General features: G+C 43.7%; 41 protein-coding genes and 2 pseudogenes. 15 read left to right on the top strand and 28 right to left on the bottom strand.

Going from position 1 to position 41,115, the window contains the following annotated elements:
- Positions 1 to 366 precede the first annotated feature (366 nt).
- The 16 genes and pseudogenes from AAA938_RS19705 to bshA form a co-directional block, all read right to left on the bottom strand.
- Positions 367 to 960 carry a precorrin-2 dehydrogenase/sirohydrochlorin ferrochelatase family protein gene (locus AAA938_RS19705; RefSeq protein ID WP_338230586.1) on the bottom strand — a complete coding sequence of 198 codons (594 nt, stop codon included), beginning with the start codon at positions 958 to 960 and terminating at the stop codon, positions 367 to 369.
- 227 nt (positions 961 to 1,187) lie between these two features.
- Entirely contained in the window at positions 1,188 to 1,958 is a 771-nt protein-coding gene (gene cobA / locus AAA938_RS19700; RefSeq protein WP_338230584.1) for a uroporphyrinogen-III C-methyltransferase, read from the bottom strand.
- Positions 1,955 to 4,054: a nitrite reductase gene (locus AAA938_RS19695; protein WP_338230583.1), complete on the bottom strand. Its 2,100-nt coding sequence runs from the start codon at positions 4,052 to 4,054 to the stop codon at positions 1,955 to 1,957. Before AAA938_RS19695 ends, cobA begins: the two co-directional genes overlap by 4 nt.
- Before the next feature lie 375 nt (positions 4,055 to 4,429).
- Complete coding sequence (locus AAA938_RS19690; protein WP_338230581.1) at positions 4,430 to 5,689, bottom strand: sulfate adenylyltransferase subunit 1; 1,260 nt, start codon at positions 5,687 to 5,689, stop codon at positions 4,430 to 4,432.
- Positions 5,690 to 5,978: 289 nt separating this feature from the next.
- Complete coding sequence (gene cysD / locus AAA938_RS19685) at positions 5,979 to 6,875, bottom strand: sulfate adenylyltransferase subunit CysD (protein WP_338230580.1); 897 nt, start codon at positions 6,873 to 6,875, stop codon at positions 5,979 to 5,981.
- Between the two features lie 198 nt (positions 6,876 to 7,073).
- Positions 7,074 to 7,778 (bottom strand): phosphoadenylyl-sulfate reductase, encoded by a 705-nt coding sequence (locus tag AAA938_RS19680; protein WP_338230578.1) that lies wholly within the window; start codon positions 7,776 to 7,778, stop codon positions 7,074 to 7,076.
- Positions 7,747 to 8,025 (bottom strand): DUF2061 domain-containing protein, encoded by a 279-nt coding sequence (locus AAA938_RS19675; RefSeq protein ID WP_338220747.1) that lies wholly within the window; start codon positions 8,023 to 8,025, stop codon positions 7,747 to 7,749. The genes AAA938_RS19680 and AAA938_RS19675 overlap by 32 nt, the downstream gene beginning before the upstream one ends.
- A 73-nt stretch (positions 8,026 to 8,098) precedes the next feature.
- Complete coding sequence (locus AAA938_RS19670) at positions 8,099 to 8,515, bottom strand: RrF2 family transcriptional regulator (RefSeq protein ID WP_338230576.1); 417 nt, start codon at positions 8,513 to 8,515, stop codon at positions 8,099 to 8,101.
- Positions 8,516 to 8,736: 221 nt separating this feature from the next.
- Entirely contained in the window at positions 8,737 to 9,870 is a 1,134-nt protein-coding gene (locus AAA938_RS19665) for a DUF4221 family protein (RefSeq protein WP_338230575.1), read from the bottom strand.
- 66 nt (positions 9,871 to 9,936) lie between these two features.
- Positions 9,937 to 10,206, bottom strand: coding sequence for a hypothetical protein (locus AAA938_RS19660; protein WP_338230574.1), 270 nt, complete (start codon positions 10,204 to 10,206; stop codon positions 9,937 to 9,939).
- A 382-nt stretch (positions 10,207 to 10,588) separates the two neighbouring features.
- Positions 10,589 to 10,770, bottom strand: a pseudogene (locus AAA938_RS20325) (hypothetical protein); the annotation flags it as partial.
- Between the two features lie 181 nt (positions 10,771 to 10,951).
- Complete coding sequence (locus AAA938_RS19655) at positions 10,952 to 12,004, bottom strand: BF3164 family lipoprotein (protein ID WP_338230571.1); 1,053 nt, start codon at positions 12,002 to 12,004, stop codon at positions 10,952 to 10,954.
- Positions 12,005 to 12,618: 614 nt separating this feature from the next.
- Complete coding sequence (gene htpG / locus AAA938_RS19650; RefSeq protein WP_338230569.1) at positions 12,619 to 14,505, bottom strand: molecular chaperone HtpG; 1,887 nt, start codon at positions 14,503 to 14,505, stop codon at positions 12,619 to 12,621.
- A gap of 980 nt (positions 14,506 to 15,485) precedes the next feature.
- Positions 15,486 to 16,319: a Rossmann-fold NAD(P)-binding domain-containing protein gene (locus AAA938_RS19645; protein WP_338230567.1), complete on the bottom strand. Its 834-nt coding sequence runs from the start codon at positions 16,317 to 16,319 to the stop codon at positions 15,486 to 15,488.
- 230 nt (positions 16,320 to 16,549) lie between these two features.
- Positions 16,550 to 17,176: a sterol desaturase family protein gene (locus tag AAA938_RS19640; protein WP_338230565.1), complete on the bottom strand. Its 627-nt coding sequence runs from the start codon at positions 17,174 to 17,176 to the stop codon at positions 16,550 to 16,552.
- Positions 17,177 to 17,279: 103 nt separating this feature from the next.
- Entirely contained in the window at positions 17,280 to 18,416 is a 1,137-nt protein-coding gene (gene bshA, locus AAA938_RS19635; protein WP_338230563.1) for an N-acetyl-alpha-D-glucosaminyl L-malate synthase BshA, read from the bottom strand.
- A 317-nt stretch (positions 18,417 to 18,733) separates the two neighbouring features.
- On the opposite strand from bshA, the gene AAA938_RS19630 reads away from it, so the two are divergent.
- From AAA938_RS19630 to lolA1, 3 genes are read left to right on the top strand one after another with little or no spacing between them, the layout of a single operon-like run.
- Positions 18,734 to 19,774 (top strand): quinone-dependent dihydroorotate dehydrogenase, encoded by a 1,041-nt coding sequence (locus AAA938_RS19630; protein WP_338230561.1) that lies wholly within the window; start codon positions 18,734 to 18,736, stop codon positions 19,772 to 19,774.
- A gap of 51 nt (positions 19,775 to 19,825) precedes the next feature.
- Complete coding sequence (locus tag AAA938_RS19625) at positions 19,826 to 22,321, top strand: DNA translocase FtsK (RefSeq protein WP_338230559.1); 2,496 nt, start codon at positions 19,826 to 19,828, stop codon at positions 22,319 to 22,321.
- Positions 22,322 to 22,353: 32 nt separating this feature from the next.
- Positions 22,354 to 23,007, top strand: a complete 654-nt coding sequence (lolA1, locus tag AAA938_RS19620) for an outer membrane lipoprotein periplasmic chaperone LolA1 (protein ID WP_338230557.1) — start codon at positions 22,354 to 22,356, stop codon at positions 23,005 to 23,007.
- A 52-nt stretch (positions 23,008 to 23,059) separates the two neighbouring features.
- Here lolA1 and AAA938_RS19615 read toward each other — a convergent pair whose 3' ends face one another.
- Positions 23,060 to 23,605: a CvpA family protein gene (locus tag AAA938_RS19615; protein ID WP_338230555.1), complete on the bottom strand. Its 546-nt coding sequence runs from the start codon at positions 23,603 to 23,605 to the stop codon at positions 23,060 to 23,062.
- A 2-nt stretch (positions 23,606 to 23,607) separates the two neighbouring features.
- Positions 23,608 to 24,060, bottom strand: a complete 453-nt coding sequence (locus AAA938_RS19610; RefSeq protein ID WP_338230552.1) for a GatB/YqeY domain-containing protein — start codon at positions 24,058 to 24,060, stop codon at positions 23,608 to 23,610.
- A 60-nt stretch (positions 24,061 to 24,120) separates the two neighbouring features.
- Here AAA938_RS19610 and AAA938_RS19605 point away from each other — a divergent pair, with 60 nt between their 5' ends.
- Positions 24,121 to 24,840: a pyridoxine 5'-phosphate synthase gene (locus tag AAA938_RS19605; RefSeq protein ID WP_338230550.1), complete on the top strand. Its 720-nt coding sequence runs from the start codon at positions 24,121 to 24,123 to the stop codon at positions 24,838 to 24,840.
- Positions 24,841 to 24,974: 134 nt separating this feature from the next.
- Here the strand turns inward: AAA938_RS19605 and AAA938_RS19600 are convergent, their stop codons facing one another.
- The 8 genes and pseudogenes from AAA938_RS19600 to pdhA form a co-directional block, all read right to left on the bottom strand.
- Positions 24,975 to 25,301 (bottom strand): DUF6787 family protein, encoded by a 327-nt coding sequence (locus AAA938_RS19600; protein ID WP_338230548.1) that lies wholly within the window; start codon positions 25,299 to 25,301, stop codon positions 24,975 to 24,977.
- Positions 25,302 to 25,316: 15 nt separating this feature from the next.
- Positions 25,317 to 25,637, bottom strand: coding sequence for a PIN domain-containing protein (locus AAA938_RS19595; protein WP_338230546.1), 321 nt, complete (start codon positions 25,635 to 25,637; stop codon positions 25,317 to 25,319).
- Positions 25,638 to 25,702: 65 nt separating this feature from the next.
- Positions 25,703 to 25,777 (bottom strand): annotated as a pseudogene (locus AAA938_RS20335) (DUF3368 domain-containing protein); the annotation flags it as partial.
- Complete coding sequence (locus AAA938_RS19590) at positions 25,755 to 25,997, bottom strand: UPF0175 family protein (protein WP_338230544.1); 243 nt, start codon at positions 25,995 to 25,997, stop codon at positions 25,755 to 25,757. The pseudogene AAA938_RS20335 and the gene AAA938_RS19590, both read right to left, overlap by 23 nt.
- A gap of 87 nt (positions 25,998 to 26,084) precedes the next feature.
- Positions 26,085 to 27,404 (bottom strand): aspartate kinase, encoded by a 1,320-nt coding sequence (locus tag AAA938_RS19585; protein WP_338230542.1) that lies wholly within the window; start codon positions 27,402 to 27,404, stop codon positions 26,085 to 26,087.
- Between the two features lie 33 nt (positions 27,405 to 27,437).
- Positions 27,438 to 27,914 (bottom strand): 6,7-dimethyl-8-ribityllumazine synthase, encoded by a 477-nt coding sequence (ribH, locus tag AAA938_RS19580; protein WP_338230540.1) that lies wholly within the window; start codon positions 27,912 to 27,914, stop codon positions 27,438 to 27,440.
- A gap of 90 nt (positions 27,915 to 28,004) precedes the next feature.
- On the bottom strand, positions 28,005 to 28,709 hold the full coding sequence (locus tag AAA938_RS19575) for a tetratricopeptide repeat protein (protein ID WP_338230538.1): 705 nt from the start codon (positions 28,707 to 28,709) through the stop codon (positions 28,005 to 28,007).
- 111 nt (positions 28,710 to 28,820) lie between these two features.
- Positions 28,821 to 29,840, bottom strand: coding sequence for a pyruvate dehydrogenase (acetyl-transferring) E1 component subunit alpha (gene pdhA, locus AAA938_RS19570; protein WP_338230537.1), 1,020 nt, complete (start codon positions 29,838 to 29,840; stop codon positions 28,821 to 28,823).
- 90 nt (positions 29,841 to 29,930) lie between these two features.
- On the opposite strand from pdhA, the gene recF reads away from it, so the two are divergent.
- The 6 genes from recF to AAA938_RS19540 all read left to right on the top strand — a co-directional run bounded on the left by recF (position 29,931) and on the right by AAA938_RS19540 (position 33,700).
- Positions 29,931 to 31,040: a DNA replication/repair protein RecF gene (gene recF / locus AAA938_RS19565; protein WP_338230535.1), complete on the top strand. Its 1,110-nt coding sequence runs from the start codon at positions 29,931 to 29,933 to the stop codon at positions 31,038 to 31,040.
- Positions 31,041 to 31,112: 72 nt separating this feature from the next.
- Positions 31,113 to 31,328 carry a hypothetical protein gene (locus AAA938_RS19560; protein WP_338230533.1) on the top strand — a complete coding sequence of 72 codons (216 nt, stop codon included), beginning with the start codon at positions 31,113 to 31,115 and terminating at the stop codon, positions 31,326 to 31,328.
- 61 nt (positions 31,329 to 31,389) lie between these two features.
- The gene (locus AAA938_RS19555; protein ID WP_338230531.1) at positions 31,390 to 32,529 is read left to right on the top strand and encodes a DUF4221 family protein; all 1,140 of its coding nucleotides are present in this window, start codon (positions 31,390 to 31,392) and stop codon (positions 32,527 to 32,529) included.
- Positions 32,492 to 32,839, top strand: a complete 348-nt coding sequence (locus tag AAA938_RS19550; protein ID WP_338230529.1) for a hypothetical protein — start codon at positions 32,492 to 32,494, stop codon at positions 32,837 to 32,839. Before AAA938_RS19555 ends, AAA938_RS19550 begins: the two co-directional genes overlap by 38 nt.
- Before the next feature lie 338 nt (positions 32,840 to 33,177).
- Complete coding sequence (locus AAA938_RS19545) at positions 33,178 to 33,345, top strand: hypothetical protein (protein ID WP_338230528.1); 168 nt, start codon at positions 33,178 to 33,180, stop codon at positions 33,343 to 33,345.
- The gene (locus tag AAA938_RS19540; RefSeq protein ID WP_338230526.1) at positions 33,335 to 33,700 is read left to right on the top strand and encodes a type II toxin-antitoxin system VapC family toxin; all 366 of its coding nucleotides are present in this window, start codon (positions 33,335 to 33,337) and stop codon (positions 33,698 to 33,700) included. Before AAA938_RS19545 ends, AAA938_RS19540 begins: the two co-directional genes overlap by 11 nt.
- A 149-nt stretch (positions 33,701 to 33,849) precedes the next feature.
- Here AAA938_RS19540 and AAA938_RS19535 read toward each other — a convergent pair whose 3' ends face one another.
- A complete protein-coding gene (locus AAA938_RS19535; RefSeq protein ID WP_338230525.1) occupies positions 33,850 to 34,752 on the bottom strand; it encodes a nucleotidyltransferase family protein in 903 nt (300 codons plus the stop codon).
- 268 nt (positions 34,753 to 35,020) lie between these two features.
- On the opposite strand from AAA938_RS19535, the gene AAA938_RS19530 reads away from it, so the two are divergent.
- Complete coding sequence (locus tag AAA938_RS19530) at positions 35,021 to 35,359, top strand: P-II family nitrogen regulator (protein ID WP_338220792.1); 339 nt, start codon at positions 35,021 to 35,023, stop codon at positions 35,357 to 35,359.
- Positions 35,360 to 35,386: 27 nt separating this feature from the next.
- Entirely contained in the window at positions 35,387 to 36,628 is a 1,242-nt protein-coding gene (locus tag AAA938_RS19525; RefSeq protein WP_338230523.1) for an ammonium transporter, read from the top strand.
- A gap of 76 nt (positions 36,629 to 36,704) precedes the next feature.
- Here the strand turns inward: AAA938_RS19525 and AAA938_RS19520 are convergent, their stop codons facing one another.
- A complete protein-coding gene (locus tag AAA938_RS19520; RefSeq protein ID WP_338230522.1) occupies positions 36,705 to 36,893 on the bottom strand; it encodes a hypothetical protein in 189 nt (62 codons plus the stop codon).
- 114 nt (positions 36,894 to 37,007) lie between these two features.
- On the opposite strand from AAA938_RS19520, the gene AAA938_RS19515 reads away from it, so the two are divergent.
- Genes AAA938_RS19515 through AAA938_RS19505 form a run of 3 tightly spaced genes read left to right on the top strand, consistent with a single transcriptional unit; the run spans position 37,008 to position 40,900 of the window.
- Entirely contained in the window at positions 37,008 to 38,453 is a 1,446-nt protein-coding gene (locus AAA938_RS19515; RefSeq protein WP_338230519.1) for a BatD family protein, read from the top strand.
- Positions 38,453 to 39,538, top strand: coding sequence for a chorismate synthase (aroC, locus tag AAA938_RS19510; protein WP_338230517.1), 1,086 nt, complete (start codon positions 38,453 to 38,455; stop codon positions 39,536 to 39,538). Before AAA938_RS19515 ends, aroC begins: the two co-directional genes overlap by 1 nt.
- Before the next feature lie 9 nt (positions 39,539 to 39,547).
- Positions 39,548 to 40,900, top strand: coding sequence for a dicarboxylate/amino acid:cation symporter (locus AAA938_RS19505; RefSeq protein ID WP_338230515.1), 1,353 nt, complete (start codon positions 39,548 to 39,550; stop codon positions 40,898 to 40,900).
- Positions 40,901 to 41,115: the final 215 nt, after the last annotated feature.

Raw genomic sequence — 41,115 nt, 5'->3', positions numbered from 1 at the left:
CTGTTTTCCCCACTTGATTGAGTCAAGAAACCCACAGGCCCAGCACCGCTTTTTTTGAAGTTTTCATGAAACAAAAAAACCTTATTGAAACTGGTTTCAATAAGGCCCTTGTAAATAATTTATTATCAGATGATTAGATGGTGTTTCACCAACTATTTTTGACCATTAGATCGTATTTCAAATAGGCAAAAGTCTGAAATCACATTTTATCTTCCGAAAACGTGAAAAAAATCACATAATCGGAACTTAAGATGTGATTTTCTACCTAATCGACCAGAAGTGAACATGTGACAAGACCTCTAACCCACCTATGACATACCACTTCTAAAATCTTGATACCAGCTACTAGATACCGAAATCTTGTGTCTAATGTCTTGTGTCTAACATCTCTTTCTTCACCAACCCCTCCGTCACCTCATTCATCGCCTTGACTTTGTACTCAAAATCTCCTTTGAGCGTGGCCCGATAAGCATTGAGATTTTCGAGTAAATCATCAATCTCATCAGGAAGTACTTCCTCAAGCAATTGCCGGAGTCGCTTGGCTGTGGTGGGCGATTTTCCATTGGTGGAGATGGCAATTTTGAGATTTCCCTTGGTCACGATGCCACCCAGATAAAAGTCGCAAAGCTCCGGTGTATCGGCTACATTAACCAAAAGAAAGCGTTCCTTGGCTTCACCCCGGATTTGTCGATTCACTGATTTGTCATCCGTGGCCGCAATGACGATATGTTTGCCTCCTAGGTACTTTTCATGGTAGGAATCTTCAATCAGGGTAACCGTTTCTTTCCCCTCCGCGAATTCCAAAAACTCAGGGCGGAAAAACTTGGAAACCACAGTCACTTGAGCCTCTGGGCTTGACTTAAGCAGAAATTCCAGCTTTTCAGTTGCCACAAATCCTCCACCGATCAGGAGTACGTTGAGCTCGTGGACTTTGAGGAATATGGGATAGAGATGGTTCATTTTTTAGAGATTTTAGAATAGAAATACAGTTGAAATACTTAGAAATAAGCTCGACTTCGTCGAGCGAAATAAATTGACCCTTGCATTTCTGAAAATATCTTTATTGTCAGCCTGAGCGGAGTCGAAGGCCTTTTCTTCTGAGATGCAATATTTCGCGACCATAGGGAGCCTATTTCACCGAGCAAAGCGAGGTATATTTCCATGGTATTTCACAAAGTGTGTTTCTATCATATTTCCATTTTCACAAATTCCCTGTAAATCTCTGCCAATCGCATACTTTCCCGCACGACTTCACCTACAATGATTACTGCCGGAGCTTCAACTTGATTTTCCAATGCTTTTTGCTCGATATCATGAATGAAACCTGCGGTAATTTTCTCTTCCCGAGTAGTTCCACTTTGGATGATGGCTACTGGTAGGTGGGACTTTCCAGCTTTTCGATAGGTATTTGCAATTTCTGCCAATTTTTTGGTGCCCATCAGAATGACTACTGTGGCAGTGGACTGAGAAGCAAGAGCTAAATCATGGGAAAGCTCCCCCATCGTCGTGGTTCCTGTCACTACCCAGAAGCTCTCTGAGATTCCTCTTTTGGTCACTGGAATTCCCGCATTCGCCGGAACGGCAATGGCTGAAGTAATCCCAGGAACCACAGCAGTTGGAATACCAAATGCCTCGATATACTCGATTTCTTCTCCGCCTCTGCCGAAGACGAAAGGATCTCCACCTTTCAGGCGGACTACATGCCCGTGTTTTCTGGCCAATTCCACACAGAGTTGATTCGTGTCCTCCTGTGGAGTGCTGTGCTTTCCGACTCTCTTTCCTACGAAAATCTTCAAAGCCGTAGCCGGTGCATGCTTCAGCAAAACCGGGTCAATCAAGGCATCATACAAAACTACATCAGCCGTATTCAAGGCCAAAATCCCCTTCAAAGTCATCAGTTCCGGATCTCCGGGACCAGCACCAACGAGCGTTACTTTTGGATGTATATTAGTTCTCATGCTTCTACCTCCTCTTCCCGATAGGTTTTCAGCAATCCGTAGATTTCCATCGCTTGCTTGGCGTAAGCCTTGGCGAATTCTTCGCTTGGTTCCTGCTGATTGATCTGATAGACTTTTTCGGCAAAGGTGCCTTCCAGTTGGATTTTGCTGGTTTCGACAAACTTCTCGTCAAACAAGCTGATGATATTCGCATAGCTGTTGGTGCTTATGTCTTCGCTGAGCAAAAGTGCCTTGGCGGCATTGATTAGCCCGGCATAGTGGTGGTAAATGCTGTCTGACCATCGACCCTGTTCGAGTGCTTCCTGGCCTAAATCGAGCTTTTCCAAAGCTTCCAAAAGTAAGGTTGCCACCAAGTCAATCACCACACCCGCGCATTCACCTACTCCAACGGCCACCTCGTAAGCTTCCTGATGTCCCCAATCTACTGAATCGGATTCAGTCACGGTGGAGGCATCGCTGAGCTCCTTGAGCAAGTCGTAGAAATACATTTGCCCTTGCTGATCGTAATAGCCCAGGAAGTCTTTTCCTCCGGCATTTTTCTCAAAATCTTCCAGCAAAACCCGCAAAGCCTGAGGGCCTCGACGGCTCGGGATTTTGGTTACTTTATCCGCAAATCGCCCGTTTCCATCGCCTAAATTTCCTCCTCCCAAAAGCACTTGAAGTGCAGGAATTACGGTTTTCCCGGCCTTCATGGACATTCCCTGAAAGCCAATGTGAGCCATGTTGTGCTGTCCGCAGGCATTCATGCAGCCGGAGATTTTGATGACCAATTCCTGATTTTTCAAATACTGAGGATACTCCTGCTCGATTACTTTTTCCAGCTCTTTGGCAATTCCTGTTGAGCTGGCAATGCCCAAATTGCAGGTGTCTGTGCCCGGGCAGGCAGTGATGTCTCCAAGAGAATTGTATCCACGCTGAGCGAGGTTGATTTTCTTTAGTTCTTGATAGAATAATGGAACTAAATCCTCCCGGACATCCCGAATCAGGATATTTTGTCGAAGGGTAAATCGAACTTCTCCCGCAGCATACTTTTCCACCAAATCTGCCAAAGGCCTAGCCTGATTTAAATAAAAATCCCCTAAAGGCACCCTAACCCCAATCGAAACGTAGCCTTCCTGCTTTTGCGGGAGCACATTGGTCAGTTTCCAAAGCTCAAAGTCCAAACCCAAGTCGGAGGAATTGACTTCAACTCTTGGAGGATTGGGAAGGGCAGGAGCTTCCTGATCTTCGAAATGGAGTGGAAAAGATTGGAATGGAAGTGCTTTTTTCTCTTTTTCTACCAAGTCCAAAAAGGCTTCAATTCCAATTTCCTTAACCAAGAACTTCATCCGTGCTTTATTTCTTCTGGCTCTTTCCCCATGCCGGTCAAAAATCCGCAATACCGCCTCGATAAAGGGAATCAGGTGATCGGTCTCCAAAAACTCCGTGATCAGATCTCCATGGCGAGGCTGCGAACCCAAGCCTCCGCCCAGCAGGACTTTGAAGCCACGAACCTGCTTTCCATCCACTTCCTTTTCTTTTGGGATAAAACCCAAATCGTGCATGTAAGCCAAGCCAGTGTCTTCATCGGAGGAGGAAAAAGCCATTTTGAATTTCCGGCCCATTTCCTGGCAAATCGGATTTCTCAGGAAATACCTGAAGGTGGCATCGGCGTATGGAGTCACATCAAAGGGTTCTTTCGGGTCGATACCGGCAGTTTCTGAGGCAGTGACATTACGAACCGTATTGCCGCAAGCTTCCCGAAGTGTGACGTCATCCTTCTCCAACTCCGCCCAAAGTTGCGGAGTACGATCCAAGCTCACGTAGTGAATCTGAATATCTTGTCTTGTGGTGATGTGTAGCCTACCCGTGGAATACTCTTCCGAAACCTTGCAAATTCTACGCAACTGAGCGGAGGTAGCTCTTCCATAAGGAAGTTTGATGCGAACCATCTGCACCCCTTGCTGACGCTGCCCATAGACACCCCGTGCTAGACGAAGGCTTCGGAATTTTTCCTCATCGATCTTTCCCTCCCGGAAAAGAGCAATTTTTCGCTCTAATTCGATGATGTCCCGTTCTACTAGCGGGTTTTCAAGTTCGGTTCGAAAGCTTTGCATAACTGATTAATTTTTAAATCCTATCGGGTTTATAGGTTATAGGTTTTTAGAAAAAGCCAAGACATGGTCATGGCTGGGGTTAGTTCGAATTTCTTTGCCTTAGTTCAAGTCTTCAGACTTGGACTGCTTTGACTCCCGTCATGCTATTGATTTTGGTTGGTCTAAGTCAGGAGACTTGAACCATTCCAAGGTTAAATGATCGCGGTTCAAAGTTTTGAAATATCGAATGTTGAACGCAGAATGATGAATGTCGAAGTCAAGTGTCTTGAAACTTGATACTGAAATCTAGCTATTCTTAGGTTGGTCCAAGTCAGGAGACTTGAACCAGCCTAGTCTATTTATGGAGTCTTTTGTCTAATGTCTAGCTTCTTGCCTCTACTCAATAAATCCCACCGAAACCGTATCAAAACTTCCTTCATCGATCAGAATAAAGGCCCCGTTGGATTTATTGCCTTGGTAGGAATCGAAGTGAACAGGCTTACTCAGTCTCAGTTGAACTTTCCCGATATCATTCAATTTCAGTTGTTCTGATTCTTCTGTACCGGAAAAGTCAGCATGAATTTTTGCTTCAATCTGTTCCACCTTGGCCAAAACCCGATTCACACCATGTTGGAGAATATACTTTTGGCCCACCCGGAGATTTTTGGAATTGACTTGGCAGAGGGTTGCTGAGATAGTTTTTTCACTGCTTGGTTCTTCTCCGACTTTGACAATCATATCTCCACGACTGCAGTCTACTTCATCCGCTAGTGTTACCACAATCGATGAACCAGCAGCAGCACTTTCCAATTCCTGATCAAAGAAGTGAATGCTCTTGATAGTAGATTCATTTCCGGAAGGTAGGACAGTCACCCGGTCGCCAACGCTTAGAGAATTGCCATAGAGTTTTCCAGAAAAGCCTCTGAAGTCATGAAAAGCTTCCGTTTTCGGGCGAATCACCAATTGAACAGGAAATCTGGCAGTCGTGCTTTCCTGCAAATCTTCAGGTTCTAATACCTCCAAATGATCCAAAAGTGTGTTTCCGAGGTACCAAGGCATTTCCTCTGACTTGCGGGTTACATTTTCTCCCTTTAAAGCCGAAAGAGGAATAAAGGTGATTTGCTCCTCTGAGAAGTCGCTTTTCTCAACCAAAGCATCAAAATCAGACTTGATTTTCAAAAAGACATCCTCGCTGTAATCCACCAAATCCATTTTATTGATAGCTACCACCACATGACTCATGCGGAGGAGATTGGCGATGAAAAAATGCCGATAGGTCTGCTCGATGACACCTTTGCGGGCATCAATCAGGATGATGGCGACTTGGGAAGTGGAGGCACCGGTCACCATGTTTCGGGTATATTCCACATGCCCCGGAGTATCCGCTACAATGAAGTTGGTCTTATCAGTATTGAAATAAATATGTGCCACGTCGATGGTGATGCCCTGTTCCCGCTCGGCTACTAGTCCGTCGGTGGCTAGGGAAAAGTCCAAATAGTCGTAACCTCGCTGACGGCTGTTTCGCTCAATCGCTTCGATCTTATCCGTGGTCAGGGAATGCGTATCGTACAGCAAACGCCCGATCAGGGTGCTTTTGCCATCATCTACCGAGCCAGCGGTAGCGATTTTGATTAGTTTTCTGCCTTGTATGTCCATTTTTTATTTTTTTGAAATATTGTGGAAATGGAATGAAATACAGTAGAAATAGATGGAAATAGGCCTCACTGCGTTCGGCGAAATACTTCGCCGCTGTCCTGCTTTTCCCCTGATAATCATCGGGGCAGGACCTTTATTGATTCTAAGAAAGCTGCTTCTGGAGAAGCAGCATAACCAACAGGCCTTTATTTCGTCCCGCTTGCGGGACCTATTTCTAGGGTATTTCTACTGTTTTTCTACTGTATTTCTTTTTTCTACTTCTTGTTACTTGATACCAGCTACTTGATACTCAAAAGTACCCAACTTTCTTCCTCGTCTCCATCGCTGCCTCGGATCGCTTGTCGTCGATTCTCGCTCCCCGCTCGGAGATGGTGGATTCTCGGATTTCAGCGACCACATCATCCAATGTTTTTGCCTCAGAAAGTACAGCCGCCGTACAAGTCATGTCCCCAACGGTTCGAAAACGAACCCATTTTTCGGTGACCTCCTCATGGGCTTCGCGGTACACGTGCTCGTTTGCCGTCCAAATCATTCCGTCCCTGAAAAACACCTCCCGCTTGTGGGCAAAATAGATGCTTGGGATTGCAATATCCTCGGTGCGGATATATTCCCAGACATCGAGTTCTGTCCAGTTGGAAATCGGGAATACCCGAACGTTTTGACCTACGTGGATTTTGCCATTTAGCATGTCGAATAGCTCCGGGCGCTGGTTCTTTTCATCCCATTGGCCAAAATCGTCACGGACAGAAAACATCCGCTCTTTGGCACGAGCTTTTTCTTCATCTCTTCTTGCTCCACCGATACAAGCGTCAAACTTGAATTCCTCGATGGCATCCAAAAGGGTCGTAGTCTGTAGGGTATTCCGGCTGGCGTAACGGCCTTTTTCTTCACGAACTTTCCCCTGATCAATGGAATCCTGTACGTTTCGTACAATCAATTCCAATCCCAATTCCTTGACCAACTGATCCCGAAACTCGATGGTCTCGGGGAAATTGTGCCCGGTGTCCACATGAAGGAGTGGAAAAGGGATTTTGGCGGGGAAAAAGGCCTTTTGGGCCAGTCTCACCAAGGTGATGGAGTCTTTTCCCCCGGAAAAAAGCAAAACCGGACGCTCAAACTGCGCCGCCACTTCCCTCAGGATGTGGATCGATTCTGCTTCTTTGGGGTTAGGTATAAATAGGTTCATAGGATTTACAAATTAAGAAGTACGATGCTTCGACTACGCTCAGCACAGGTTTACGAGCTTGTGTGAGGCATCTAAACCTTGTTTCAAATAGTTACTGTATTTTATGATTCTGGTAATATTCCAATTTTTCAATAAAGAATGTTGAACATCGAATATTGAATGCCGAAGGTTCATCGGACATCCGACATCCAGCATCGGTCATCGACTATGAAGCCCACACTCCTTCTTCGAGTCTTCCCACCACCATCTTCCGGCTCTTGCGTCTTCGCCTGGAAGGATCGCCCGGGTACAGGGCGCACAGCCAATGCTGACAAATCCCTGATCATGAAGCGGATTATAAGGAATTCTATGCTCTGCGATGTAGGCGATCATTTCGTCAAATGTCCAATCCAACAAGGGATTGTATTTGATGATCTGATTGGATTCATCCCACTCGATCCGCTTCATCTCGCTTCGGTTGGCACTTTGCTCGGCACGAAGTCCGGTCACCCAGACGGCATTCCCAGCCAAAGCGCGCTTTAAGGGCTCAACTTTTCGGACAAAGCAGCAGGATTTGCGGTTTTCGACTGATTCGTAGAAGCCATTGATTCCATGCTTGGCTACCCAGTTTTCGACCGAGTCGCGTTCGGGATAATAGACTTTGATTCGGGTTTTGTATTTGCTTTCGGTTCGGGATAGGAGCTCCAAGGTCTCCGGAAATAATCTGCCTGTATCCAGAGAAAATATCTGAATGGGTAAGTTTTGAGAGGCAATCATCTGAGTAATTACCTGATCCTCCTGACCCAAGGAGGTCGAGAAAACTACTTTACCAGGAAACAGATCTGCCAATAAGGCCAATCCTTCACCTGGGCTGAGATCTTTTACCTGTGACTCAAGATCGGACAAGTTCTGCTTCAGGCTCATCTTTTTTGGTTTTTGTGACATTCTCCCATACCCGCTCATGGACATAATAGAGCAGAATTTTTGTGACTACCTCTACCGAACCGATGGACACCGCCATGACCAGCTGCCCGGTAATGATGTAGGAAATGACCATGGTGTCCAAGGTGCCTACTATTCTCCAGGAGATGGACTTGGCTATGCTTTTCAGATTGGAATCCGTTCCTTTTTTGGAAGCGAACCATTTTTTGAGAGGTTGGTCTAGAATCATGCAGATACAACGGTATAGGAAAGCAAAAGTATATAAACCCTATAAAAATTATAGACTTTATATGGAAAAAATTTTATTCTCCCTGAAGAATATCCTCTAAAGTCTTGTTTTCCAATATTTTAAGGGTTTCATCTCTGACTTGGGCCATGACCTTATTGATCCCACATTGGGTCTCATCCTTGCATTCGGCGCAGGGTTCGTAGTAGTTGAGACTGACACAGGGTAGCAGAGCAATGGGTCCGTCGAGTAGTCGAATCACCCGGGAAAGCGGGATGTCTTTCGGTTCTTTGATGAGGTAGTAGCCCCCGCCTTTTCCCTTTTTGCTGCCGAGGTAGCCGGCTTTTCGGAGCTCAAGCAGGATGTTTTCCAAAAATTTATGAGAAATGCCGTGTTCCTCAGCAATATCATGAATCAGGACGGTTCCTTCGTCTTTGTGTTTGCCCAGGTAAGTGAGTGCGTGGAGGGCGTACTTGGTCTTTTTGGAAAGCATAAACAAAAATAACCCAATTCTCGGAATAGCCTAGCACGGAAGTGGGGATTGGAGTTACCCTTTGAGGTTTTAAAAACCTCGAAGATTTGATTCCTAGGAAAACAAAAAAGGCTCTCGAGTCCTGATAGCTACCAGAATGAAAAGCCTCAAAGGTCGATACTTCCATAAAATAAAGCCCCCAAGGGATTTGAAACCCTTGGAGGCTTAGCCGAGTAATCAAGTCAATTCACCACCTTATCCAATTGGATCAAATCGCCTTTTATCCAGTTTTCATCATCTTGATTTGCTCCATTGTAGCTGATCCAAAGTCCTTCTGAGGTCACAAAGGAGAATCCGACGTTGTACACATTTTCCTTAGGGAGAAAAAGATGATCCAACACCTGAAGGTCCTTGTCCAATACCGTCAGGCAAATCCTATTGTAATTGACATAATGAAAGTTCTCTTCGGTGGAATTGGGCCTTGGGGGGCTACTCAGTCGGTAATACAGATTCCGATATGGGTCAAAGTAAATTTTATAATAAAATGGGTTCTCCCGCATAAAGGCCTGTTTTTGGGATACGCTCATGGAGCCAAAAGGAATGTCATCTGCTTTTGCTTTCTCCCAAGAAGGATTGATCTCAAATGAAGTTACTTTCTGAGTTTGAAAATCGTATCGGAAAATAAACGGACTACCGGAAAAGAGGTAAGTAAAGCCAGATTTATCCAATGTGCCTGAAGTCAAAAATAGCTTACTCAGATCCAATTTTTTATCCCAATATTGCTCGGGCAGGTGAATCGGTAAGGATTTGGATTTTCCGGTTTCCAGAGAATAGGAAGCAAAGATCCGTTTCTTTTCCGGTTGATTAAAGGGCATGAAATAGAGTAGGATTTCCTTATTGACTGGATGATACAATAGTTGCGAAGCAAACTCCAGGGAAGGACTGTTTGAATAGACCTCACTTTTTTCATTGGAGGGGAAACCTGCCAGGAAGTCGGTGTATCTGTTTTTCAATTCGCCCTTGGAGTTGACAAGAGCAACAGAAAAGTTTTCCTCCGCCAGAAAAATAGAATCCCGATTATGGAAATAAAAAGTCCGGATATCATTGACCGCATTTGGGCCATCGAACTCAAGCTTTATCCGGCTTGCTACCGAGTCTGATTTTAAATCGACAATGTCCAAAGAGTGATTGAATGAATTGAACAGAAACAATGAATCGTTCCTGACTTGGTTAAAAAAGTAAAACTGGGCTAGTGAATTGCCCGTGGAGATGATTTTGGGCTGAACAGTATAATTCAGTTTCCTTTCCTTGGAAATGGGCTGGGAACAAGAAAAAATAAAAGGGATTATGGAAATAAGGGAAAGAATTCGATTCATTGAAATGTATATTTGGTTACAAATGAAGGTACTCAACCCAGTTGAACTGAGTTGAGTGTTTTAGATTTAGCAATTGCCAATAGGTTTCTTCTTTGATCTTGCGCAAAATTCTGAACTCTGAACCGAACTGCAGTATTTTCCAGTGTCATATGGACAATCAAAATAATACCAATCAGTTTTTCCTGACCCTGATTCTTCTAACTCTTCATCTTGAGCATAAACTGGGGTAAAAAAAGAATTAAAATTGGATCCTTTTTCTGATACTAAATTTAGAAGCAAACTAAAACCAAACGACATAATACAGAAGGAGGCGAAATAGAGAGTTTTCTTTTTCATGATTTAAATTTTTTTAGGATTGACAAATTGATTAAAAAGCCCGCCGCGCGATGAACTTGAACTAAACATACTGCCCCCCCCCCCCTTTCTATTGTCAAGAAGAAACGAATAATTTTTTTTCAAAAAATCATAACTAGTTGATAATCAATCCAATTATTTTTAGTTCACGGAATAGTTCAATTATTAACTCGTTGAAATACAATTTGTTAATAGGTAATCATTTTTTAGGTATCAAGTCCGATTTATTGTAAATCAACCGTAATAAAAGAAAATCCCCGACCAAAGCCGGGGATTTGTAAAACCTTTGGGGTTTCGAAAACCTCACTGGTTTGAAGTTTATTAAGACCTTCAGGGTTCTTGAAAACCCCAAAGTTCTCTTGGATCAAATCATCTCCACACTTCGCTTCACGAAGGCAGTCAGATCTTTTCCAGTCAACAAACCTTGGGAAAGTTTCGCCAAGTCGAAGGCTTGCTTGGCCAACCGCCCTTTTTCTTCTTCAGATCGGCCTTTAGAACTTTGTCTAACAAATGGTGGTTTCCGTTGATGGCGACTTTGTAGCTGTCAAACTCCATCCACTTCCAATTACTCTATTACCGATGCTTACCGAATTAGCTGAGTGCGTGGAGGGCGTACTTGGTCTTCTTGGAAAGCATAAACAGAAATGACCCAATTCTCGGAATAGCCTAGTACGTGGGTGGGGAAAGAAAAATTCTGTTTAATCCTTTCAAAACAGAATTCCACTTTTTATTTCAAATCAAACTTATACAAATTAGCTTTTCCATCATCTACATATCCGATTAGGTAAGAGTCATCTTCGTGAGCAGCAATAAGCATGACATCTTTTTCCAAATTAAGGATTTTGATCGCATTTCCTTCCCAGTCGTATACCAAAACTCGATTGCTTTTCTGTGGATATTCAAATTCCCAAGGCTTGTCCTGGTATAATACATAAATATGCTCTTTTGAAACAGATGTACTCAGATTTCCGAACCGATTCTCTTTTTTAATGGCTGCACTGGAAGAGCCTCCTGAGGATTCATCTTCAAATTCAGTAGGCCAAAAGTGAAGGGATTTATAAACTTCAGCTTTTCCATTTTTATTCATTCTGATCAAATCCATGTTGAATGAAAATACAGAAGTAGCTAATAAAAGCGGTTTATTAGGGTTTTTGTAAAATCTCGGTTGGTAAGCCATAACCAAAGTATGAGGAGAAGTGGCCTCAAACTGCTCTTGGAAAGGAAACCTTCCGAAGTTAGTTACCAATCCGTTTTTGGATTGCTGAGAATAAAGTTGGTCGAAAAGTCCAAATCCAATAAATTGATCCACATCAATTTTTGCAATTCCCAAATTGGAAGAATTGAATCCGGAAACTACGGAATGCGGCTTGGGGTCTTCAGAAGAAAATAGAATACTGTCAAGATGATATTCTTTGAAATTGTTTTTTCTGCTTTCGTTGATCCCAATCCAATTTCCTCCACCTGTACTGTAATTTAGATAAGTTAAAGTATTGAATTCGTCAGGACCCTCACCTCGCTTTCCAAACCTCTTAACCAGCTTGTCATTTGAAATATCAATTACTTTGTAGAGATGATTCAAATCTAAATCAAGGACTATCAATATATTTTGAAAAAGGAACATGTCTTCTACTCTAAAAAGAGAATCTGAGATTTCTAGTGGGCTCAAAGACACCGATTCCTCGAGGGAGAAATCATCGAGTGGGTCTTTGATCAGGTTTGGGCTGCTACATGCCCAAAAAAAGAAGACAGCTGATCCTATAGCAAGAAGGTATTTTCTCATGTGATATCAAGACTGAGATTCTATAAATAACTATTCCGGAAAAACTTCCCCGGAATAGTTCAGAAACACTTTGTTATGGGATTCTAGGACAAGCTACCTTGAGTCCATCAAATGGATACGAGATACCTTCTCCTCCCCCGGGTCCTGGATATATTACTACCGCACAGCGCTGCATGCTATTACTGAGGCAACAAACATATGCCGTATCGGCGTTGGATTTTGGAGTAAAGAAAGCAAGGCTAAGCAAGCCAAAGGCTAAAAGGGAAAATATTTTTTTCATGATTTTAAGAATTTAAGTTTAACAAATTGATTAAAAAGCTCGCCGCGCGTTGAACCTGAACTAAAGATAGTCCCCCCCCTTTCTTTTATCAAGAAGAAACGAATAATTTTTTTTTCAAAAAAAATCATAACTAGTTGATAATCAATTCAATTATTTTTAGTTCACGGAAAAGTTGAATTATTAACTCGTTGAAATACAATTTGTTAATAGGTAATCATTTTTTAGGCATCAATTCCGATTTATTGTAAATCAACCGTAATAAAAGAAAATCCCCGACGAGTGGCCGGGGATTTGTAAAACCTTTGGGGTTTTTGAATACTCCAAAGGTCTCTCACTAAATCATTTCCACACTTCGCTTGACAAAGGCAGTCAGGTCTTTACCAGTCAGCAAGCCCTGAGAAAGCATCGCCAAATCAAATGCCTGTTTGGCTAGCTTCAGTTGGGCTTCTTCGCCATCGGCTTTGAGGATTTTGTCCACCACGGGATGGTTGCCGTTGATGGCGACTTTGTAGCTATCAGGAAAGCTGCCGTAGAAGCTCATCGGTCCGCCTCCGGTTTGCGCCATGTCTTTCATACGGCGCATCCACTCTTCCATGGTGATGGTCACGGGCATTTCCTCAGGACTAAGGCCTTCGATCTCCACGCTGTAGTTTTTGTTGTTAATCGCCTTTTCGAAGAGTTCCTTCACGGATTTGCTCTGATCTTCGGTCAGGAGATTGGCATAGGTGGAGTCTTTTTGGATCAGTTTTTCCACCACATCGGCATCCACTCGCTTCAGCTGAGTCTTTTCGATTTTGGTCTCGATATGCTGGATAAAGTGGCTGTCGATCGGAGAATCGAGCACCAAGACGTCATAGTCTTTTTTATTCGCAGAATCGATAAATCCGTCCTGCTTATTGAGATCAGTAGCATAGAGGTAGACTAACTGATCGTTTTTATCGGTCTGCACCGCTTTCACTTTTTCACGGTATTCATCGAGCGTGAAGTACTCGTTTTTGGTGTTTTTGAGCAGGGTAAACTCTTTGCCTTTTTCGTAGAATTTCTCCTCGGAAATCATCCCATACTTCACAAACAGTCCGATGTCATTCCATTTCTCTTCATAGGCCTTTCGGTCTTTTTTGAAAAGTTCGGAAAGTTTGTCGGCCACTTTCTTGGTGATGTAGTTGTTTATTTTCTTCACGTTGCCATCAGCCTGCAAGAAGCTTCGGGACACGTTGAGCGGGATATCCGGAGAGTCGATCACCCCGTGAAGCAACATTAAGAACTCCGGCACGATGTCTTTCACCTCGTCAGTAATAAATACCTGACGACTGAAAAGTTTGATCTTATTTCGCTGAAGTTCGAATTCGTTTTTGACCTTCGGGAAATAAAGAACCCCGGTCAAATTAAACGGATAGTCTACATTGAGGTGAATCCAGAAAAGCGGATCCTCGCTCATCGGATAGAGACTCTTGTAGAATGCGAGGTAGTCTTCGTCCTTTAGATCGCTTGGAGATTTGGTCCAGATAGGGGAGGTGGTGTTGATGATATTGTCCACTTCCACGGACTTCCATTTCTTTTCTCCTTTGTCATCTACTCCGTCTTCTACTGATTCGCTTTTGGTGCCAAACTTGATCGGAACTGGAAGGAACTTGCAGTATTTGTCCAGGATGCCCTGAAGCTTCCACTTGTCGAGGAATTCTTCTGAATCTTCGTTGATGTGAAGAATCACGTCGGTTCCTCGGGTCTTTTTCTTTCCTTTTTTGATTTCAAATTCGGTACTGCCGTCGCAAGTCCAGATGGCTGGTTCGGCGCCGTCCTGATATGAAAGCGTGTGGATTTCCACGTTTTTGGCCACCATAAAGGCGGAATAGAAACCCAAACCAAACTTACCGATGATCTCGTTGGCGTCCTTGGCATCTTTGAATTTCTCCACAAACTCCGTCGCACCGGAGAAAGCAATCTGATTGATGTACTTTTTGATCTCCTCGGCAGTCATCCCGAGACCTTTGTCAGAGATGGTGATGGTTTTCTTTTTCTCGTCAAAAGAAACTTCTACCGTAATGTCTCCCAATTCGCCTTTGTACTGACCCAAAGTAGCCAATCGCTTGATTTTTTGGGTAGCATCGACGGCGTTGGACACGAGTTCTCGAAGGAAAATCTCGTGATCGGAGTACAAGAATTTTTTGATGATGGGGAAAATGTTCTCGGTATGAATCGAGATCGTACCTTTTTCCTGCATGGTATAAATCGGTTTAGTAGTTACAAAATATTGACGGAGTGTGCATATCAATGCCCGTTCCAAGCGTGAAAAAGTGACAAGATGGCATTTTTAAGTTGGCATTGGGCTGTCGCAGTTGGCAGGGTTGAAAGTCAGAAGCATGAAATCAGAAAGCTGAAAAATGGTTGATTGCTCACAGATGTCACAGATTTTCACAGATGGTATTGATCTGTGTTCATCTGAGACATCTGTGAGAAATATTTCAATGCAACTTCTTAGTGCCTTACTGCCTTTGTGGCAAATAAGAAAAATCCAAAGTGAAAGTCAGCTGCAAGAATCGGAGACCTGAAAAGTTATTGATTGCTCCCAGATGACACAGATTTTCACAGAGGGTATTGATCTGTGTTCATCTGAGAAATCTGTGAGAAATATTGCAATGCAACTTCTTGGTGCTTTACTGCCTTTGTGGCAAATAGGGAAAATCCATAGGATCCGGGAAACTAAACTGAAAATCAGCTGCAAGAATTAGAAACTTGAAAAGTTATTGATTGCTCCCAGATGACACAGATTTTCACAGATGGTATTGATCTGTGTTCATCTGAGAAATCTGTGAGAAATATTGCAATGCAACTTCTTAGTGCCTTACTGCCTTTGTGGCAAATAAGAAAAATCCAAAGTGAAAGTCAGCTGCAAGAATCGGAGACCTGAAAAGTTATTGATTGCTCCCAGATGACACAGATTTTCACAGAGGGTATTGATCTGTGTTCATCTGAGAAATCTGTGAGAAAAATTTATATGCAACTTCTTAATACCTTACTGCCTTTGTGGCAAATAGGGAAAATCCATAGGATCCGGGAAACTAAACTGAAAATCGGCTGCAAGAATTAGAAACCTGAAAAGTTATTGATTGCTCCCAGATAACACAGATTTTCACAGAGGGTATTGATCTGTGTTGATCTGAGAAATCTGTGAGAAATATTGCAATACAATTTATTAATGCCTTACTGCCTTTGTAGCAAATAGGGAAAATCCATAGGATCCGGGAATTCAAAGTCAAAACCCGTACTCAGGATTTTGGCTGAATCAATCAAACGATCATTTCCTTCGGGTTCATTTTGATAGCTTGCCGGTGGTGCAAAGCCCAATTCGGCCGCGTTTTTTTCATAGATATCCCTTCGCAGCGGATGGATGGGAGCTACTCCGTTGAAGGTCTCATTCCATAGTTCCTTTTCGATGATCCAGGTGAGTAATCGAACGGCATCCTGCCGATAAATATAATTCACTCGGGTCTGTCCGGCCACGTTTTCCTTTCCGGAAAAGTATTTCCCAGGAATTCGGTCATCCCCCAGCAATCCTCCAAACCGGATAAGGGTGAGGTCATATTTTTGGTCTTTGGACATCATCTGCTCGGCCTTGAAAATCGTCTCGTTGCCGGTATTTTCCAGAGAAAGGGGAAAGTCCTCCCCGTACTTTTCGGGAGAATTTGCCTCGGGATAAACTCCCGTGCTGGAAACAAAAATCACCTTTTGAATGGGGGAATTATCGATCAGACTTTTCAGATACTTGATCTGCTCAAGGTGGAAAAGTCCATCACCGGATCGGGTTCGGGGAGGGATATTGACTACCAAAATCTCTGACTGAAACAAGGCGTTAAAACCTACTCCCTCCGGATGGGGATTGAGTGAAAAGCGGATGGCTTGAAGGTCTTTTTGGGAAAGTTTTGCCTTTTTTTCTTCAGAGGTAGTGGAGCCTAGGATTTTATATCCTTTTTCCCTCAGGTGAAAGCCCAAAGGCTCTCCGATCCATCCCAGGCCGATAATTGATATAGTTGTCATTATTTTTTTGTCACTAAGGCTCAAAGGCGCAAGGCTAGTTATTGGTTATTGAGTTATCGGGTTTTATTCGTTTAGGGTTCGGTGTTCATAGTTTTACTATCGAGTGTCGCTGTAATGAACATCGAAGTAAAAGGTCCAGTGAATACGAAGTTTTCTTTCTGGAATCCTTAGTGTCTTTCCGTCTTTGTGGCAAGCCATCAAACAAAAAACCTCCCAAAGGGAGGCTTGTATTAATCTTTTTTAGGCATGGTTCCCAGGATATAGTCCCAAAGAGGAGAACTTACTCCAAAGGAAGTATCCGGATCTTTGTAGTGGTGAATCGCGTGATTGACCCACAAAGCTTTAAAGAAGTTTTTTGGAGGATTGTAAGCATGTACGATATAGTGCACACCCAGGTAAGCTGTATACCCCAAAAGAAATCCGGGAAGGAAGTACAAGGCATAATCTCCCATAATCAGATTGAATACGAGATAGAAAATCGCCGCATAAGCTGCACTTACAAATGGAGGCATAGCCAATCGGTCCTTGTCCTTAGGATAATCATGATGTACCCCATGCACAGTATATTGGAGTTTATCTTTCATCGGGGTATTGGGCTCCATGTGGAAGAAATGCTTGTGCATCATGTATTCCACAAAAGTGAAAGCCAGCAAACCTGCCAGCAAGACAATCATCCCAACCCACAAACCAATCTCCGTAGAAGTCACTGCATAGTAAAAGGAAACCGAAGAAATCGCTACGAAAAGCGTAATCGGCACCATAATGTGGGTTCTGGAGATTTTCTCCAGAAGGGGATTAGAAAACATTTTGGCTGAACCGAAATTATCCGGCTTGTCCAATCTTCCAATCTTTTTCATAGTATTCAGTTCAATGATCTGTTTTTCGTATGAGTAACAACGCCACAAAGGTAAGGTTTTTCAACTTTTAAAAATTAAGCGCTGATTGATTTAAATCATATTATTAAACCGTACTCAGGGTTTTTGCAATGGTTTCCTCATAATAGGCCACATATCGGGGAAGAATCTGATGGATATCAAATTCTTTGGCACGATTCAAAGCCCGCTCTTTGAAACCGGGAAGATTTTCATCTGCAAGAATGATTTTTGCCTTGGCAGTCATGTCTTCCACGTCACCCACCGCACAGGCAAATCCGGTCTTTCCGTCCAGATTGAGTTCTGGGATACCTCCCGCATTGGATGAAAGGACAGGCACCTCACAGGCCATGGCTTCAAGGGCTGCCAGTCCGAAACTTTCCTTTTCCGAAGGCATCAAAAACAAATCCGACACAGACAAAACTTCTTCTACCGCTTCCAATTTTCCCAAAAAGCGGATGTCATCGCAAGTGCCCAAGGTGCGGCAAAGACGCTCCATCCGGTCTCGTTCCGGGCCATCACCTACCAGAAGCAGTTTGGCTGGGATTTCTTTTCGGATATTGTAAAAAACATGGATCACATCCTCTACCCGCTTTACCTTCCGGAAGTTGGAGGTGTGGACCAATAGTTTTTCCCCATTTGGGCAAATGGCCAGCTTGAAATGTTCCTTTCTTTGCTTTTTGAATCGCTCTAAGTCAATGAAGTTGGGGATGACTGCAATATCCCGCTTGATGTCAAAATACTCATAGGTTTCCTTTTTCAAATCCTCGGATACCGCAGTGACTCCGTCAGATTGATTGATGGAAAAGGTGACCACCGGTTCATAGCTTGGATCTTTTCCTACGAGTGTGATATCTGTCCCGTGAAGTGTGGTGACTACAGGGATTTGTATGCCTTCTGTCCTCAAAATCTGCTTGGCCATATAGGCTGCAGAAGCATGTGGAATGGCATAATGCACATGAAGAAGGTCGAGATTTTCGTATTTGACCACGCTCACCATCTTACTGGCGAGTGCAAGTTCGTAGGGAGCAAACTCAAACAGCGGGTAGCTTTTGATATCCACTTCGTGATAGAAGAGATTTTCGCTGAAAAAATCCAGCCTCATGGGCTGCTTGTAGGTGATGAAGTGGACTTCGTGGCCGATTTTGGCCAATCCCTTGCCCAATTCCGTGGCTACTACACCACTTCCCCCAAACGTGGGATAGCAAACAATTCCTATTTTCATAATGGCGCCGATGAGGCTTTTTTTACCAGCTTTTAAACACGCTAAAGCGTAATTTTTGTTCAAAATAAAAGAATTTTATACAACCTCCCTTGAATGCCAGTTTGTTGCAGCAAATCAAGGACGGCATTTGGGGCTGGTTTTTACCTCCGGTTTTGCCCTACTTCTCACCAAAATTTGATTTTGATTGCCAATTAGTGATTTGAGCCTAATTGAGCGATAGGAGAGGGAGTGGGAAAAGGGCTTCCTCTTTTTTTATTCTGATTTTAGGGCAAGAGGGGATATACTTTATCTTTGAGCTTTGATCCAAATTCTCAGCCGTGTACAAGTCCATTCTGAAGCCTTTGCTTTTTTTGAAAAAACCAGAGGATGCCCACCATTTCACTTTCGATCTCACCAAACTTACCTTCAATCTGCCTATTCTGAGCTCTTTGCTGGAATCCGGATTTGAGTTGGATGATCCTAGACTGGAGCGGGAGGTGTTTGGATTGAAATTCAAAAATCCTGTTGGGCTGGCTGCTGGCTTTGACAAAGACGCCAAGCTGATCGATGAAATGGCCATGCTGGGTTTTGGATTTATCGAGATCGGAACCCTCACTCCAAAGCCTCAGGAAGGCAATCCTCAGCCCCGGCTATTCCGTCTTCCCCAAGACAAAGCTTTGATCAATCGCATGGGATTCAATAACGGAGGAGTCCTCGAAGCGGTAGAACGGTTGAAGAAGAGAAAGTCTAAGGTCATTGTGGGAGGGAATATTGGTAAAAACAAGGTCACTCCAAATGAGAAGGCTGTAGACGATTACCTTTTCTGTCTGGAAGCTTTACATCCTTACGTCGACTATTTTGTGGTCAATGTGAGTTCTCCCAATACGCCCAACTTGAGGGATTTGCAGGAAAAAGAGCCACTAAAAGCACTGCTCACCGCCGTGAAATCAGCCAATGATTTGAAAAAGCAGCCCAAACCCATTTTATTGAAAATCGCTCCGGATCTGACCGAAGGGCAATTGGATGATATCATTGAAATTGTGCAAGAGACCAAAATTGACGGAGTGATTGCGACCAATACCACAATTGACCGTTCGGTTTTGAGCACTGATCCGGCTGAGGTAGAAGCAATCGGTGCGGGTGGAGTAAGCGGAAAAGTCCTAGGAAAGCGAAGCACAGAAGTGATCCGCTACCTCCATACTCACTCCAAAGGGGCTTTTCCGATCGTTGGGGTAGGTGGAATCTTTTCCCCTGAAGATGCAATAGAGAAGCTGGAAGCCGGGGCAAGTTTGGTTCAGATCTACTCGGGCATGATTTATGAGGGACCGGGAATAGTAAAAAAGATCAAAAAAGGACTTCTGGCATATTTTTCACGGTAAGTTGTCTTTGTGTAGCCTTTTGGCTTAAATTAAACTCGTACTTTCACCTCAATGGCGTCCCCAAGCTCCCGCACTAACACCTTTCGCAAAAAATCAGAGAATGTAAAGAAAAGCCCTAAAAAGCCTTCTGGACCTGGATTTTCCTTGGGTAAATTCCAATTCAAGCAGTTGGCCTTGGTGTCGGGACTGAGCTTGATTTCCATCAGTATTTTTTTGGTGATCGCGTTTATTTCTTATTTGCTTAATGGACCCGAGGATCAAAGTTTGGTTTTCAACAATCCTGATCAGGCCGTCCGAGAAGCTGCCCGTGCCTCCCAAAATTGGCTGGGTTACTTTGGGGCCCAAGTTTCGCATTGGTTGATTTATCGCTGGTTTGGTATCGCAGCATTTCTTATTCCTCCGTTTATTTTCTTTTTGGGCTTCAGATGGACCTTTAAGTTTTCCTTGGTTTCACTGACGCGCTACACGGTCTTTTCCCTCTTCTTTATTGTATGGCTAGGATTGTTGATTGGTTATCTGGTAATCTTGGTAGAGGGGTATTCCTATTGGAGTTTCATTTCCGGAGGATTGGGCTATGAGTTGGCCAAGCTTTCTGCGGATTTTCTGGGAATGGGAACCTTTATCCTGATTGTTGTCTCCCTCCTGATCTTCGTGGTTCTTTTCTTTGGGATAGATCAATTGAATATGTTTTCTCCAAAATCCGAATCCGAGATCGATAATTTAGAAGAAAATATTTCTGAATCCACCGCTAAAAATCCATTCTCTTCAGAGGAAGATCTGGAAGAGGAGGAAGATATTTTGGATGATGGAAGTGCATGGGAGGTGAAAAATCTGGAGATCGAAAAGGCCTTGGATTTGGAAGATGAACTGGAGGATCCAGAAGAAGAGGAGCCAGAATTGGAGGAGGACATTTTCGATGTACCTCAGGTAAATCTTCTGGATGAAACTGTAGGAAAAGCCCCTCAGGAGCCAATTGCAGGAAATTTCACCGTGCATAAGGCTGTTCAGGAGGAAAAGACGGCTGAGGAAGTCGAAAATCTTGATCCCTACGACCCTACCCTCGATTTGCCTCGGTATCAGTATCCCACGCTTGACCTGTTGAATGAGTACGACGTCAAAAAGGTCACCGTGACCCGTCAAGAGCTGGAGGAGAACAAGGATAAAATTGTGACTACGCTGGAGAATTTCCAGATCGGGATTCAGGGTATTCAGGCGACCATTGGTCCTACGGTCACTTTGTATGAGATTGTTCCCAATCCGGGAGTCAAAATTTCCAAAATCAAAAACCTGGAGGATGACATTGCCTTGAGCTTAGCGGCTTTGGGAATTCGTATCATCGCTCCCATCCCGGGAAAGGGGACGATCGGTATAGAAGTCCCAAACAAAAACCGAGAGCTCGTACCAGCGCGTGCAGTGATTGGGACGGAGAAATTTATGAAGTCGGACAAGGACCTTCCTGTGGCTTTGGGAAAGACCATTGCCAATGAGGTTTTTGTGGTGGATTTAGCCAAAATGCCTCACTTGCTGATGGCTGGGGCAACCGGACAAGGGAAGTCCGTAGGATTGAATATGATTTTGGCTTCTTTGATTTATAAGAAGCATCCTTCCCAGTTGAAATTCGTCTTGGTGGATCCCAAAAAGGTAGAACTGACCCTTTTCAACAAAATCGAAAGACACTTCCTAGCCAAGCTTCCCGGTTCGGAAGAAGCCATCATCACGGATACCAAAAAGGTCATCTACACGCTGAACTCCCTTTGTATCGAGATGGATAACCGATACAATCTGCTCAAGGATGCCGGATGTAGAAACCTCAAAGAATACAATGCGAAGTTTATCGCCAGAAAGCTCAATCCCGAGAAAGGACATTACTTCATGCCGTACATCGTCTTGGTCATTGACGAGTTGGCGGACTTGATGATGACAGCCGGAAAGGAGATCGAGGGTCCGATTGCGCGTCTGGCACAATTGGCTCGAGCGATCGGGATTCATTTGGTGGTAGCTACCCAAAGACCTTCTGTCAATGTGATCACGGGGATCATCAAGGCCAACTTCCCGGCTCGTCTTTCCTTCCGGGTTACTTCCAAAATTGACTCACGAACTATTCTTGATGCAGGTGGTGCAGATCAACTGATCGGGATGGGGGATATGCTGCTTTCTCAGGGCTCGGAGATGATCCGTCTTCAGTGTGCATTCCTGGATACCCCGGAAGTGGATGCCATCTGTGATTGGATTGGAAACCAAAAAGGATATTCCGATGCTTACCTCCTTCCTGAGTTTGAGGGAGAAGAGGGAGATGGCTCCGCTGCGGATGTAGATCTTTCAGATCGGGATCCATTGTTTGATGATGCGGCGAGGCTGATTGTCCTTCATCAGCAGGGAAGTACTTCTTTGATTCAGCGAAAGCTGAAGCTCGGCTACAACCGGGCAGGTAGGATAGTGGATCAGCTGGAAGCAGCGGGTATTGTGGGGCCATTTGAGGGTTCTAAAGCGAGGGAGGTGCTGATTCAGGATGAGGCTAGTTTGGAACGGTTATTGAATAGCTTGTAAAAGCCTAACAATCCGTTTCTACCACTCAATTCATGAAACAAGTTTCTACTTCTTTTCTCCTGATTTTTCTGGTCTTTTTGTCTTCTTTGGCCTTCGGCCAAAAGGATCCTAAAGCAAAAGCTGTCCTGGATGGGATGAGCAAAAAATACCAAAGCCTCAACGGTTTCACTGCCAATTTTGACTTTACCTTTTCCGATGCGGGTGTGGTTCAGGATCGACAGCAAGGAGAGCTTGCCGTTAAAGGGGAGAAGTACCGGCTTAAGCTTCCGGATCAGGAGATTTTTAATGACGGGAAAACTGTTTGGACATTTATCCAAAGTGATGGATACAAGGAGGTCACCATCAATGACGTGAGTCAGATGGAAGGAGAACTGACCCCATCCAATATTTACAAAATGTATGAGACGGGCTACAATTATCGGCTTTTGGCAGACAATACCTACAAGGGCAAGCCGGTTCAGGTAGTGCTTTTGGTGGCCCAAAAAGCAGATTCCCCTTTCAAAGAGGTTAAGCTGATGGTAGATAAAAACACCCAGGATCTACTCGCTTGGGAGATGTCAGACGGGCAGGGCGGCACGCTTTCTTATTCTTTCCGGGAAATGAAACAAGCGCCTTCTCTTTCAGCTGATTACTTTGTTTTTGATCCCAAAAAATACCCTGGGATTGAAATTATTGATTTGAGGTAATTAGAGAAAAGTATCGCTGAGCCTAAATAAGCTAACTTTTTATATGTTCAAATCAGAAGTTTGCCTTCTTAGCGTATTCCTCAGCTATTTCCTTCATCGTTTCCACCATTTCCTTCACTTTGGGAAAAATCGGCTCCAGAACACTGATTATTCCCGGGGCCAAAGGCTCGATGTAGACTAAAGCTTCGCTGTCTTTTTTCCACTCTTTGGGCATCTGCAATCCAAACTGAAGGGAAAACCAGAGAAAAAGGCTGATAAAAAATCCTGTCTGTACAATTCCCAAAATTCCTCCGGCCAAACTATCAAAGCCTCCCAAAAGAATAAGGTCCATCATTTTTTTTAAGACCCAACCCGCCAGATTTACCAAAACCAAAGTGATCCCGAAAACAATCAAAAAAGCCAAAATGGGAAAGGCGAAGGTCATTTCATCCAGTCTGTTTGCGAGCCATTTGCTGACGGGATCCATGAAATACACCCCCAAAATAATAGCCAATACAAATCCGATCAGGCCCACGATACTCATCAAGAGGCCTTTTTTGTAGCCTTGATAAGCTCCTAGCCCGATCAGAATCAGTATAACTATATCGAGAGGTGCCAAGCTTATCCGTTCAAAAGCATTTTCACTTTTTCCGCAATGGCCTTTCCGTCGGCTTTTCCGGCAAGCTGCTTGCTAGCCACTCCCATCACTTTGCCCATGTCTTTTGGGCCAACGGCACCGGTCACATTGATGATTTCCTGTACGGCCAGACCTAATTCTTCGTCAGTCAATGCCTTAGGCAAAAACTCCTGAATCACCTCCAGTTCAGCCAATTCCGTTTCCAAAAGGTCATTTCGGCCTTGTTTTTCATAGATTTCGGCAGAGTCTTTTCTTTGCTTTGCGGCTTTGGTTAAAAGTTTCAGCTCGTCATCCTCGCTAAGGCTGCCGGAATAGCCCTCCTTCGTTTCTTCTAGCAAAATCAAGGATTTGATTGCACGAAGGGCTGTCAATCGGACCTTGTTTTTTGCGATCATGGCCGATTTTATTTCAGTTTCTACTTTCTGCTTTAAACTCATTCGTCCTAAGTTTGTGTTACATCTAGATTACCGGGTAAAAATACCCTTTTATCAACCTATATGACAAAACTGAGTGTAAATATCAACAAGATCGCCACGCTGAGAAATGCGAGAGGTGCCAATAATCCCAATGTGGTGCAAGTGGCCTTGGACTGTGAGAGATTTGGAGCAGAGGGAATTACCGTGCATCCCAGGCCTGACGAAAGGCATATTCGCTATCAGGATTGTTTGGATCTAGCCAAGGTAGTGACCACCGAATTTAATATAGAAGGCTATCCTGATCAGCGATTTATGCAATTGATTCGAGAAGTGAAGCCTGCACAGGCGACTTTGGTGCCCGACCCACCCAATGCCATCACTTCCAATACAGGTTGGGACACGATCACCCATCAGAGCATGCTGAAGGATATCGTCGCGGAGCTGAAAGAAATCGGAACCCGGGTTTCCATATTTATCAATCCTGAGGCGAAATACTTCGAACCAGCCAAGTTGACGGGGACAGATCGGGTAGAACTCTACACCGAACCTTATGCTTCACACTACCACCAAGATCGGGACTTGGCGGTCAAAGCCTATGTGGAGGTTTCCAAAATTGCAAGAGATTTGGGCTTGGGGCTGAATGCAGGCCATGATTTGGACTTGCATAATCTTGCTTTCCTGAAAAAGAATATTCCCTGGCTTGAAGAAGTATCGATCGGTCATGCGCTCATCTGCGATGCCCTGTACTATGGATTGGAAAATACGATCCAGATGTACAGAAGGCAGTTGGAGGAGCTGTGATTTGGGAATTGAAAAATTTTTGGAGTGAAAAAGAGCTATCCTCCTCCCAAAGTGAGGCGATGTACTATTTGGGGGAATAGTATCTGAAGTCAAAAAGGTGCAGTGGTAATTGGTCTCTATTAGCCAAATACTTCTTATTTATTCGAGAAAAGCTTTCCTATTCTTCGGAAAATCTGCTTTTCCTTTCCCCAGAAAAATTTAAACTGACCAAAAATAAAACCATAGATCAGGAGAATAATCTGGTATAATGGAAGTACTAAAAGTAGGTAAAGAACCGTATTCAGAAATCCTTGACCTCCTCCTCTTTCTACGCCAAAAAAATCCAAAATCGGGTTTTTGATGAAAAGAATGGTAAATCCCGTACAGGCAAATACCACCAAAACCATCACGACTTGGAAAATACTTTCCAGTTTCCATTTGGTTTGAAGGCGTTGGAGGAAATTAGGTTGATCGGATGGCATGAATTGAAATCGCGTTTATGTTTCGTTACACAAAGAGAGGATTTTATTCTCTAAGGATTTACTGAACCTGAAATCAGTCTTTTTTACTTTTTCCAGAATAGGTTTAATGGATGGAATTAGACCTTTTCCTTTGGCTAAAATAAAAATGCCCAATGTACCAGTTACTTTAATCCCTAGATTTTGCGCAAACTTTCTTCCTTTTAGGTCATCGATAATCAGAAGAGGGTTGTTTTTTTCGAGACATAAAGCAATTGCACTGGATTCGCCTTTATCCAAGGAAATGGAAAGAATGGTCTGATAGGATTTATTCTCCGGAGTCTCAATCTCTTTATCCATTCAGGCAATCCTTGATTGTATTCTTCAGCTATTTGAGGAGTGATAATTATTTGTCCAAACAACTTATTCAAAAGCTCCAATTCCCCTACTTTTTCCAGCAAAATCAAACAGCTGGTATCAGAGAGTATAATTTTTTCCATTTTCTACATCTCGTTCAAGATCAGAGACAGAATAATTAAAAAATGATACTCCATAATCACCTAATGCATCGATAAATGAAGCCTTTGACATTCCGACTACATCGGCAGCCTGACCAAGAGAAAGCTTCCCCTTCTCGTACAACCTAGCGGCTATTGCCATAAGTGCTTCCTTATCATCGAAATCCACCGTATCTGGAATATTGATCTTTAGTGTCTTCATTGGGATAAGTTACTTTTAATTCCTTTCAAAACCCAATCTTAAACCACAGATCAAGATTTGGATCTCTTGACCTGTGGTTTCTAATCTCTACCAGCTAAACACCCCTTCATTCAGGTTTTTCAGCGCCTGAACTTTGTATTGGGCATCTACCAGGATGGATACATTGTGACGGCTACCTCCGTAGGAAACCATTCTCACCGGAATGTCCACCAAGGAATCCATCACCGATTTGATTGCTCCTTTGGTCTCAGAAACCATATTCCCTACGATGCATATGATGGTCTGATTTCTGTCCACCTCTACCGAACCCAAAGCCTGAAGTTCCTCTAAAATCTGCTCCAAATGGCTCAGGTCATCGATGGTTACAGAGACTGCCACCTCGGAGGTGGTAATCATATCGATGGGAGTCTTGTACTTCTCGAAGATCTCGAAGATTCTCCTTAAGAAACCGTAGGCTAAGAGCATCCGGCTGGATTTGACTTTTATGGCGGTGATGCCGTCCTTGGCAGCAATGGCCTTCACCCCGGTAGTTTCTACCGAAGCTTTGATGAGTGTACCTCCTGCATCCGGCTGCATAGTATTGAGCAATTTGACCGGAATATTATGCAATTGTGCCGGCCAAATGGAAGCCGGGTGGAGGATTTTGGCTCCGAAATAGGCCAACTCAGCCGCCTCATCGAAGGACAATTCCGCGATAGGACGAGTACGATCCACTATTCTCGGGTCATTGTTGTGCATACCATCGATGTCTGTCCAGATTTCGCAGACCGAAGCATGAATCGCCGCAGCTACAAGTGACGCCGTGTAGTCACTCCCGCCCCGCTTCAGATTATCGACCTCATTTCGGTGATTTTTACAAATATAGCCTTGGGTGATAAAGAGTCTTTCCTGAGGATGTTCCGCCAGAATAGCCTTTAGTTTTTCTGAAATCTTCGGCAGCTCAGGCTCAGAATTCTCATCGATAGACATAAAATCCAAAGCTGGAAGAAACACCGCAGGTATCTCCAACTCTCCGAGCAAAGTGTAGAAAAGCTTGGTGGAAAGCATTTCTCCCTGAGCCAAGATATCCCGGTTGATCGCCTCATTGAAGGAAATCTTAAGCAGAATATTCAAAAATTCGAAATGCTCCCGGATAATCTCTTCTGCCTGGGCTCTTGCCCCGGGCGTCTTAAGTAGTTCAGGATAAAAAGCCAGATAATGAGCATGCAAGGTGTCAATTCGATCCTTTGCCAGCGTTTTATCCCCTGCTGCCAAAGCTTCTCCGATTCCCACCAAGGCATTGGTTGTACCGGATAGTGCGGATAGCACCACAATAGTGGGTTCGTCCCCACGGGTAATCAAGTCTTTGACTTGATGCATGCGCTCAGGGCGGCCCACAGAAGTGCCGCCAAACTTCATGATTTTCATGGATTCTGGATTAAATAGGAAATAGGTTTGTAATTAAAATCCGAGCATTTTGATGGCAGTGATGGCAGCTTCATCGCCCTTGTTGCCATGTTTTCCTCCCGCACGGTCCAAGGCCTGCTGCTGATTGTCCGGTGTGAGAACACCAAAAATCACCGGCTTGTTGTACTTCAGGCCTACTTCTGTGATGCCATGGGCTACCGCATCGCAGATGAAGTCAAAGTGACGAGTTTCACCCTGAATCACGCATCCCAAACAGATAACTGCATCGATGCTTTCGTCCTGTGCACACCACTGGGCGCCAAGGCTCAACTCAAATGAACCGGGCACATTTTTTCGGATGACATTTTCCTTCCTTGCACCATGCTGAAGGAGTGTTTGATATGCTCCAGAATATAGGGCTTCTGTGACATCTTCATTCCACTCGGATACGACAATGGCAAACTTCCTCTCGGAGATATCTTGAATATTTTTGGAGCTGTAATCGCTCAGACTTTTATTGGCTGTTGCCATAGGTTGATTTGATTTAAAAGACTGGAAATAAAAACAAAAAGGAGTAAGACCCCGGGCCCTACTCCTCTAGTATGCTTGTATACAGAAGCATTACTTAGCGGCAAGGCCCTCTAAGCGTGCTTTATGTTTTCGCGCAGCAGAATACTCGTACGATTCGAAATACTTCTCTTCGATTTCGGTGTAAGTAGCTATAGCATCAGCAATCTTACCTGCTTCTTCCTGAGCTACGGCCAATTTAGCCAAGTATTTGGGCGTCATAAACTTGTTCTCGTTGGTTCGTGCAGCCTTGGTATAGTTAGAAATAGCCGCATCGGTATTGTCCAATTCCAAATTGGCATCTCCGATAAGAGAATAGGCTTTGGACTGAACCAAATAATCATCAGAAGAAAAATCCTCTAAGTAGTCCAATGCCTCCTGGAATTTTCTCTCAGAAAGATAGATGGAACCGATGTAGAAATTGGCCAGATTAGCAGCGTCAGTTCTTGGATAATCCTCTACGATGGAAAGGAAACCTTTATTGATTCCGTCACCGTTGAGTGCAAACTCGATGCTGTCTTGCTCGAAAAAGTACACCGCTTGGAACATCTCAGCCTGTGCTTTTTCATTCTGGTTTTGATTGTTGATCTGGAAAAAGAGAATCCCTCCGATCAATACAATTGCAGCGATCAATACACCGCCCAATATTTTGCTATTCTTTTTCAAAAAAGCTTCACCTCTGCCAATTCGCTCAGCGATGACTTCTGGATTTTCCAAAAGTTCATTTTCAGTTGCTTTTTTAGATTGCTTCGTTGCCATGTTACTCAAATTTCGGTCGCAAATATACGGTTTTTATCAAATCTACAAGCCCAAACAAAAAAGCCATGAAGCAGGAAAGACTTCATGGCTTTCTTCAGTCGGGACAGGACTTTATTCCATTACAAAAGGATAATCCTCCTGAACATACACATCCTTGAAGGCATCCTGTCCATCAGGCCATGGAGACTCTTCCGCAAACTTCACGGCTTCGTCCACCTGCTTTTTCACCTTCTTGATCACGGCCTCAATTTCCTCTTCGGTCATGATTTTATTTTCACGGATGGTGTGAAGTACTTGCTCGATAGGATCTTTTTGCTTGTATTCTTCTACTTCCTCCTTGGTTCGGTATTTCTGAGGATCGGACATGGAGTGTCCTTTGTATCTATAGGTTCTGAACTCCAAAAGGGTAGGTCCATCCCCTCTTCGGGCTCTTTCGGCAGCTTCAGCTACAGCTTCGTGAATTGCCTCCACATTCATCCCGTCTACCGGGAATGAAGGCATATCGTAAGCTTCACCGATTTTGTACAATTCAGTCACATTGGACGTACGGGCCACTGAGGTACCCATGGCATATCCGTTGTTTTCGATCACGAAAATGACCGGGGACTTGTAAAGCATGGCCAAGTTGAAAGCCTCATGAACAGCTCCCTGACGAACTGCTCCGTCACCCATCTTGCAAATGCAAAGATTCTTGGTCCCGGCATATTTTTCGGCGAAACCGATGCCCAAGCCCATAGGAACCTGAGCGCCTACGATTCCGTGACCGCCCATGTAGTTTCTTTCCTTGTCGAAAATGTGCATGGAGCCACCTTTTCCCTTAGTGGTACCTGTAGCTTTGCCAAAAAGCTCTGCCATCACCGCTCCCGGGTCTGTACCCAAGCCTAGTGGATGTGCATGACAACGATAAGCTGTAATCCACTTGTCATCCTTGGTCAATGCCGTAATCGCTCCTGATGCACAAGCTTCCTGCCCGATGTACAGGTGGCAGAAGCCTCTGATTTTTTGCTGACCATAAAGTTGTCCGGCTTTTTCCTCAAACCTTCTCATCAAGAGCATGCTTTCATACCAGTAAGCATAGGTTTCTTTGGAATATTTTACCTTGGACTTGGTTGCTGTCGCTTTCTTTGCCATATCGCTTGAATCAAAATATGCTATTTTAGGCCCCAAATATAGCAATCCCGACCTAAAAATCAGGATGCCATTCAAATAATTCCCGCTTCCATGATCTTGGAGTCACTCAATCTGATCCAGTTTAAAAACCACCTGAAAACCAGCCTTAAGTTTTGCCCGGAGATCAACTGCCTGGTAGGACTCAATGGAAGCGGAAAGACCAATGTCCTCGATGCAATCCACTACCTTTCCCTGACAAAAAGTGCGGTACAAAGCAGTGACACGCTCAATATCCAACATGGAACTGATTTTTTTTCCATCATTGGCAAATACCGAATTGATCAAAAGCAGGTCGAGGTCCGTTGCTCCTTTGAGTCGGGAAAGAAAAAGCAGATTTGGGTCAATGGAAGTGCCCATGCCAAAACTGCCGACCATGTGGGGATGATTCCGCTTGTGCTGATCGCTCCGGACGACACAGAACTGCTCAAAGGGGGTAGTGAAGGAAGGCGGAGGTTTTTCGATGGCTTGATTTCCCAATTGGATCATTCCTACCTCGATCAGCTGATTCGCTATCATCACTTTCTCAAGCAGCGCAATGCCCTGCTCAAACAGTTTGCAGAGACGGGCCGGCGTGACCTGACCTTATTGGGAGGCTATGACAGGGAGCTTATCCAGTTTAGCCGGATTTTGGGAGAAAAGAGAAAGTCCCTGCTCGAAGAGATGATTCCTGTGCTGCAGCAGTTTTACGAGCAGATCTCCTCAGGCAAGGAAACCATCGGGGTCAACTATGAGACAGAGGTTCTGAGAGAAGATTTTGAAAGCTATTTTACAAGTCTTCGACCCAAGGATTTTGCCACCAAAAACAGTAACGCAGGGATTCATAAGGATGATTTTGACTTTCAGATCGAGGGCCACCCCATCCGGAAAATCGGCAGTCAGGGTCAGCAAAAGTCCTTTACCATTGCTCTGAAATTGGCCCAGTTCCGGCTATTTGAAAAAGCAAAAGGAGAAAAACCCCTCCTGCTGATGGATGATATTTTTGACAAACTAGACGATGAGCGAATCGCCAAGTTGATGGAACTGGTGTCCAAAGGAACTTTTGGGCAGATTTTTCTGACCGATGCCCGGCCCGAGCGATCCAGAGGTATATTAGGAAGTTTGGATGCGGAGGTCAGTTTTTTTGGGGTGGAAATGGGGAAAATATCTGCTTTGGAAAATTGAAAAATTTTTTAAAAAAAATTTGGTTTCTTAATTTTTTTTTAACTTCATAACAAGTTCAAATTTTATAAGATAATGAAAAAACTAAAAAATTTCGGGATTTTCCTTTCTCTGTTGGGAGGAATTTGTTTTGCCGGGTATCAGCCTGCAAAAGCTCAAGGGTGCATTGTGTGTGGTTCATCTATGAATAACGCCGCAATGATAATTGAAGAAGATGCCTGTTATTGTGTGAATTTTGGAAGTGCATGTGCTTTTGAAGTAAATCCAGACTGCACACCAAAAAACCCCTAAAACAAATGTAAAAGGCCTCTTATTAAATGGAGGTCTTTTTAAATTCTATTTTAGAATAAAAATGAAACGTTTACTCATAATATTTCTCTTGTGCGCATGCAAAGGTCAAGTAACCAAAGAAGATTTGGAAATTCCTTCAAAAGTTAAAACTCTAAAAATTCAACTTGATAATGAGATTGCAAATTTTGGAAATTCAATACAAGTCATTGAAGAAAATGGTGAAGAAATGCTGATGGTTTTTAGCCCAGCTTCATACAATCTTTATATTTATAGTTTATCAACCCTGAATTTAACAAGTAAAATAAAATTCGAGAAAGAGGGACCAAATGGTATTGGAGATTCACATCATTTTCATTATTTAAGTTATGATTCGATATTTTTCTTGCCAAAAAATATAACGCATTTTTATCTGACAAATCTAAGGGGAGGTGAAAGTGAGATGTATCGATTGAATTTCTCAAATGAAAACCGAGGAAGAATTCCACTAGCCACAAACCAATCCACAATTATCCTTAAGGATGAGAAAATTTATATGACCTCACCAACTTCTTATAGCCCTTCTTTATATCACTCGCCGGATGAATACAAGCAAATTGAAAAATCTTGCTTTCAATATATTTATGACCTTAAAAGCAATCAGGAAGTTAAAGAATGTATTAGCTTTCCATTAGAGTATAGTCAAAAAGTCTACCCCCTTTACCAAAATTTCGTTTCACAAGAATCTATTGACCTTGGGATAATTTACTCCTTTTCCCTTTTAGACTCAATTCATTTTTTCGACAATATTTCAAAAAAATTTTCATCCACTCTATGCAAAACTACAACAACTTATCCCAAAAGACATATCGTAGAAACGATTGACGAGGTGATTCCAGAACATGAATCTCAAGAATTTTCCATATTTATGAATTCCTTAAACTATGGAAATGTGATTTATGATAAATATAGAAATCAATATTATCGTATTGTTGAATATCCTGTTAATGAAGACGAATTAAACCCTTACTTACAACCAAGAACGAAGCCTCTAGGAATAATAGTGCTTGATTCCTCAAGAAATTTTAAACAGGAATATTATTTAGGATATGGAAATTATGTTAAAACAAATATTTTTGTAAGTAAAGATGGATTAAACATATTAAATTATGAAAAAATCTTGGAAGATGAATATTTTATCACTTATGATACTTTTCTCTTGTAAAGAGGAAAAATGTGATTTGTTTTTTAATGATGGAATATACCTTATATATGATGAAAGATATTGTGAAAAGTGCAGATTAACTGCATTGTCATTAGTTGATAGCTTAGTGAAAAATGAAATAGAATATTATTTAATTTCTATAAACACAATTTCTAAAAGAAAAACAGAATTGGAATTTCGGGAATTTGCACCAATTCAAATTTATTATGCAAAACCCAATGATAAAAATTGTTTGATTGATTTTCCTGAAATTTCCTTGATATACAAAAATAGTGAAAATATAAGATTACTGACTGATCTAACAAAGTAGAAATCTTTTAAATAGAGTTTTTTTGAAGTTCTCAAAATGATTTTCCCTTTTCAAGTAAAGCTAAACCTAAGGATTAGATTTCAATTTCACTTGGGAGTTGTTCTTGGAAGCCATTCATTAGGCAATTAAGCATTCCTTTCTAACTGATGCCCGTCCCAAACGATCAAAAGTATTTTGGGAAGCTTGGATTCAGAGGTCAGTTTTTTGATGTGGAAAAGGGAGTGGTCAGAAATTAGCTTGAAGCAGATAAGACCTAATTTTGATTTTCTGTTTACTTTTAAGGAGGGAATTCGTATGTTAATCAACGGAATACCAATGACCTACCTGCATAAAGCACCATGACTATAAAAATCGGGAAAAACAGCAAAAAAGAGGTTGCTAAAATCCTTGAAAATAAGTTGAAAAAGACCGGTAAACCGGGAAAACTTGAAAAGCACTTTGGTAATCTGAAAAGGAATCTGGATGGTTTGGAGTACCAAAATGAAATGAGAGAGAATGAAAGTTGATTTTTTTGCTGACACGAATTTTTTAATCTATGTCCATGAAGGAAAAAAAATCACGGAGCCTTTTCTCCAATTTGATTTTGCAATCTCGTTTGTAACAGAAGTCGAGCTTCTAGGCTTCAAGGGAATAACAACCTCTGAGGAGGTAAAATTAAAATCACTAATCAATGATTGCTTCGTGATAGAATGGAACTCCAAAATCAAAGAGCAGACCATTGAATTACGAAAAAGATACTCAGTAAGACTTCCCGATGCGATCATCGCCGCTTCTTCTTTGGTATTTGGCATCCCCATAGTCACAGCAGATAAAGCCTTTTCCAAACTGGAAGAGCTTGACCTGATTTTGATTGATGTTTAGGATCAGACGGAAAAGAAATAACTCCTTTCACGTATTTGGAACATTACCGAAGGAGTTAAACGAGAAACTTCGGATTCAGAGGTAAGTTTTTTTGAGGTGGAAAAGGGAAAAATCAGGAATTAAAAAAGAGGCCGAAGCCTCTTTCATTTTTACCACAATTGTGAAGGATATTCACCTGAATCGTGCAACTTCTTCAATGCTTCGATGACTACCGGACGGTCTTCAGTATAGGTGACCCCAAACCAAACTTTTCCTCCCGGGAGAATCTCAAAGGCTGCTTTTCCCGCTTTGATCAGATTATTGGCTACGGTCGGGATATAAAACTCTGACTTCAGGTTTTCCCGGTTGGCCGGAAGGAATTCATTCCACATGGCCTCAATGTCTGCAAACACATCCGGGTGAAAACCCCAAAAGTTCATACTCACCGGCGTATTTTCGGCAATCTCCAACACCTCTCCTTCACCTCGACTGAGAATTTTCTCTCCTTCCCGGGCAATGGAAGTGCGCTCGGTCATTCCGATTAGCTGTCCTTTCTCGTTGGTTTCGCAGACGCCACGGCTGACGGTGCCATTTTCGGAAAGCACATTCTGAATCGCATAGCCTACCATGGCATGGAGGTCAGGACGGACTTCAATGGAAAGGAACTTCCCCAATACTTCAAAAGCCTCTTTGCCATAAAAGTCATCCGCATTGATTACCGCAAAAGGTTCTTTGATCGCATCCTTGGCACAAAGCACGGCATGGGCAGTGCCGAAGGGCTTCACCCGGTCAGCTTGCTTCAGTTCGGCCGGCACAAAGCTATCCAAGGACTGAATCACCCAATCCACTTCGATTTTTCCTTCCAACTTGGGAAGGAATTTTTCCTTAGCTACCTCGAGGATTTCCTCTCGAACAATGAAAACGACCTTCCCGAATCCAGCCCGGATTGCATCAAAAATCGAATATTCTAAAATGGTTTCCCCATTTGGGCCGAAACCGTCAATCTGCTTATTTCCTCCGTAGCGGCTGCCCATCCCGGCTGCCAAAACAAGTAGTGTTGGTTTTTGAGTCATGTCTTTCTTTCAATCGCGGGCAAAATTAGGAGTTTATCTCCCAAGACCAAACTCATTTTAATTAGATCGACTGGGTTTACTTTTTAACTCATTTTTTGAAAAATTATATACTTTTTTACCCTATCTGGTATTTTACAAAAGAGGAAATCGATTCCGAAACATTTTTTTTAGCAAATCGAGTATTTTTTAGACCCTATTTTGATTTTAATTTAATTTTTATCTTACTTTCATGCCATAATCTCAAAAAACCATTTAACCTATTGACAAAATGAAAAAAATTGAAGCGATCATCCGGACTTCCCGATTTGATCAAATCCATACCTGTGTCTCCAAAATGGGGGTGAAATTCCTCTCCTTTTATGAGATCAAAGGGATGGGTTTTGAGCATGCCCGTCTGGAAATGTACCGGGGAATCCCCTACGAACCAGCTTACATCCCAAGAACCAAGCTGGAAATCGTGGTGCCTGATGAATTGGCTGAGAGTGTGATCCAATGCATTCTCAAAGAGGGAAAAACAGGCGAAGTAGGAGATGGAAAAATCTTTATCTACGATGTCTTGGAAGCCTATCGAATCCGAAACAACGATACCGGAGAAGCCGCGCTTTAATTTCTAACACCGAACCTATTCAAACCTATGCAAGAACCTGTACAAGACCTTTTTACGGTCAATAATCTTTGGATGATGATAGCCACGATCCTGGTTTTCATCATGCACTTGGGATTCGCCACTTTGGAGGCGGGACTCACCCGGGCCAAAAACACGGTAAACATTCTGTTTAAAAATACGATCATTCCAGCCATTGGGCTTTTGACCTATGCCTTTGTTGGATTCAATCTCATGTACCCGGGAGCCGACTTTGCCGGTAGCATTTTTGGCTTTGCCGGTTTTGGACTTTCCCTCCCTGAGGGCTGGGACAGCAGCAATTACAATGCGGGCTACACCTATTTTACCGACTTCATTTTCCAGGCCATGTTTGCTGCCACAGCAGCTACCATCGTTTCAGGTGCAGTAGCTGAGCGAGTCAAATTGGGGCCGTTTATCACCTTCTCCCTTCTTTATGTTGGTATTTGCTATCCTATTGTAGGCATGTGGAAGTGGGGAGGAGGATTCCTGAACGAGCTCAGTACGCCGTTTTATGATTTCGCTGGATCGACCATCGTCCACTCTGTAGGAGGCTGGGGGGCTTTGGTGGGAGCTTATCTTTTGGGGCCAAGAATCGGAAAATATACGCCTCAGGGCATGAAAGCCATTCCCGGTCACAACCTACCCATGGCTACGATCGGAGTGTTTTTGCTCTGGTTCGGCTGGTTTGGCTTCAATGGAGGATCAGTACTCAGCGCGGACCCTGGAGCGGTATCCCGCGTATTTGTGACTACTTCACTTGCAGCAGCAGCCGGAGCCATCGGGGCTTTGATCGTTTCTTTCCTTAAGTTTAAAACCTACGATATCACTATGGTCTTGAACGGAATTTTGGCCGGCTTGGTAGGCATCACCGCAGGTGCGGACCAAATGGGAGTTTTGGACTCAGTGATCATCGGATTCATCGGGGGAGGCCTTATTGTATTCTCCGTCGTCCTTTTTGACAAAATCAAAATCGACGATCCGGTAGGTGCTATTTCAGTTCACCTTGTCGGTGGAATCTGGGGAACCCTTGCCGTCGGCATTTTCGGTGATTTAGCCGGATGGGGACAGCTTTACTCCCAGCTATTGGGCGTGGCAGCTGTTGGACTTTTCTGCTTCGCTACCTCTTGGCTGATTTTCTTCTCCCTCAAGCGTACCGTGGGTATTCGGGTTCACGAAAATGAAGAAACCGAAGGACTTGATATCAACGAGCACAGCATGCGGGCTTATCCGGATTTTGCTTCCAAAGATTAAATACACCACACCAACCTATAATAAGAAAGCCCCGGTTCCTCAAGGTTCCGGGGCTTTCGCATTCGTCGTGGATTATTTAATAAGTTGGTCTAAAATGACGGTTTAGGATCGGGAGGTACAATCGTCCAAACATTTCGTAGCACCAATCCCTGAATTCCTCAATTTCGCTCGGCATCAGATACCGAAGGCCTTTTTTCAACTCTCGCTCAAACAGATATCTGCTAAAGCTTACTTTTTGCAAAATGGTCTTCACATATTCTAGCATAGCTGATTGATTTGGGTTTATTAACTGATTTTAAGTTTTCCTACGAAGTCTTTTCCATAGATGTTGCGTTATTTTGGAAGCTTTAAGCCAAGAATTATCCCTATTTTCGCAACCATGGTAAAAACGCTCCGGAACCTTCTATTCGTATGCCTTGCCCTATTTATTGTTGGCAATGTCTCGGGACAGGAAGTGCAGATTGAGCTCGGACCCGATCAGCTGGGCTTGAATGAAACCTTCACCATCAAGGCCACCCTTTCCAACGACAAGATCAAATCTTACGATCAGTTTCCCGAGATACCCGGTTTCCAAAAGCAGGGCATTTCTCAGTCCTCCTCGATGAATATCATCAACGGACAGATGAGCAGTACCAACAGCATCATCCAATATTATAAACCCACCCGCAAAGGGAAATTCACCCTTCCCTCTTTTGAAATGGAGATCAATGGAGCCTCTTTTTCATCTCCGGGGAAGACCATCACCGTGGATGACCCGGTAAGTTCCCAGAGCTCAGGGGGAAATGTATTTGATCCTTTCGCAGACTTCTTCGGGCGTACTGCCGAGGAGCCAGAATATATCGAACTGGAGGATGATGCTTTTTTTGCCGTGTCCGTGGACAAAGAGGAAATCTTCGCTGGGGAGGGAGTAACTGTAAATATTGCTTTTTACATGTCTGATCAAAATCAGGCCCCTTTCACCTGGTATGAGCCGGGAAAACAGCTGGATGCTATTCTGAAGAAGATCAAGCCTGCCAATGCTTGGGAAGAAAACTTCAACATCACCAATATCGAACCCAGCGTGGTGGAGATTAACGGGAAAAAATGGAATAAGTACAAAGTTTACGAGGCGACCTTCTTTCCTTTTTCCGAAGGGAAAATCGAAATCCCCAGAGTTCCTTGGGAAATGATCAAATACCGGGTGGCGAAAAATCCTTCCTTCTTTGGTTCAAACCGTCAAGAGGACTTCAAGACCTTTTACTCCTCCGCAAAGACCATCACGGTGAAGCCTCTTCCTCCCCATCCGCTGAAAAACGAAGTAGCGGTGGGCGTTTATCAACTGAGAGAAAACATCTCCACGCTGGAAGTAGAAACCGGAAAAGGATTCAATTACAATTTTGGAATCAGCGGAGTGGGAAATATCAATGCCATTCAGGAGCCAAGGAAAATTTCCCAGGCAAATCTGAACACCTTTGCTCCCAACGTGCAGCAGCAAATCAACAGAGGGTATGGAAGAGTGTCAGGGATCAAAGAGTTCAGCTATTTCATCACGCTTAATGAGGCCGGAGAATATCCCTTGGAGGATTATTTCAACTGGATATACTTTGACCCGGTGCGAGCGGTATATGATACGCTGAGACCCGAAGGGAAGATATTGGTCACCGGAGAGTCCAAAGTCAATCAAGCTTTATCCGGTCAGCGTCTGGGAGGAATCTACGACCGAATCGCCACCGAAAACAATCAGTTTTTAAACGAGCGATATAAATATTATTTTACGGCCGCTATCAATTTGCTACTTATCGGTGCCGTCGTGTTATTGGCAGTACTGATCATCAGAAAAAAATAATGGGGAATTCATTTGGCAGGCTTTTCCGAATCACCACCTTCGGGGAATCCCACGGAAAAGCTCTGGGTGTCATCATAGACGGCTGCCCGGCCGGACTGGAACTGGATTTGGATAAAATCCGGGAAGAAATGCAGCGCAGAAAACCCGGGCAATCCAAAATCACCACACAGCGAAAAGAAGAGGATGATATTGAAATCCTCTCCGGAATTTTTGAGGGAAAGACTACCGGAACACCTATCGGGATAGTCATCCCCAATGCCGACCAAAAAAGCAAAGACTACTCCCACATCGCAGATAAATTCCGTCCCTCCCATGCTGATTATACCTATTTCGAAAAGTTTGGAATCCGGGACTACCGCGGAGGAGGAAGATCCAGTGCAAGAGAGACTGCCGCCCGAGTAGCAGCCGGTGCAATCGCTAAGCAGTTTTTGGCAGCAAAAGGAATCTCCATTCAAGCGTATGTTTCTCAGGTAGGTGATCTTTCTATGCAAATTCCCTATCAAGAACTGGACTTGTCCAAGGCTGAAGAAAATATTGTCCGATGTCCTGACCCGGCCACTGCTGAACAAATGATTGCACTTATCGATTCGGTCCGACTTGACCGGGATACGATAGGTGGGGTAGTTTCCTGTGTCATCAAAAACACACCGACCGGGCTTGGAGAGCCTGTATTTGACCGATTGCACGCAGAACTGGGCAAGGCTATGCTGAGTATCAATGCCGTGAAGGGCTTTGAGTATGGAAGCGGCTTTGAGGGGGTGAAAATGAGGGGTTCCCAGCATAATGATGCCATGGTCAAGGAAGAGGGAAAAATCAAGACCCGCACCAATCATTCCGGAGGCATACAGGGAGGAATAAGCAATGGAGAAGATATTTATTTCCGTGTAGCCTTCAAGCCTGTAGCTACGATCATGCAAGACCAGGATTCCATCAATGAAGCAGGAGAAGCGGTGACCGTCAGCGGAAAAGGCCGGCATGACCCATGCGTAGTACCTCGGGCAGTTCCCATTGTTGAAGCCATGGCCGCCTTGGTCTTGGCTGACTACCTGCTTTTGTCAAAAACCAATAAACTCGAAGAAATCTAATTCCAGATCATGCTGAAAAAAATACCCCTTCATACACAAATCATCATCGGACTGGTTTTGGGTCTGGTGTACGGGATCGTGGCCATCAAAACAGGGATTCCTGCCTGGCTGACCCTGGATTGGATCAAACCGATCGGGACTATCTTCATCAATGGCTTGAAAATGATAGCTATGCCATTGGTCTTGGCCTCACTGATTATCGGGGTTTCCAATCTGGGAGATATCTCCAAACTCAGCCGAATCGGAGGAAAAACCATCGTGACTTTCCTCATTACTACCGTCATCGCCATTTGTACCGGTTTGTTTCTGGTGAACATTCTTGTCCCCGGTAAAGGCCTTCCGGCCGAAACCCGGGAAAACCTGATGAGTCTCTATGAAGGAGATGCAGGGGCAAGAGCATTGGCAGCTGCCGAACTCAAGGAACAAAGTCCTCTGCAGCCAATTGTGGACATGGTTCCCCAAAACCTATTCCAGGCCACTACAGACAATGCAGCTATGCTTCAGGTGGTGTTTTTCGCCATCATCGCCGGGATTGCCCTTTTGCAAATCCCTAAGAAAAAGGCAGAGCCTGTGATTGCGTTCTTCGATGGATTCAATGATTTGATTATCCAAGTGGTAAACTATGTCATGTTGATCGCACCTTATGGGGTTTTTGCCTTGATGGCTTCTCTAATTGTAGAAATAGCCGGAGACAATCCGGATGCAGCGATTGATTTGCTTTTGGCCTTGCTCAAATACAGTTTGATCGTACTCGGTGGTCTTTTCTTCATGATGTTGGTGATCTACCCACTTCTCCTCAAGAGCTTCACCAAAGTTAAGTATGCTGACTTTTTCAAGGCTATTCGTCCCGCACAGCTTTTGGCTTTTTCTACCAGCTCGAGTTCAGCTACTCTTCCTGTCACCATGAAGTTGACCGAAGAGGAACTGGGAGTATCAGAAAACATTACCTCCTTTGTACTTCCCCTTGGAGCGACTATCAATATGAACGGAACCAGCCTTTACCAAAGTGTGGCTGCAGTATTTATCGCACAAGCTTTGGGAATGGACCTTTCTCTTTCCCAACAGCTCATGATCGTTCTTACTTCTACTTTGGCGGCCATTGGTTCAGCAGGGGTTCCGGGGGCTGGATTGATTATGCTTATCGTGGTATTGGAATCCATCGGCGTACCTGCTGCTGGCATTGCCTTGATTATGGCTCCGGATAGGATATTAGATATGTTCCGTACCGTAGTCAATGTCACCGGAGACGTGGTCGTAACCACCGTGGTGGCAAGTACGGAAGGGGAACTTCCGGATGGGCTGCTTCGCAAATCCAATCCATTCACTGCCAATGAGAGTGTATTAGAAGAGGAAAACACTTAAAAAAACAAAGCCCTGATCAAAAAGTCAGGGCTTTGTTTTTAATGGTAATGTGGTCAAAAATAGTTGGTGCCTTTGATTAGAAAATTTCTTAAAATCCCGTGCAGGTTTGAAGAGGACATAAGCTCTGCTGAGGAGCAACTTACCAGCAATAGAATCTGCCAAGTGGAATGAAGGGGCTTCGTTTTTCGGAGCCCTTTTTTCATGCTTCATTCTTC

This window comes from Algoriphagus taiwanensis (assembly GCF_036245645.1).
In the GTDB taxonomy this organism is placed as follows: Bacteria; Bacteroidota; Bacteroidia; order Cytophagales; family Cyclobacteriaceae; genus Algoriphagus; species Algoriphagus taiwanensis.
The sequence above is the reverse complement of the archived record's forward strand: the minus strand, read 5'-3'. Positions and strand labels throughout refer to the sequence as shown.

Excerpts from the sequence above, each read along its gene's own strand:
- AAA938_RS19705 (WP_338230586.1), bottom strand. The coding sequence starts at position 960 with ATGAACCATCTCTATCCCATATTCCTCAAAGTCCACGAGCTCAACGTA.
- cobA (WP_338230584.1), bottom strand. The coding sequence starts at position 1,958 with ATGAGAACTAATATACATCCAAAAGTAACGCTCGTTGGTGCTGGTCCC.
- AAA938_RS19695 (WP_338230583.1), bottom strand. The coding sequence starts at position 4,054 with ATGCAAAGCTTTCGAACCGAACTTGAAAACCCGCTAGTAGAACGGGAC.
- AAA938_RS19690 (WP_338230581.1), bottom strand. The coding sequence starts at position 5,689 with ATGGACATACAAGGCAGAAAACTAATCAAAATCGCTACCGCTGGCTCG.
- cysD (WP_338230580.1), bottom strand. The coding sequence starts at position 6,875 with ATGAACCTATTTATACCTAACCCCAAAGAAGCAGAATCGATCCACATC.
- AAA938_RS19680 (WP_338230578.1), bottom strand. The coding sequence starts at position 7,778 with ATGAGCCTGAAGCAGAACTTGTCCGATCTTGAGTCACAGGTAAAAGAT.
- AAA938_RS19675 (WP_338220747.1), bottom strand. The coding sequence starts at position 8,025 with ATGATTCTAGACCAACCTCTCAAAAAATGGTTCGCTTCCAAAAAAGGA.
- AAA938_RS19670 (WP_338230576.1), bottom strand. The coding sequence starts at position 8,515 with ATGCTTTCCAAAAAGACCAAGTACGCCCTCCACGCACTCACTTACCTG.
- AAA938_RS19665 (WP_338230575.1), bottom strand. The coding sequence starts at position 9,870 with ATGAATCGAATTCTTTCCCTTATTTCCATAATCCCTTTTATTTTTTCT.
- AAA938_RS19660 (WP_338230574.1), bottom strand. The coding sequence starts at position 10,206 with ATGAAAAAGAAAACTCTCTATTTCGCCTCCTTCTGTATTATGTCGTTT.
- AAA938_RS19655 (WP_338230571.1), bottom strand. The coding sequence starts at position 12,004 with ATGAGAAAATACCTTCTTGCTATAGGATCAGCTGTCTTCTTTTTTTGG.
- htpG (WP_338230569.1), bottom strand. The coding sequence starts at position 14,505 with ATGCAGGAAAAAGGTACGATCTCGATTCATACCGAGAACATTTTCCCC.
- AAA938_RS19645 (WP_338230567.1), bottom strand. The coding sequence starts at position 16,319 with ATGACAACTATATCAATTATCGGCCTGGGATGGATCGGAGAGCCTTTG.
- AAA938_RS19640 (WP_338230565.1), bottom strand. The coding sequence starts at position 17,176 with ATGAAAAAGATTGGAAGATTGGACAAGCCGGATAATTTCGGTTCAGCC.
- bshA (WP_338230563.1), bottom strand. The coding sequence starts at position 18,416 with ATGAAAATAGGAATTGTTTGCTATCCCACGTTTGGGGGAAGTGGTGTA.
- AAA938_RS19625 (WP_338230559.1), top strand. The coding sequence starts at position 19,826 with ATGGCGTCCCCAAGCTCCCGCACTAACACCTTTCGCAAAAAATCAGAG.
- lolA1 (WP_338230557.1), top strand. The coding sequence starts at position 22,354 with ATGAAACAAGTTTCTACTTCTTTTCTCCTGATTTTTCTGGTCTTTTTG.
- AAA938_RS19610 (WP_338230552.1), bottom strand. The coding sequence starts at position 24,060 with ATGAGTTTAAAGCAGAAAGTAGAAACTGAAATAAAATCGGCCATGATC.
- AAA938_RS19605 (WP_338230550.1), top strand. The coding sequence starts at position 24,121 with ATGACAAAACTGAGTGTAAATATCAACAAGATCGCCACGCTGAGAAAT.
- AAA938_RS19600 (WP_338230548.1), bottom strand. The coding sequence starts at position 25,301 with ATGCCATCCGATCAACCTAATTTCCTCCAACGCCTTCAAACCAAATGG.
- AAA938_RS19595 (WP_338230546.1), bottom strand. The coding sequence starts at position 25,637 with ATGGATAAAGAGATTGAGACTCCGGAGAATAAATCCTATCAGACCATT.
- AAA938_RS19590 (WP_338230544.1), bottom strand. The coding sequence starts at position 25,997 with ATGAAGACACTAAAGATCAATATTCCAGATACGGTGGATTTCGATGAT.
- AAA938_RS19585 (WP_338230542.1), bottom strand. The coding sequence starts at position 27,404 with ATGAAAATCATGAAGTTTGGCGGCACTTCTGTGGGCCGCCCTGAGCGC.
- ribH (WP_338230540.1), bottom strand. The coding sequence starts at position 27,914 with ATGGCAACAGCCAATAAAAGTCTGAGCGATTACAGCTCCAAAAATATT.
- AAA938_RS19575 (WP_338230538.1), bottom strand. The coding sequence starts at position 28,709 with ATGGCAACGAAGCAATCTAAAAAAGCAACTGAAAATGAACTTTTGGAA.
- pdhA (WP_338230537.1), bottom strand. The coding sequence starts at position 29,840 with ATGGCAAAGAAAGCGACAGCAACCAAGTCCAAGGTAAAATATTCCAAA.
- recF (WP_338230535.1), top strand. The coding sequence starts at position 29,931 with ATGATCTTGGAGTCACTCAATCTGATCCAGTTTAAAAACCACCTGAAA.
- AAA938_RS19560 (WP_338230533.1), top strand. The coding sequence starts at position 31,113 with ATGAAAAAACTAAAAAATTTCGGGATTTTCCTTTCTCTGTTGGGAGGA.
- AAA938_RS19555 (WP_338230531.1), top strand. The coding sequence starts at position 31,390 with ATGAAACGTTTACTCATAATATTTCTCTTGTGCGCATGCAAAGGTCAA.
- AAA938_RS19550 (WP_338230529.1), top strand. The coding sequence starts at position 32,492 with ATGAATATTTTATCACTTATGATACTTTTCTCTTGTAAAGAGGAAAAA.
- AAA938_RS19545 (WP_338230528.1), top strand. The coding sequence starts at position 33,178 with ATGACTATAAAAATCGGGAAAAACAGCAAAAAAGAGGTTGCTAAAATC.
- AAA938_RS19540 (WP_338230526.1), top strand. The coding sequence starts at position 33,335 with ATGAAAGTTGATTTTTTTGCTGACACGAATTTTTTAATCTATGTCCAT.
- AAA938_RS19535 (WP_338230525.1), bottom strand. The coding sequence starts at position 34,752 with ATGACTCAAAAACCAACACTACTTGTTTTGGCAGCCGGGATGGGCAGC.
- AAA938_RS19530 (WP_338220792.1), top strand. The coding sequence starts at position 35,021 with ATGAAAAAAATTGAAGCGATCATCCGGACTTCCCGATTTGATCAAATC.
- AAA938_RS19525 (WP_338230523.1), top strand. The coding sequence starts at position 35,387 with ATGCAAGAACCTGTACAAGACCTTTTTACGGTCAATAATCTTTGGATG.
- AAA938_RS19520 (WP_338230522.1), bottom strand. The coding sequence starts at position 36,893 with ATGCTAGAATATGTGAAGACCATTTTGCAAAAAGTAAGCTTTAGCAGA.
- AAA938_RS19515 (WP_338230519.1), top strand. The coding sequence starts at position 37,008 with ATGGTAAAAACGCTCCGGAACCTTCTATTCGTATGCCTTGCCCTATTT.
- aroC (WP_338230517.1), top strand. The coding sequence starts at position 38,453 with ATGGGGAATTCATTTGGCAGGCTTTTCCGAATCACCACCTTCGGGGAA.
- AAA938_RS19505 (WP_338230515.1), top strand. The coding sequence starts at position 39,548 with ATGCTGAAAAAAATACCCCTTCATACACAAATCATCATCGGACTGGTT.